Annotated in this window: 48 protein-coding genes (2 of these 48 only partly in view); 5 read left to right on the top strand and 43 right to left on the bottom strand. The window is 43.3% G+C overall.

Annotation, left to right across the window (positions count from 1 at the left end; all coding sequences use genetic code 11):
- The 12 genes from SALPA_RS28140 to SALPA_RS02480 form a co-directional block, all read right to left on the bottom strand.
- On the bottom strand, positions 1 to 131 hold the 5' portion of the coding sequence (locus SALPA_RS28140) for a hypothetical protein (protein WP_186450873.1). 46 nt of this gene lie to the left of the window's left edge; the window shows 131 of its 177 coding nt (coding positions 1-131); its start codon is at positions 129 to 131; the stop codon falls past the left edge of the window.
- Between the two features lie 11 nt (positions 132 to 142).
- Complete coding sequence (locus SALPA_RS02445; RefSeq protein ID WP_145089810.1) at positions 143 to 523, bottom strand: hypothetical protein; 381 nt, start codon at positions 521 to 523, stop codon at positions 143 to 145.
- Between the two features lie 207 nt (positions 524 to 730).
- Positions 731 to 916: a hypothetical protein gene (locus SALPA_RS02450; protein ID WP_145089348.1), complete on the bottom strand. Its 186-nt coding sequence runs from the start codon at positions 914 to 916 to the stop codon at positions 731 to 733.
- A 54-nt stretch (positions 917 to 970) separates the two neighbouring features.
- Positions 971 to 1,822 (bottom strand): HNH endonuclease, encoded by an 852-nt coding sequence (locus SALPA_RS02455; protein ID WP_145089351.1) that lies wholly within the window; start codon positions 1,820 to 1,822, stop codon positions 971 to 973.
- Between the two features lie 40 nt (positions 1,823 to 1,862).
- Complete coding sequence (locus tag SALPA_RS02460) at positions 1,863 to 2,786, bottom strand: HNH endonuclease (RefSeq protein ID WP_222427837.1); 924 nt, start codon at positions 2,784 to 2,786, stop codon at positions 1,863 to 1,865.
- 82 nt (positions 2,787 to 2,868) lie between these two features.
- Complete coding sequence (locus SALPA_RS02465) at positions 2,869 to 8,127, bottom strand: AAA domain-containing protein (RefSeq protein ID WP_186450874.1); 5,259 nt, start codon at positions 8,125 to 8,127, stop codon at positions 2,869 to 2,871.
- Between the two features lie 484 nt (positions 8,128 to 8,611).
- Positions 8,612 to 8,998, bottom strand: coding sequence for a hypothetical protein (locus tag SALPA_RS29480; RefSeq protein WP_222427838.1), 387 nt, complete (start codon positions 8,996 to 8,998; stop codon positions 8,612 to 8,614).
- 277 nt (positions 8,999 to 9,275) lie between these two features.
- The gene (locus SALPA_RS29485; RefSeq protein WP_222427839.1) at positions 9,276 to 9,452 is read right to left on the bottom strand and encodes a hypothetical protein; all 177 of its coding nucleotides are present in this window, start codon (positions 9,450 to 9,452) and stop codon (positions 9,276 to 9,278) included.
- 452 nt (positions 9,453 to 9,904) lie between these two features.
- Positions 9,905 to 10,627, bottom strand: coding sequence for a hypothetical protein (locus SALPA_RS02470; protein WP_145089360.1), 723 nt, complete (start codon positions 10,625 to 10,627; stop codon positions 9,905 to 9,907).
- Between the two features lie 231 nt (positions 10,628 to 10,858).
- On the bottom strand, positions 10,859 to 11,017 hold the full coding sequence (locus SALPA_RS28145) for a hypothetical protein (protein ID WP_186450875.1): 159 nt from the start codon (positions 11,015 to 11,017) through the stop codon (positions 10,859 to 10,861).
- Positions 11,018 to 11,316: 299 nt separating this feature from the next.
- Positions 11,317 to 11,826 (bottom strand): transposase, encoded by a 510-nt coding sequence (locus SALPA_RS02475; protein ID WP_222427840.1) that lies wholly within the window; start codon positions 11,824 to 11,826, stop codon positions 11,317 to 11,319.
- Between the two features lie 553 nt (positions 11,827 to 12,379).
- Positions 12,380 to 12,568, bottom strand: coding sequence for a hypothetical protein (locus tag SALPA_RS02480; RefSeq protein WP_145089363.1), 189 nt, complete (start codon positions 12,566 to 12,568; stop codon positions 12,380 to 12,382).
- A 418-nt stretch (positions 12,569 to 12,986) separates the two neighbouring features.
- Between SALPA_RS02480 and SALPA_RS02485 the strand changes: the two genes are divergently transcribed.
- Positions 12,987 to 13,292, top strand: a complete 306-nt coding sequence (locus SALPA_RS02485) for a helix-turn-helix domain-containing protein (RefSeq protein ID WP_145089365.1) — start codon at positions 12,987 to 12,989, stop codon at positions 13,290 to 13,292.
- Positions 13,293 to 13,694: 402 nt separating this feature from the next.
- Here the strand turns inward: SALPA_RS02485 and rlmD are convergent, their stop codons facing one another.
- The 7 genes from rlmD to SALPA_RS02520 all read right to left on the bottom strand — a co-directional run bounded on the left by rlmD (position 13,695) and on the right by SALPA_RS02520 (position 23,359).
- Positions 13,695 to 15,074, bottom strand: a complete 1,380-nt coding sequence (gene rlmD / locus SALPA_RS02490; RefSeq protein WP_145089368.1) for a 23S rRNA (uracil(1939)-C(5))-methyltransferase RlmD — start codon at positions 15,072 to 15,074, stop codon at positions 13,695 to 13,697.
- Positions 15,075 to 15,175: 101 nt separating this feature from the next.
- Positions 15,176 to 17,587 carry a Lon protease family protein gene (locus SALPA_RS02495; RefSeq protein WP_145089371.1) on the bottom strand — a complete coding sequence of 804 codons (2,412 nt, stop codon included), beginning with the start codon at positions 17,585 to 17,587 and terminating at the stop codon, positions 15,176 to 15,178.
- Between the two features lie 92 nt (positions 17,588 to 17,679).
- Complete coding sequence (locus tag SALPA_RS02500) at positions 17,680 to 18,390, bottom strand: CPBP family intramembrane glutamic endopeptidase (protein WP_255450734.1); 711 nt, start codon at positions 18,388 to 18,390, stop codon at positions 17,680 to 17,682.
- Between the two features lie 143 nt (positions 18,391 to 18,533).
- Positions 18,534 to 19,712 carry an MFS transporter gene (locus SALPA_RS02505; RefSeq protein ID WP_145089374.1) on the bottom strand — a complete coding sequence of 393 codons (1,179 nt, stop codon included), beginning with the start codon at positions 19,710 to 19,712 and terminating at the stop codon, positions 18,534 to 18,536.
- Between the two features lie 129 nt (positions 19,713 to 19,841).
- Positions 19,842 to 21,002, bottom strand: a complete 1,161-nt coding sequence (locus tag SALPA_RS02510; RefSeq protein WP_145089377.1) for an iron-containing alcohol dehydrogenase — start codon at positions 21,000 to 21,002, stop codon at positions 19,842 to 19,844.
- A 75-nt stretch (positions 21,003 to 21,077) separates the two neighbouring features.
- A complete protein-coding gene (locus SALPA_RS02515; protein ID WP_145089380.1) occupies positions 21,078 to 22,352 on the bottom strand; it encodes an OFA family MFS transporter in 1,275 nt (424 codons plus the stop codon).
- Between the two features lie 341 nt (positions 22,353 to 22,693).
- Complete coding sequence (locus SALPA_RS02520) at positions 22,694 to 23,359, bottom strand: GntR family transcriptional regulator (RefSeq protein WP_145089383.1); 666 nt, start codon at positions 23,357 to 23,359, stop codon at positions 22,694 to 22,696.
- A 287-nt stretch (positions 23,360 to 23,646) separates the two neighbouring features.
- Here SALPA_RS02520 and SALPA_RS02525 point away from each other — a divergent pair, with 287 nt between their 5' ends.
- A complete protein-coding gene (locus SALPA_RS02525; RefSeq protein ID WP_145089386.1) occupies positions 23,647 to 24,438 on the top strand; it encodes a 2-keto-4-pentenoate hydratase in 792 nt (263 codons plus the stop codon).
- A 109-nt stretch (positions 24,439 to 24,547) separates the two neighbouring features.
- Here SALPA_RS02525 and SALPA_RS02530 read toward each other — a convergent pair whose 3' ends face one another.
- From SALPA_RS02530 to yedE, 16 genes are all read right to left on the bottom strand, one after another.
- Positions 24,548 to 26,524 (bottom strand): methyl-accepting chemotaxis protein, encoded by a 1,977-nt coding sequence (locus SALPA_RS02530; protein WP_145089389.1) that lies wholly within the window; start codon positions 26,522 to 26,524, stop codon positions 24,548 to 24,550.
- A gap of 328 nt (positions 26,525 to 26,852) precedes the next feature.
- Positions 26,853 to 28,280 carry a sodium:solute symporter gene (locus SALPA_RS02535; protein ID WP_255450735.1) on the bottom strand — a complete coding sequence of 476 codons (1,428 nt, stop codon included), beginning with the start codon at positions 28,278 to 28,280 and terminating at the stop codon, positions 26,853 to 26,855.
- Positions 28,281 to 28,446: 166 nt separating this feature from the next.
- Positions 28,447 to 30,447, bottom strand: coding sequence for an FAD-dependent oxidoreductase (locus tag SALPA_RS02540; RefSeq protein WP_145089392.1), 2,001 nt, complete (start codon positions 30,445 to 30,447; stop codon positions 28,447 to 28,449).
- 233 nt (positions 30,448 to 30,680) lie between these two features.
- Entirely contained in the window at positions 30,681 to 31,982 is a 1,302-nt protein-coding gene (locus SALPA_RS02545; RefSeq protein WP_145089394.1) for an MFS transporter, read from the bottom strand.
- 199 nt (positions 31,983 to 32,181) lie between these two features.
- A complete protein-coding gene (gene dapA / locus SALPA_RS02550; RefSeq protein ID WP_186450877.1) occupies positions 32,182 to 33,087 on the bottom strand; it encodes a 4-hydroxy-tetrahydrodipicolinate synthase in 906 nt (301 codons plus the stop codon).
- Positions 33,088 to 33,123: 36 nt separating this feature from the next.
- Positions 33,124 to 34,308 (bottom strand): amidohydrolase family protein, encoded by a 1,185-nt coding sequence (locus tag SALPA_RS02555; RefSeq protein WP_145089401.1) that lies wholly within the window; start codon positions 34,306 to 34,308, stop codon positions 33,124 to 33,126.
- A 283-nt stretch (positions 34,309 to 34,591) separates the two neighbouring features.
- Complete coding sequence (locus tag SALPA_RS02560) at positions 34,592 to 35,278, bottom strand: GntR family transcriptional regulator (RefSeq protein WP_145089404.1); 687 nt, start codon at positions 35,276 to 35,278, stop codon at positions 34,592 to 34,594.
- Positions 35,279 to 35,600: 322 nt separating this feature from the next.
- Entirely contained in the window at positions 35,601 to 37,043 is a 1,443-nt protein-coding gene (gatB, locus tag SALPA_RS02565; RefSeq protein WP_145089407.1) for an Asp-tRNA(Asn)/Glu-tRNA(Gln) amidotransferase subunit GatB, read from the bottom strand.
- A 3-nt stretch (positions 37,044 to 37,046) separates the two neighbouring features.
- Positions 37,047 to 38,507, bottom strand: a complete 1,461-nt coding sequence (gatA, locus tag SALPA_RS02570) for an Asp-tRNA(Asn)/Glu-tRNA(Gln) amidotransferase subunit GatA (RefSeq protein WP_145089410.1) — start codon at positions 38,505 to 38,507, stop codon at positions 37,047 to 37,049.
- Positions 38,508 to 38,526: 19 nt separating this feature from the next.
- On the bottom strand, positions 38,527 to 38,817 hold the full coding sequence (gene gatC, locus SALPA_RS02575; protein ID WP_145089413.1) for an Asp-tRNA(Asn)/Glu-tRNA(Gln) amidotransferase subunit GatC: 291 nt from the start codon (positions 38,815 to 38,817) through the stop codon (positions 38,527 to 38,529).
- A 182-nt stretch (positions 38,818 to 38,999) separates the two neighbouring features.
- Positions 39,000 to 39,917 carry a DMT family transporter gene (locus SALPA_RS02580; protein WP_145089416.1) on the bottom strand — a complete coding sequence of 306 codons (918 nt, stop codon included), beginning with the start codon at positions 39,915 to 39,917 and terminating at the stop codon, positions 39,000 to 39,002.
- A gap of 124 nt (positions 39,918 to 40,041) precedes the next feature.
- The gene (gene ligA / locus SALPA_RS02585; RefSeq protein ID WP_145089418.1) at positions 40,042 to 42,246 is read right to left on the bottom strand and encodes an NAD-dependent DNA ligase LigA; all 2,205 of its coding nucleotides are present in this window, start codon (positions 42,244 to 42,246) and stop codon (positions 40,042 to 40,044) included.
- A gap of 116 nt (positions 42,247 to 42,362) precedes the next feature.
- Positions 42,363 to 44,585 carry a DNA helicase PcrA gene (pcrA, locus tag SALPA_RS02590; RefSeq protein ID WP_145089421.1) on the bottom strand — a complete coding sequence of 741 codons (2,223 nt, stop codon included), beginning with the start codon at positions 44,583 to 44,585 and terminating at the stop codon, positions 42,363 to 42,365.
- Positions 44,586 to 44,708: 123 nt separating this feature from the next.
- Complete coding sequence (locus SALPA_RS02595; protein ID WP_145089424.1) at positions 44,709 to 44,942, bottom strand: DUF3343 domain-containing protein; 234 nt, start codon at positions 44,940 to 44,942, stop codon at positions 44,709 to 44,711.
- 42 nt (positions 44,943 to 44,984) lie between these two features.
- The gene (locus tag SALPA_RS02600) at positions 44,985 to 45,191 is read right to left on the bottom strand and encodes a sulfurtransferase TusA family protein (protein WP_145089426.1); all 207 of its coding nucleotides are present in this window, start codon (positions 45,189 to 45,191) and stop codon (positions 44,985 to 44,987) included.
- Positions 45,192 to 45,197: 6 nt separating this feature from the next.
- Positions 45,198 to 46,268, bottom strand: a complete 1,071-nt coding sequence (yedE, locus tag SALPA_RS02605; protein WP_145089429.1) for a YedE family putative selenium transporter — start codon at positions 46,266 to 46,268, stop codon at positions 45,198 to 45,200.
- Positions 46,269 to 46,425: 157 nt separating this feature from the next.
- Here yedE and SALPA_RS02610 point away from each other — a divergent pair, with 157 nt between their 5' ends.
- Positions 46,426 to 47,352 (top strand): LysR family transcriptional regulator, encoded by a 927-nt coding sequence (locus tag SALPA_RS02610; protein ID WP_145089432.1) that lies wholly within the window; start codon positions 46,426 to 46,428, stop codon positions 47,350 to 47,352.
- Here the strand turns inward: SALPA_RS02610 and SALPA_RS02615 are convergent.
- Complete coding sequence (locus tag SALPA_RS02615; RefSeq protein ID WP_145089435.1) at positions 47,300 to 48,292, bottom strand: diguanylate cyclase; 993 nt, start codon at positions 48,290 to 48,292, stop codon at positions 47,300 to 47,302. The two genes, SALPA_RS02610 and SALPA_RS02615, sit on opposite strands and share 53 nt — an antisense overlap.
- A 20-nt stretch (positions 48,293 to 48,312) precedes the next feature.
- Complete coding sequence (locus tag SALPA_RS02620) at positions 48,313 to 48,609, bottom strand: Hpt domain-containing protein (protein ID WP_186450878.1); 297 nt, start codon at positions 48,607 to 48,609, stop codon at positions 48,313 to 48,315.
- A 191-nt stretch (positions 48,610 to 48,800) separates the two neighbouring features.
- Here SALPA_RS02620 and SALPA_RS02625 point away from each other — a divergent pair, with 191 nt between their 5' ends.
- Together SALPA_RS02625 and SALPA_RS02630 are read left to right on the top strand one after the other, a co-directional pair.
- Positions 48,801 to 50,126 (top strand): putative DNA modification/repair radical SAM protein, encoded by a 1,326-nt coding sequence (locus tag SALPA_RS02625; protein WP_145089441.1) that lies wholly within the window; start codon positions 48,801 to 48,803, stop codon positions 50,124 to 50,126.
- A complete protein-coding gene (locus SALPA_RS02630; RefSeq protein ID WP_145089444.1) occupies positions 50,105 to 50,947 on the top strand; it encodes a TIGR03915 family putative DNA repair protein in 843 nt (280 codons plus the stop codon). Before SALPA_RS02625 ends, SALPA_RS02630 begins: the two co-directional genes overlap by 22 nt.
- 210 nt (positions 50,948 to 51,157) lie before the next feature.
- Here SALPA_RS02630 and SALPA_RS02635 read toward each other — a convergent pair whose 3' ends face one another.
- The 6 genes in view from SALPA_RS02635 to SALPA_RS02660 are tightly spaced (at most 29 nt apart) and all read right to left on the bottom strand, a layout consistent with a single transcriptional unit that may run on beyond the window.
- Positions 51,158 to 51,718: a UbiX family flavin prenyltransferase gene (locus SALPA_RS02635; protein ID WP_145089447.1), complete on the bottom strand. Its 561-nt coding sequence runs from the start codon at positions 51,716 to 51,718 to the stop codon at positions 51,158 to 51,160.
- Positions 51,719 to 51,747: 29 nt separating this feature from the next.
- Positions 51,748 to 52,980 (bottom strand): diaminopropionate ammonia-lyase, encoded by a 1,233-nt coding sequence (gene dpaL / locus SALPA_RS02640; RefSeq protein WP_145089450.1) that lies wholly within the window; start codon positions 52,978 to 52,980, stop codon positions 51,748 to 51,750.
- A complete protein-coding gene (hydA, locus tag SALPA_RS02645) occupies positions 52,973 to 54,388 on the bottom strand; it encodes a dihydropyrimidinase (RefSeq protein WP_145089454.1) in 1,416 nt (471 codons plus the stop codon). The genes dpaL and hydA overlap by 8 nt, the downstream gene beginning before the upstream one ends.
- Before the next feature lie 13 nt (positions 54,389 to 54,401).
- Positions 54,402 to 55,481 carry a 4Fe-4S dicluster domain-containing protein gene (locus SALPA_RS02650; RefSeq protein WP_145089457.1) on the bottom strand — a complete coding sequence of 360 codons (1,080 nt, stop codon included), beginning with the start codon at positions 55,479 to 55,481 and terminating at the stop codon, positions 54,402 to 54,404.
- Complete coding sequence (locus tag SALPA_RS02655; RefSeq protein ID WP_145089461.1) at positions 55,481 to 56,806, bottom strand: amidohydrolase family protein; 1,326 nt, start codon at positions 56,804 to 56,806, stop codon at positions 55,481 to 55,483. Before SALPA_RS02655 ends, SALPA_RS02650 begins: the two co-directional genes overlap by 1 nt.
- A gap of 26 nt (positions 56,807 to 56,832) precedes the next feature.
- Positions 56,833 to 57,671, bottom strand: partial view of an amidohydrolase family protein gene (locus SALPA_RS02660; protein WP_145089465.1) — the 3' portion only. The gene runs 748 nt beyond the window's last position; 839 of the gene's 1,587 nt are visible here — the last part of the coding sequence; its start codon lies beyond the right edge, outside the window — the gene reads right to left on this strand; its stop codon occupies positions 56,833 to 56,835.

The following is a 57,671-nucleotide window of genomic DNA, read 5'->3' on the forward strand; positions in this document are numbered from 1 at the left end:
GATTCCTCGGCAATTGCCATGTCCTCATTACTAACAGTAAGAATCATCCCTGTTTCTTTGTTCAGATACTGCCTGTATTCGTCCATTTGCATTTTCATTTCAGCAACCAAGTCCTTTATTTTCACAGGCATCGTTATTCTCCTTACTCGTCATCTTCGCCAACAAAGCATTCCGCTTCTTCCCAGGTTATGCCATAAGGTGCACCGCCGGAAGTATATCCAGCAATATAATAAAATGTGTCATCAGAATCAGAAGATATTAGACCCGCTAAATCTTTTTGCTTCTTCTTTTCTAGTCGCTTTATTCGCTCAGCTTCAATTGTTCTTCTTACACTGTTAGTGTATTCGTCAGTAAATTTATATCCAAGCAGTTGAAGTTCTGTAATAGCGCATATTATATCTACGCCAAAATGTTTTCTATAACCTTTAACAATGTTCTTTCCTTCATATTTTAACATCCATAGCTGGGCTGACTGAAGCCGTTGCGCCCTTTTCTTTGTCTTTCGCACTACATTTTCTCCCATACATACGATTTGCTCAGCAACTGGCAACTTTCATCTTTCCCAGCTGCTTGTATATTAAAAAATCTGCCCAACTAAAGTCCGGACGTTACTTTGCGGTGTCTTTATTTTTGTCATATTATTGCTGAGAATACTTTGTTGTCAATAACTCCGTTCTCTACAACCGAAACCGTCACCTGGATTATACTTTTCTTCCTTTGTACCCGTGAGTTACACTCTCGATAATCTGCAACACTGCTCAGCAAGAGTTCCGTTGTCAGTAGGAACCGTCCCGATTGGCATTTCTACTCTTGTGCTATTTAATGTATCCATCAACAATTCTAAAGTTTCTGAAATATAGATTGCCTGGTTGGGTAGTATATTTTTGATGGCTGTGGCAATTTTTTCGACAGTCATATTATCACTTCCTTAACATTGAATAAATATTTCTTTCTATCAATATTTTCAGTATCATCCAAGGTGCAAATTTAGCGCAAATCCTTCCTGCTTACCATTCGGATATAAATAAAGCAGTCGTTTTCGATCAAATACGGGATTTGCATCGTGAATAATGCTGTGATGATTTGGGCAAACAATCAGCTGATTTTGCGAATCGTTGTTCAGGCTTTGCACGAAGTAATCGATATGATGTGCCTCAACAACATGCGATCCATATGCTTCGCCAATTTGTCTGCCGCAGATCTGACAGCGGTATTCATACAACAGTTTCAAGTTATCTCCGATTTTCTTATTCAGCTTACGAAGCTTGGCAATCCGTTCCGATGCAAATATTGTTGCATTTTCATCTGCCACATCATAGTTAAAACTTGCTTCCATAACTCGCTCCGACTGTTTTTCTACAACCTTATGCAAAACGAATATGTCCTCGACTAAAATGGGTTCCAAAACATATGTATCATCGTATTCTGTTGTATAAATAGCCAAATATTCCATAGCATCCTGCGTCAACCTTATTATGCGCCGATCATCCGGTAAGCGAAGTTTTCTCCTCTCAACAAAAAAACGATAGCTATTACTAAAGCAACCTCGCAATGCTTGTGCTAATTCACTATTTCGAGAATATCTTATTTGCAGCGTGTCCTTCACGCGATGAAACCTCTGTGAAAAATTTACATTTGTTATTTTTGCTGCATAACCCTTTCCATTTAAGTACAAGGTTATCTCCTTAGACTCACCTCTGGCTAGAAAACGATTCATAATGCGGCCAAACACCACTTGATTTTCAACAGGCAATGTCAACCCTTCATGCAACAAAGACCAATCTACTTCTTTTTTATAAACATAGCTTTCAGATTCTTCCATCGAAAAACGCCTCTCCTATTGGCTCTATAACTACTTCTATTCACCCCAGATAAACATTTTCATTATGCCATTCCAGATAACGCGAGTCTGGCATCTGCTCTTTCCGTTCAGGCAGAATAATCAGTTTGCTGCCATGGTGAGCATAGTATTCCTTGCCATTGCCAAAATCTTCTTTGATCCGATGGCTCACTTCTACCGTCAGGGATTTATCAACAGTAATATATCCTCGATCAAACAAGGTATGAAAATCCCGCCGGAGAAGCAATCCATTGTTGATTGCATGCGGCCCCTCAAGACTATATGGTTTTATGTGCGCTGCCTCAAGAACAGGCAGTGTTTTTTCGCCGGTAATTGCACATCTTCTTTGGTATGCATCTGTGATCAATACCTTAAAGGCACCTTGGCCGATCCTTGGTTTAATTAGTTGCTCTTTGCCGTAACGATTGTCTGCTGCATCCTCTTTTACAACTGATGGTACGAATTCTCGATTTCTAAGTTTATCTTGAATCTGTTCAAATAGTGCTAATCCATAAGCTTCAGAAGCATCATAGGTTTTCCCTTGCACAATATTGCGATTCCAGTTTTTCGGGGCGGGAATCCAGTCTCTTTCTTCCAAGTAAAAAGGCATGGAGAGGATGATGCAGCCGATTTGTGGGTCGGGATCAGATAAACGGTTTGTCTTTTTGTATTTGTGCACTCGATCCTTAAGTTCTAACAAACTCTTGGCACCGTTGGCAATGCCGAATGCTTCCCAAGCCAATGAAGAGGGCAAAATGGAAAACTTTAAGAAAAAGCCGCCGCCCACAATATAATCTTGCGGGCTGTGCAATTTAAATAAAAATAATTCACCTTCATTTAATGCCTTAAAATTAGTTTTGCCTCCAGGTTTCCAAAAATTAACCTCATCGCAATTTGCTTGCTTCAAAGTCTTAAACCAATCGAAATCTGTAAGCCCAACATACATCCGCATGTGCATCATCACCGCCTTTCATAGCAAATTATTTTTGTGCACCCATTTGCCATATATGGATGTGCTTTAATCGCAATTACCCCATACCCAGTGCCTTTTCTAAAATATCCTTGGCATTTGTTGTCATGCGAACAAGATCATAATTGTCTAAGACAGATCTAAATAGTTTCTCCTTGTCGTTTTTAAGTTCCGACTGACTCTCCGTCAATAGCCGCATTACCTCAGCAATTTCAGCCGGAGGGATTTCTTCTAGAGTTCGGTTCCCCCGATTTCTAACCACAACAGGCGGACTATCGGGTGTGCGCAGGATTTTATGGATTTGATCCTGTAATTTATACTCGTTAGTCTCCAAAATAAGTTTCTCTCTTACGGCTTTAGTAACAATTTTGTTAAATACGAAACGAAGCTGTCTCCCAGTCCGATGTATACCGCACGCATTTAAGTATATTCTATAGACTCGGTGGCCAATAATTGGACCCTCAGCTTTAATAATTTCAATTAGTGCATTCAGTACATTAGCTTCTGGCGCAGTTCTAGGGTCAGGAACAGAATGCGCAGGCCAATTATTATAAGGAGTTTCTAAACCTGTTGTGCTGGAACCATCGATTGGTAGTAACGATTCAGTTGCTTTAGCTTCCCTTATTTGCTCTGTTAGCTCTTCTTGAAACTTTTCTGCGGTCTTACCTAGTACTTGACGCTCCGCTCCTTTAATGCTTGAATGATCCGCGGTCAAATTATTATCGGTATTATTAACATTCGTATCCTGTTCGTTGCTGGTTTTATCTGAGCAACTGCTATCACTTTTTCCCACATTGATAGTGACCTGCTCACCAGGATAGATGCCCATACTTTCTAAAGTAGTCCAGAGTGATTTCATTGCTACTTCAGAGTTACGATAGTAGGTACTTTCTCTAATACGCCAGAAGATATATCCACTTCTTTCAAGCTGGCGCTGCCTCACCATATCACGGTCATATTGCTCGGGACCATGCCAGTAATCCCCGTCACACTCAACTGCCAGTCTTCCACGCATCCCTTCGACTATCAAATCTATACGGTAACCAGCAACCTCATGTTGAGGAATAACGCGATAACCCCTTGATACTATCTCCAAAAAAATATCTAATTCAAACCAACTATCAAATGGATGGGGTGGATTTACTTGACTGCGGTTTGCCGAATCTGCCAGCAGTCTGAGGCTATTTATATTATGTTCTTCAACGCCTACCGGCTCGACTTTTGGATCTAGACAATATTTAAGCAGCTTACTTCTTAAGCATTGTGAACTAAGATCATCAAGTGTCGCTGAATGAAAGAGTATCATCTGCTCTTTGGCCCGACTCGCAGCAACATTAAATCGCTTTTCGTCATCCGCCTTGGCCAAGGTACCAATCCTATGATCCTCACCCGGTGCAGAAACCATGCTCAGCACGATGACATCTCGTTCATCACCTTGAAAAGCATACGCATCACCGCAGATTAGCCCCCTTTGCTCCATCTCCGATGGCCCTATTAATTGGATTAATAAAGAATAAATTATTTTTGCTTGTTCCTCTCCAAGTAAGCTGATTACCCCAAAGGTTTTGCCCTCGTACTCTTTTTTTCGGCAACACTCCGCCAAAAATCCAGCGATTGCCTGCGCCTCAGGTGGATTAGTAATTCTAGGCGAACGTCCCTTCTGATAGCCCTCCGAAATGTAACGCGTACCTACTGTTGGCGAAAGCCTGCTTCCTCCAAACTGCTTTAATGGAATTAGCGGTGTTGAACTATAGCATAAGTTGTTAGAAAACTGAATGATTTCAGGCATACAACGAAAATGCTCCCTGAGGCATATTTGACCTGTATAGCGGATGAAAGCATGGTCAAAAAAGCTGTGTTCTATACCCAGTGCATCGCTAAAGGGTATATCCGAAATAAGACGCTGGCGCAGTAGAGCAACATCATCTTTGTTAAGCCCCACGAATTGCGGACTAATTTGTTTGTTATCGCCAACAACAACAATTTTTTTTGCGATATACTGAAGAAAAAGGGCCTCTGGCCCAGATTGGCTGGCTTCATCGACTATTACAACGTCGAAAATACTAGGTTTCATTTCAATTGTTTCAGCCACACGATAAATCGGCATAATCCAGGCTGGAATGGCTGAACGACACTCCTCCATATGCTTACGGGCCTCGCGACGATATTCGTTCGCCCGTACACTATTGCCTTTGCCGAGTCGCCCCATCGCCATCTGCCACGCTTTTAAGTGACCATTCTCATAATCAGTCAACCGTGACAAGCAACTACGCCACGCCTTAGCGGCCGCAAGCTCGGCAACGATTTGTTGGGATTTTTTCCTCAACTGATCAATTTGAAGCTCAAGCTGCTCGTGCTGAACAGGGTCAGAAACTTGCTTCAACCATCTATCAGCCCTGACCCAGTTCCAGGCTGCCGTAAAATTTTCCAGTCTAATATCCCATTGTTTATTATTCGGATCCTGCTGGATAGCCTCAGCCAAGCTATAAGCTCTTTCCCGTAAGCGTGATATCAACTGACGGCGTCGATTTACACTGTTTTTTAATGCTGATAATTCCTGGAACTGTTGTAACAACAAACAATATGCTTCACTATTCCTTGTTTTCACTGCACCATGTAGCTCGATGACCAGCGGGTGAATGTCTTTATTGTTGTCAATCTGCTGCTGCAAAGTTTGCAGTATTGTTTCTATTTTATTAGTTGTATCCAATAATTCTTGGCAAGCATCAACTGCCGCAACTGCCTCAGTTAACATTTCAACTTGGCTACGGTTATGCCAGATGGGTTGAAACAGTCCCTCAATCCTACACACGGCATCTTTAGCTGCTAATAATTCGTTTTCTAAACTCAAACATCTTTCAAGTGATGCTAGTTTACCGTCAAACTCAGCTTTGCGCACAGTAAAAACCGCACTTCCAATATTCTCGTCTCTGCTGGCCCAGGTATTTTCAAGAGAAACAAAATGTTCGTTCATTATCAGCCAATCAATAAGTTTCCTTAGAACAGTTACTGAAGAACAAGGGTGCCCATCAACACGAATTTCTTCAATAATGTACAAAGCATCTGATACTACTCGCGGGCGTAGCTTCCACCACCCCAAACTACCTCCATTTTCCAAATGATTCAATAACGCCTTCGCATGTATTTTTATAGTACTTTTATCATATCCGTCTATTCCAGTTACATTTAGCGCGCCAACCTCACCGATGCTGGCTTCGATACCCTTCAAATGAAGTGAACTTATGCGCTGTAGCTCTTGTGGTGGAAAAGTGATACCAGCTAAAACCTGCTGGACTACCTCTTTTGCCCATGGATAGATATTTTCAGACAAAGCAATGCTTTTACTGTTCAGGTCAAGCAGTGCTTTTTGAAGCCTAGCCCGTTTATCAACGTCAGATTTAGATATTTGCTCGTACTCAGCCGAATGTTTTACTCTTTGAAAACCTGCGAACCTATCCTTTGCCAACCTTTCATTCTGAAACAGAATACGCATTTCATGTACAGACGGCAGTTTTGATATTTCGGGCACGAAATTATTAGCTTCGGTTTCCTGTTCGGAGGTAATGCTTCTAACGAGTTCGAGGAGTTCGCTCATTTCCGTGTCGCTAAGCGGCGGCTCATTTTCTTCATCTACATTATCCGCCAGCCAAGAATACAAGTCTTCAGTCGCTTTAATCTGCTGTGCTATTGTCTTAAGGCTTCCGTCATAACAACCGAATTTGGATATATGTCGTAGCGTTTCAGACTCCCGTATTATACGGAATTCTGCCGAAGCCTTATTCTCAGCAATACGGCAAACATCAAGTTCCTGGTACAGACGATCAATCTCTTTTTGGTTTAAGGTGGGATTCCAAATATTATATTTTTCGGTTATTCCATTAACCGAAGTCTCTAATGCCTTTAAAGATTTGGCGTCATCACTTAAAGCGACAACACAAAGTGGCGCAATTTCTGCCGGAATTTTATCTCGTAAAACAGTTAAAGCCCGCGACGTATGGCTTGTAACAAGTACCTTCTGCCCACTTGCTAGTAGGTGGCAGATCAAATTTGAAATTGTATGTGACTTACCAGTTCCAGGCGGACCTTGTACCAATACCCCTTGTTGATATTTTATTTGCTTCGCAATTTCGATTTGTTCATCGTTCGCAAGCAAGGGAAAATAGACTAAGTTGTCCCCCTTTTCGCCTAACCCCATATCAAGTTCTATTCTATCATGTTCATCGCTACCGCTTTGCAATTGCTCTCTTTCAGGATCATAGACCAGGCTATGTAGACCTTTTGGAACAACTCCTGTTTCTTTTAGCTGCTCGGTAATTTCCTTAAAAGCGCGCACCAAACTACGTTCCGTTCTGCGGCGCAACACCAGTGCCGGTGCGAAGGTGATCTTAGCAGCATCCTCTATATTTTTACTAAAAGAAATTTCGTCGTTATAACCTAAGCTATTAGGTATGGTGTTAATCCATGACCTTAGTATGTTATCAACTGCCGACTTATTAGTAATGTCATCACCAAGATCATTAACAGACCTTTCAATGACCTGAATTTCGTTGGAGTCAGGCCTTTCCTCTGGTTCGAGCATATCTTGTTCAAGTGCGGTTTTAGCACCTTCGACACTTGCACCAATTGAAATTCGTCCTTTCCCTGGATCGAAGCCAATTAAAGCTTGTGAAGATAAAATATGTCGACGAATAAACTGTCCATGCATAGTTTTCCAGGTTAAATACCCCGTACATAACACAACCTCGTAGCTTTCACCCATACGTTGCTGATACTGATACATAGAATAAAGTTCGCTATAAACCTTCTGGGTTTGTTGTAGGATTCTATCTTCATTTGCCCATGGCATCCATTGATTTTTTAGATATACATCCCATGACTTCTGGATTTCAGGATAATCTTCCAATGATAAAATTACTGATTTCTTTCCTGACTCTTCGCCCTCTGTCTCCGGCTCCTCCACAATCTCAACGACCCTAGTAGTTGCAAGTTTGGGACACTCAATTGAAGAATCCGAAATCTGCCCACTAATAACCCACGGCTGAACTTCAGGAGGAACCAAAGGAGCAGGTATAATATAGGGCTTATCGATTTCAATCCACGAATCTTTATTAGGGTTAGCTTCATTTGTCCAAGCATAAAAAAAGCATCCTTTAGTCTTCGGGATCTCTGAAAGCCATAAAACATTTTCATAGCTTTCTAAAGATCGTACAGTTTTTGTCCGCAATTCAGACAATTGCCTTAAAAAAGTGAATAGCCTTATCGCTCGATCCCGTGCTAATTCTTCCTCCATAAGATCCTCCAAGTAACTATCTTCCATATACATACCTTATTTACCATAAAAAATACAAAATCCTGCAAACTTATATAAATTTGCAGGATCAAATACCCTTCATTTTCATGTTTTACTTTTAGAGTCCATTGCAAACCTATTTTCTCCATTACAAATGCACCAAAGTGGCCATTCATCTTCACGGGGCATTTTTATCAAATATTCCATACTTTTACACAAAATCCTGCAATTATATGTAAAAATCCCCATCCGTATAAAGGATGTCAACTTCCCCTACAAAAATATCACTTAACACGGTAAGGGTTGTCTTTTCTTATCTATATACCTTTACGCAAAATACCCCATAATTTGGTGTATCCGTTTTAATTGTACTAAACTGCTACGCAGTGGCTCTCCAAATTCAAAAAGTGCTTCGACCCATATTCTCACGGGCCGGAGCACTTTTCATATTCTCCCCAGTATTAAACTAGACTCGAGCCTATGCTCAATATTAGCACAAAAGGAAATATAGTTATGGGCCAAATGGTAGTACTGAGGCAGCAATGCTCAGAATTATGTTATTTGTCGGATCGACAGTAAATACTAGTCTCCCATATTTTCCTGATTCTTGGGACAGATATATGTAACGCGAAACTTTCCTATTTACCTCTGGAACTCTTTCGACAAAATACCAACCTTCTTTTTGATCTTTATTAATGCGTGTAGGTTCACCACACGACGCCAATGCCCTTTGGATATTGTCACCAACTTTTATTCCCTTAGTTGTCGAACAAGATGAATCCTTAATCGCAATATATATCAATCTATCTGGTAATGCATCATTACCTGTAATGACTTCTACGCTGGTATTCCTATATAAAATCCCCCAAACATTTCTTTCATTAGGCCCGTTTTGCATTAATTTAAGAACCGTCGGGAACTCGCCTAATGTCTCCTTAGCGTCATTAATACTACTCTGCCCAACCGTAGTCCAACTAGAGCCATATCACTAGCCCTTATACTACTTGTAAAGGTTTTGGACTTAAGAACCGAACTCGTAGAAGTCGTTACTGAAGGCCCTTGGTACCCAACAATTTCAGACATAAGAAAATAGTCCATATCTCCAGTTTTAATGTATCTTTTTACTTCACCTAGATTTGGTGCCCAGTAAGACTTCTCAACAGTTTTTTCTCCTGTTAGCCAAAGGAAATACCATTTCCTAACCGTTCAGATGTAACTTCGATGCAGTCGGTAAGGCTTCCAATCTTGGTTTCTACAGTCTTACCTATTCCAGTTAGCACGTGCTTATACTCTCCGTCTGACCATTCAGGTAAATTCATCGCTACGTTCTTACCAAATGGTCCAAGAGTCATAATTGTATTTTTAGTTATCACCCATCCAAAATCATCTACTATTGGTCATTCGGTCTGGATGGTAACCTGATTATCTGCTTGACATTATAAGTCATACTTTGCTCATTACTACTCAGCAAGCTATATACGATATGTATCATGATACATATCGATTTTGTATCCATTGAAACGAGTTACAATGGATGCGTCATTTTGAGGAACGAATCTTCTTAGGTCAACTTTTTCTATCTGTTCAGCATTGAGTATCGCTATATTTGTGCATCCCGATAAAAAAGAAGCAGATAAGACAGCAATAAAAAAAATTACACCTATTTTAATATTTGATTTACCAACTAACCTAGCTATTATTTGTAAACTCCTACGATAGCTTATCAATGGAATATTCACATCTTAAAAATTCGCATTCCAACGTATAGGCAACACTTTTTCTAAACTACGTGACAAGTAACGACTTATTTATAAAAATCAGCCTTACTGATCACCTTAACTATTTCAGCAATTGCCTTGTTATGTAAAGCTATTTCCGTTCTCCATCGTCTAGGGTGTGATGGCCAACCGCTATTATCTGAACTGATTAATACATTACTACAACTGCTTGACCAGTTTAATAAATCATTAGCTTTATCTGAAAAAATATTTTTTACAAATCCCAATATTACAAACGGTGAGTTGTTGCAAATCTTAATAAACTCTGCGAAATTTTTCGTCGCAAACTCCTCAAGCAAATTATCATCAGCTTTGTTTCTATTAATAATTTGTCTAACATACTGATGATAATCTTCGGCACTTTCCCTGTTAGGGCAAACAACACTTGAAAGATTATGTACTCTTATATATCCAGATGGAACGCACATATTCATAAGCTTGAACGCGTCCTTTATCGCCCATATAATATTTTGCATAGTCTGGTCTGCATAACCAAATCCCTCTATGGCCTCTACTTCACCATAGCCCGACTTAAATCGACTCCACCCTGGTATTTCATCTAAACCGTACGATCCTGGGTTAGTCATAATTACCGTTCCAAGTAATTTTTCTGCTTCCCCGAAATATATCTTGGTGTTATTTCTTACTAAATAACACTGTTTATTGCCATCTCGATAAAACCTTCCGATAGCATCCTTAAATCTCGTCATGCTCGAAAGAATACGTTGTGGATATTTGCGTATCTTCAAAAATATCACTCCTAATTGATCCGCCAAAAGGAAAGCAATTAATAATTAAGCAATATTTAGCGTCTTCTCATTTACCGTATAATTCCTGCACATATAAAGATATTACACTTTTTAATGTGATTACCAATAAAGTGGATTATCATACCCACAAGAAACATCATTGACGCGCAATATTTAGCTACCCATTTTCTTCATTTGCTACCATGCTAATTTCTAGTCCGATAATAGTCATTAGGTAAAAATATATCCTGCTATATTTTTACCTATGATAACAAAAGTTTCGCCGTTAGGTATATTACGGGTGGCATTGATGACTTGAATATTCCGGGGGTAGTTTGAGCCATGCTCACCGAAACTTTGGCTCTGCCGCATCGGTATATGCTGACTCAAACGAACCATCTCCTATCTCTTTATTTGAACATTTATCTACGGATTGCTCCGTTAAACACAATATTTTGTTTTAATACTGTGCTATTGAAAAAATTGACGCAATAAAAAACTATACTTCGCCATTACTATCCAAAAACTCACCCTATCACAACTCGCTGGGTCTATGCCCTTACATTCCTTCGTTCTGTTTTATGGATAAAAGCAGAGATAGTGTTTAAGCTTGAATGCTGCCTCTTTGGGCTAATGGGGACGGACTCCTTATCTCCGCTTTATCGGCGTATATTATGATTTCTTATTTTTTAAGCAGCCTGTTTAATTTGGTTTTGCCTGAATTCACCAAGAACTAATTCAGCCTGGTATCCTACTTTCTTTTTCACTAGGGTATATATCACTGTTATTACCTTCTTTGCGATAACAACAAGGGCTTGTTGTTTCTTGAGAGGATTATTCGGGCGTGTTTTTAAGTATACGTAAAGTTCTTTCATTTCATCATTTACTACAATTATCGTTCGAGCCATCTGATATAAGACACTTCGCAAATTTTTCCTACCGCGTTTTGATATCGTTGTCCCGCTCTGGTTCTTCCCAGAGCTATCCTCAACAAGGTTGTATCCTGCCATTCTGCTTATCTGGCGAGGATAATCAAATCTCATTGGATCACCAATCTCGCCGAAAAAGCTTGCTGCAGTCACTATTCCTATTCCTGGGATACTGAGAACGATCTCGCCAAAGCCGGTATCAACCAATGCCTTCTCCATCGCACTTTCTATCTGGTCAAGTTGTTTGTCCTGTCCATCAAATGGATACAAACAATTTTATTCTGGCAAAAAAAGTTTCTTATATTCTGCAAATGCATAACTATCTGTCATGCCGCCCTATTCACCTAATTTAAATAATCAGGCAAAATAGTATATGGGTATTTTCTCCATTTATAATTAATATCCTGCGATATTTGACAAATTTAATTAGAAATTTCATTCAATTATTTTTATTGTATAAACAGTTTTAAAAGCATAATCCGTTAGAACATTATACTAAGACACTTTTTTCAAATTATCATTCCGTTTAAAAATACAATTATCTGTAAATGTATGCACCCCTTAAACAAATATATCGCCTAAACGTAAGTCTAGGCGAACATAAACACACGTATTAAAATTTCTAAAAACCCAAACCCTTGATAGGAAGCAAAGGAACATTCTTTTTGCTTCCCTTTACTTACACGTTAAAAATAATACTTTAATGAATCTCGATTACTCTAGCAGGATGCGATTTCCTAGGCTGAGAAGTTTAAGCGTCTTTTCGGTGACTTTAAGATTTTTTCCAATTCCCTCGTGATTCCCAAAATTACATTTCCATAATTTATTTATCGTAAAATTCTCGCCGAATAAAATCAAAGCAATTGTTTAAGGCAACTTCTAGCCGCTGATTTATTTCGTTTATATCCTTTTGCTCTTTTTCTAATTGATCAATTTCCCGGCTTAATTTTTGAATTATGTAACAAAGATGCTCATATTCTTGCTTCTTTTCTGTTGATAATCTTTGCCACATATAATCATCCTCAATTCCAATGCCTTCGATATTTCTTGATACTTAACTATTAAATTTAATCTAGCTATTCAGCCATATAGGCCAAGGTGCGATAAGCAGTATTAGTAATAAGAACCATTGGAGTGTAAATAGACTTCCGCCAAAGTTCATATCTAAATTCAGTAAGTTGCCTTTGTTATACTACGCGTTGTGATGATGGCAGTATATTCCTACCCCTTTGATTTTAGTCTCAATTGGACCGATTCGTTTAATGCCTTTCGGTCTTTTTAACTAAAGTCTTTCCTTCGCCTATTTATTTACCTATATTGTACCATAAGTTTCTAATATATCGCAATATATTGCGATATGTCAGAAGTGCATTAACTGCAATATCTTTCCTATAATGTACATAGAATCAAAATTTAGGAGAGTGCAACTTTTGAGGAAAAAAGATAAAGATAAATATTTTCCTATATATAAAGAAATCGGACGACGGATTTCATTTTATCGAAATTTGCGAGGACTTTCACAAGAAGAGTTAGCTGCCAAAGTTGACATTAGTACCAGTCATTTATCAAAAATTGAAGCTCCTAATACAGCTACAAGTTTCTCACTTGACGTTCTTCTAGTGATTGCTGATGGTTTGGATATTCACATCGCTGCACTTTTCAATCCACCTGAATTATTTAATCCTTTAATAAAAAGTGCGGACCATACTGATGGTAAAAATAATTTCGGTATTTAGCCAAAAGCCGACCACGTAACGTAAAGGTCGGTTTTTTAATTTTATAAGTCTATAACAAAAAGGTACACGAACCTATTGGAAAGTGTACCTTTTGTTATTCTTTGAAGTTTTTTGGTAATAACAAATCTAAGATATATTTACCGATCATCACTTCTAGTATCGTTCTAAAAATACTACCACTATTGATTATAACCATATCAACTGTTCTCTTGGCTCGGTAGATGTCAAATTGCACTGGCACGCCTTAGAACCAATCCATTCTCATACCTTTACGCAAAATACCCCATCATTTCGTGTAAGGGGTGCCCCCCTAACAAGTGTTCGCTCCGTTTTGAACGTCTATGAGAACATGAAACACACGTATTTAAATTTTCAAAAACCTTCAAACCCTTTGAAACCAGGCTATTTCGGTTCTATCACCGCAACACACTCCACGTGAAACGTCTGCGCAAACATATCGACAGGCTGAATCTCCTGTGCCTTATAGCCCAAATCATTCAAAACCGCCAAATCCCGCGCCAACGACGCCGGATTACAAGATACATAGACAATCCGCTTGGGTTCCATACTTACAAAGGTCTCCAACACCTTCTGCTCGCAGCCGGCCCGGGGAGGATCTACAACAATGACGTCCGGTCTAATGCCATGCTTAAACATGCGTGGCATAACCTCTATGGCATCACCGACAATAAACTCCACATTTGAGATATGGTTGCTGCTGGCATTTTGCCGGGCATCAAGGATAGCCGGTTCAACGATTTCTATGCCGTATACTTTGGCTGCTTTGCGAGCTAAAAACAATGTGATGGTACCAGTACCGCAGTAGGTATCGATGACGGTTTCCGTGCCGGTTAATCCGGCGTACTTGACGGCTTGGTTATAGAGTACCTCAGCCTGGACCGTGTTGACCTGAAAAAATGAGCGGGCCGATATGGCAAAGGTGAATTCGCCGAGTTTATCGGTTATCGTGTCTTGCCCCCAAAGGGTACGGGTTTTGTGGCCCATAATGATATTAGTGCGCTTGGAATTAATGTTTTGAACAATGCTGACAAGCCCAGCTATCCTGGTTTGAAGACATGCAAGGAGGGCTTGCTGCTGGGGCAGCTGCTCAGTGGCTGTTACCAGTACGATCATGACTTGACCGGTTGCTGTGCCTACCCGCCCCAGGACATGTCGAATAACCCCCTGGCCGGTACGCTCGTCATAAGGTTCAATGCCAAGTTCTTGGATTGCTTTCCTGACTTCCCTGACAATGTCGTTATTGACTTGATGCTGGATAAGGCAGTTTTCGGTATCAACAATATCATGGCTTCCCTGGGAATAGCAGCCTACTACTACTTTGCCATTTTTTATTCCTACAGGAAATTGCATTTTATTGCGGTAATACCAGGGATTGGCCGCGCTCAGAGTAGGATGAACAAGAACCTCCGGCAGCTTGGCAATACGGGTAATAGCGTCAACTACCTGCTGCCGCTTACTATTGAGCTGTTCTTCATAGTTCAAGTGCTGCAGCTGACAGCCACCACATTGGCTGTATATCCCGCATTTGGGGACAATCCGGTGGAGAGACGGGGTTTGAACTGTTGCCAGACGGCCAATGGCATAGGTCTTTTTGACGGTAATAATGACTGCCGTCACTGTTTCACCTGGCAAGGCACCCGGAATAAATACTGTGAAGTCCTGATAACGGCCTACGCCTTCGCCACTATGTCCGAGACCGGTTATAGCAATCGTATAGGTTTGTCCCTTTTCTACGGGAACTGATGGAGCTTTGTTGGCCACGAATGTCACCTTTTCTTTTACAATATCAACCAGCGTGTAAGATTGCCACGCCGCAATGCTGCCGGAACAGTAACAGAGGGCGGAGATGTCCGCCCTCTTACTTACTCTTTCTTATCCTCAGAAGCCTTACCTAACTTAATCAGGGTATCTGTATATTCTTTGAGTTTTTGGCTAACTCGGGCGTTGACCGTATCTGGTGGATAGGTCCCATCAGGATTGGGCTCACCGGCAGGTGTGCCTGTCAGGACTTCAATCCCCTGGTCAATGGTTGCAACCGGGTAGATATGAAATTTACCTTGCCGCACCGCCTCAATGACCTCATCATTTAAGGCCAAATTACTGACGTTTTGATGTGGAATCATTACCCCCTGCTTGCCTGTCAGACCTTTTAGCTTGCACACCGAGAAAAAGCCTTCAATTTTTTCGGTGGCCCCGCCGATAGGCTGAATCTCACCCTTCTGATTGACTGAACCGGTAACAGCTATATCTTGTTTGATCGGCAACCCAGCTAAGCTGGATAATATGGCATATAGTTCCGTACTTGATGCACTATCGCCATCAACTCCATCATATAGTTGCTCAAAGGTCAGGCTGGCGGTCAGGGTCAGCGGATATTTCTGAGCGTATTTCTGCCCAAGGTAACCGCTTAAGATAAGCACGCCCTTGGTATGGCTGGTACCGCTGATCTTAGTTTCACGCTCAATGTTAACAACGCCGCTTTTGCCAAGATAGGTATTGGCGGTTATACGGGAGGGTTTCCCAAACATGTACTCGCCCACAGACAGTACTGCCAAGCCATTGACTTGTCCGATCTTTTCACCCTCGGTGTCAATCAGGAGATGTCCTTCAGCAAACATTTCCTGTATACGGTCTTCATATTTATTAGCGCGATAGCGCTTTTCTTCGATGGTTTTTTTAATATGCGCAGCTGTTACTATCTGGCTGTTATCCATTGTAGCCCAGACATCAGCTTCGCACAGTAATTCAACAACGTCATTAAAGCGGGTAGTCAGCTTGGTTTGTGTGCCAGTCAGGCGTGAACTGTATTCAACAACCCTAGCAACTGCTGCTTTGTCAAAATGCTTGAGTTTTTCCCGGCTGACGGTGGAGCTGATAAAGCCAGCTAATTTTTGAATGTTGCCGGCGTTGTTCTCCATAACTACGTCAAAATCGGCATGGGCTTTGAATAGTTTGCGAAAATCCTCATCATAATTGTATAAAAGCTGATATATATTGGGATTGCCAATTAGGACTACTTTAATATCAATGGGAATGGGCTCTGGTTTTAGTGAGGCCATAGCCAATACACCATATTGTTCGCCCAGATTTTCGATTTGTAGTTTTTTAGTCTTAAGTACCCGTTTCAAGGCTTCCCAGGCGCCGACATTTGTCAGTACATCACGGGCATTTAAGATCAAATAGCCGCCATTAGCCTTGTGCAACGCTCCCGGTTTAATCATGGTGTAGTCGGTACTAACCACTCCCATATGATTTTGATACTCAGCCCGACCCACTAAATTATAATAGGTAGGATTAATTTCCACGATGACAGGAGCCCCCAGGGTCTCACGGTGGTCTACCAGCAGATTGACGTTATATTTGTCTTTAGCATCTGGTGCCGGGCGTTTGAGCAAGGCCAGCGGGTTGTTATCCTCTTCCTGTTGAGGTTTAAACTCGTTAATATTCTTGGATACATCCTGCTTGATGGCCTCCAGATAATCAACAACCGTTTTATGTCCGTCATATTTTTCTTTAAGCGCATCAATTAAGTGTCCGGCAGCAAATAAGCCAATTTTGACATCAAGCTGCTTTAATTCTTCACGCGTCGCCCGTTCCAGCAGTTGAATACGCCGAACAACTTCCATTCCTTTTTCATGAACAGCAAATAAATTTTTCTCAATCGCGTCACGCTGTTCTTTGGCAAGCTGTTGAAAATCCTCAGGGGCTAAGGTCTTGCCATCCAACATGGGCAACCCGACAAAACCGGTAGAACTCCATTGTGGTGAAATCCCCTGAGTTTCGGCATATTGAGTGAATTCTTCCACCATAACCGCTCGCTGTTCCTGGTATTGTTTTACCAGTCCGGCTTTGGCCTGTTCATAGTCTTCACTGCTAAATACTTTGGGAATATCTGTTTTCAGGTCTTCGATAAGTTCTTGCATATCTTGCTTGAAAATATACCCCATACCAGAAGGCAATGCTAAGGCAATAGGCTGTCCGGGACTTTCTAAATTATTTACATAACACCAGTCATAGGGACATTCTTGCGTGCCGGCTACTTTTTTTACCGCTGCTTCCGCGTACGTAATTTTTCCCGTACCGACTAGACCGGACATAAAGATATTATAACCAGGATTTTTGGTAAAAAGGCCAAATTCAACTGCCTTAACGGCCCGCTCCTGACCAATCATGACTTCCAGCGGCGGCACAGTTTCAGTTGTATCAAAGGTAAAAGCAGTTTCATCACAGTTAAAGCGGAGTTTTTCGACTGGCAATTCCTGACTAATGGTCATGAAGAGACGTCCTCCCTTTGTTTTCATCTTCCTACATATTTATGTAGATATTTCCACATAAATACATTCTACTTGCTATTAAAAAAATCCTGCTACACTAAGGGCACTCCCAAAACCATCATTACTATTTTACTGGTATTGATAAAAGAGTGGGCCGTAATTGAAGTTAGTAGTGACCCTGTCCAAAAATAGAGTAAGGCAAAACCAATGCCTACAATAATCATTTCCACCAGCCAATAGGCATTAAAATGAAAAAGAGCAAAAATAGCGGCACTGGCTACTGCCCCACCCCATAATCCCCATTTATCTTTGAGCGGCAAAAAGGTAAACATCCGGTAGAGTATTTCTTCTGTCACCGGTGCAGCAACGCCAGCCAGAAATAACGGCATGATGAGCTGCTGCCAAGACAATGCGGCTTGTACCTGCGCTACTATTGGATGCTGGGTCGGCGACACTAGCAGCGTGGTGGTATATAGCCGTTCACTGTACAAGCTGATAAAGAGTAGTGCTGCCCCGCCTGCCATGCCTTTTAGCACATTTCGCCCCCAGTTATTTAGAGAAAATCCCAGCTGTGTCAGGTCACCCTTAGTATGACGAACTGTCCATAATACCAGCCCTACGACTAGCATGCGGTCAGTCATTTCAATAACAAATGAACTGGCGTCAAAAAATAGTGGATAGACTAGTCGCACAATAAGAATTCCAACTGCCAGGCGCAAAATGTGAACAGATAGTACAGCACGTAAATTCCAGGTGGCTTTTAGCATATTGTCAACCTCTTTTTTTAGGTACATCAATACCATTATGTGCGCTCCTACCAGCTTTCATACCATGCAAAAACAGGGCGCGAAAATCCGCGCCCTGCCTGGAAATATATGCAACTATGGTTTCGTGCTATTGATAGACGGCTCGTTAAAAATACCTTAGGTGAAATTCCATGACTCATTCAGGGATTATCTTTTAATTTGCACCATGAGATAATACTTGTTATTACAAGTACGACACCTGTACATACGAAAATCAATGGGATACTCATCCACGAACTTGCTATACCACCAAGAGCCGGTCCAATCATTTGGCCAATCTGATTGGCCGTCGTTGTTAAGCCAAAAGCACGACCACGAAAATCGCTATCTGTACAAGTTACAACAATAGTGTTAATAGTAGGATAAATTCCTGCCAGAAATAGGCCAAAAATAAATTGCAACAAACCGAATTGCCACAGCTCTTTTATAAACAAGTGAGCTATATTTATTAACCCTGCACCGCTAAAGACAATGATTAATATGTTAATAAAACCTTTCTTTTGCCCAATGTTTCCCCAAAACGGAGCCGCTATTATCCCAGCAACCCCAATTAGTGAAAAAATTATCCCGGAAGAAAGAACAGCACCTTCGAGCCTGCCTTGGAGATTAGTAACATAAAGAGTTATGAACGGTTGACGTATCATTACCGCAACTTGAACAACCAACAATAATCCCAACATCATTAAAAGGACGTGGTTGGTGCTAGCAACTTTAAGATCCGACAATACATTACTTGCTGTCGTTTCCGCCACAGACTTACCTTCTTTTACAAACATCAAAACGGCTATAGTCGCTAAAAATACTCCTAATGCAGCCGCAACAAAAGATAACCGCATACCAAAAAAATGAGACAAAACTCCACCAAAAAGCGGCCCCAATATCCCACCGGTTGAACTAGCTGTCTGCATAATACCAAGGCTCCAACCCATTCTTTCTTTGGGTGCAGATGATGCTACAAGGGCGATAGAGGCCGGAACAAACCCACTGGAAAACCCTTGAAGAATTCTTACTGCTAGCAATTCTAAAGGCGATCTGACAAATGCGCCAAAGAAATATACCACTGCCAAACAAAGTCCCGAGCGAATCACCATTTTACGTTTCCCGTAACGATCCGCGAGTGCTCCCCAATAGGGAGCCATTATAGCACCCACGAAAAATGTAACCGAGAATACCAAACCGGACCACATATTTACCGTGTCCGCACTTCCTCCCAACTCAAACAAATACAGTGGGAGGAAAGGAACTACCATCGTATAGCTCGAAGAAGCCAAGATTACCCCCAGCCATAAGATGACCAGTTCGCGTTTGTACTGCTCCAAAATTTCACCGCTCTCCTGACCCACTTTTACCGGTAAAAAACAACAACGGTTATTACTGCCTTATATATCCGGGTACAACAAATAAAAGTTTCGGCAAGCGTAAAGGTTTAAAGAATTAGTTCGGGATTGTTAACCCATTGCCGTTGTCAATATGTTTTCAACATCTTTTTCAGTGACCGTTCGTGGATTAAATGGCAACCGCCCGTATGTCATTGTATTCTTAATAATACTCGAGAAATCGCTTTCTTTTACACCGACCTCTTTTAAAGTCTGCGGAATACCCAGATCTTCATTCAACAACTTAACGGCAGCCACCGAACGATACGCTGCATCTCTCAGTGATAAGCCCGTTACATTTTCACCGAGGGCTATTGCGATTTCCCTGAATTTTTCCATGCTAGCCATGACATTAAAACTCATAACATATGGAAGCATCAGAGCGTTAGCGACCCCATGCGGTACATGATACATCGCCCCCAAACAATGTGCTATCCCATGAACAGCCCCCAAACCTGCTTGGGCAAAGCCCACGCCGGCCGCCAAACTTGCCAATGCCATTTTACCTCTCGTCTCCACATCACGGCCATCAGCTACCGCCTTTCTGATGTTTTCGCCAATCAGCCGGATCGCGTGTAAACACATTGCATCTGAAAGCAGTTCCGCGTCAGTGGAAACGAAAGCCTCTATAGCATGACATAATGCATCCATTCCCGTCGCAGCCGTCAGTGAAGGCGGCATACTTAGCTGCAATGCAGGGTCAATAATCGCCAGTTTAGGCATCATGGAATCATGGGCTACCCCAATTTTTTCGCCGGCGTCGCTGTCGGTGACAACTCCAAATGAAGTTACCTCGCTGCCTGTACCAGCGGTAGTTGGGATACAAATCACTGGCACTGCAGGGTTATCAATGTTGCGCGTTTTTCGCATGTAATCACAAACCGATCCCGCATTGGATTGAAGCATACAAGCCAATTTAGCAGTATCCATCGGGCTTCCGCCCCCAAAAGCAACTGCAACATCTGCACCAAACTCCTTCATTTTTGCGGCTACTCCGTCGATTGTTACAATACTTGGATCAGGCTCCACCTCCGAAAACACCTTGACCTCTAACCCGGCGTTCTTTATTGAGTCGATCAGCATCGGGAAGGCGGCTGAATGTTCCACCATAAAGGAATCAGTCACAAAAAACACCTTCCTGGCGTTAAGCTGTTTACATTCCGCACCAAGCCTTTTGGCAACCCCTTCGCCATATAGGACCTTAGTATATAATCTAAAAACAAATTCTTTCATAGTAATCTTCTCCTTTTAGATATTTCTAGTCATTTCAAAAGCGTCTAAAATCGCATAGCCTTTCAACTTCATTTCCTACAAATTCATGCCTTTAAGTAAAGAATCTCTTTTCTTTGATTGCCAGAAAACCGCCAAAGCTAAAATTCCACCGCATATTCCAAACAGGGCGGCAATTAAAAACGCTCTAGTGTAGTCGCCTTCGGCTTCTTTGATTGCCGCTGCCAGGCGGGGACCAACAAACCCTGCAATTGAATATCCCGTAATTAAAATTCCGTAATTCAAACCAAGGTTTTTCATACCAAACATATCTGCTGCTATAGAGGGATATATGCCTATTAGACCTCCGTAGCACAGAACAATCACTGAAACCGCCAAAGCAAAAAAACTAAAGCTGTCGACGTTGGTCATAACCAGCATCGTTATAGCCAGAAGACTGAATAAGGCAATCAAAACCGGATATCGACCGAATCGATCAGACATATAGCCCCAAAATATTCGTCCGCAGGTATTAGCTAAAGCCATTATACTGACCAATAAAGCCGCGGTTGCCGCCGACAATTTTAAAATGTCCTGGGCAATTGACGCCACATGTCCGATAATCATCAATCCGCATGATGTCCCTAAGAAATATATCACCCACAAAATATAGAATACCGGGTCGGCAAGCATTTCCCGCCAAGTTTTCTCCCCTTTCCCGCTTTTATTTAATGCCGACGAATTTTGGTCACTCAGTTCCCAACCAACAGGTTTATAACAACTAGGTGGACGGTCTACAAAAATAGCCCCGCAAACGATAATTACCATATAAACAATCCCAAGAATTCGAAACGCTGAAAGAACCCCATAACTTTGGATCAGCGCATTGCCAAACGGTGCCCACACAACAGCACCAAGCCCCATGGAGGCCGCAATCAGTCCGCCAGCTAAACCTTTCTTGTCCGGAAACCATTTCACCGTATTTGCCATGGCACAAGCGTATACAGTCCCATCGCCTAATCCCGCCAGGACGCCATAGGTCAAGTATAGCCACCCTATGGACGTGGTAAAACCGGATGCTATAATACCTGCGCCAAACAAAAGGCCTCCGGTCATTAAAACAAACCTGGGGCCGTATTGATCTTGAATTTTTCCCGCAATGACCATAGCTATCGGCATCATTATAATGTGCAGTGTAAAGGCCAGCGAAGCGTCACTCAGAGACCAACTGAACATACTTATTAATGGCTTCTGGAATACACTCCAGGCATAAGAAGCGCCAATACAAAAATCGCAAAGCGCACTTGCAAACAAAATTCCCCAGCGACTAACCATCTTATGCTTCACTACCAAACTCCCCTTTACAATTTCCATGAATTAGGCAATTCTATTGTTAGGTAACTAAAATCCCTGGCAATACTCATAACTCTTCCCATTTATGATTCTCTTTTTTAGTTAATCCGGTCAAATATCCTACCTCACTTAATCTAAACTTTAATTAGTTCTTTGTTATAATCATATATGATATCATATATGATTATAACGGAATTTATATTAATATTCAATATGTGTTTTTAATATTTACTCACAGGGATTAAGTTTTTACAATTTGACATAAACTTTGCGCAAAAAAAATTACCTGATGCCGTTGAAATCAACCGGCATCAGGTAATTTTTTCAAATACTAAAATATATTCTGCTATGTTAAATTAAAACTAAATAGTCCTTTTTCTCTCTTGAATGGCTTTTATCGTATTCATTCTGTGGTTACGAGCAAAAGCCTCCAATTCTTCCGCCGAAGCTTTATTTTTAAACATCTCAACTAGTTTCTCATGTTCTTCAAGCGATGATTTACTTCTCTTCGGTATAAACATGAAAACGGTTCTCTGTGTCTGTGTTAGGCGCTGCCATGCTTGTTGAATAAGCTCTTGTAAATAAGCATTCCCGCACTGCTCCAAAATAACTGCATGAAATTCGTGATTTAGCCTTCCATATTCCTCAAAATCAAAATCATTAATAGCGATTTTGCTGTCTGCATTAATCTTCTCTAGCTTTTTGATACTACCACGTAATAAGGCCAAACCACCTGTAGCAGTTGCATATGCTTCAAGTATCGCTAACACGACCATTACTTGAGAAAATTCTTTCTCATTGAAACTTTGGACAACAGGACCAATATTTTGTTTATATGAAACCAGTCCATCCGCTTCTAGCTGCCTTAGAGCTTCCCGAACAGGTATATGACTGATTTTTAACTCTTTAGCAATTTGGTCAATAACAATGCGATCCCCTGGTTCGTATACGCCCTGTAAAATTCGCTCATGAATAACCCTAAAGGCATATTCTGTTTTACTAATATTTTTTTTATCATTTATTTTCATATCATATATTATAATAATTAAATCTTACTGAAATGTCAAATGCAACTCGATATAATATAACATTAAGACCCTCCATTCACAGGCAGTTTGACAAGGCGTACCAAATCATATATTATATAATATATGATTTGGTACGCTATTTTTCGTTGTATCGATCTTTTTAAGCTGGATTTTATTTCATAAGCCATTCAGCAAACTGGACTAATCAGGAGGTGATCATTTTATTATAAGTAGCCGTACGGAAAGTTGGCTAGTTCAAAATAGACAAAGCATTAGGAGGTCGAAAAATGTCTGGAATATCAAAACAACAAATGGATGAATGCGCAAAACTTACTATTGCAGCAGAAGACGCCCATCAAGCCATGCCTCAGTTGATTCACACATTCCCTGACTTAACTTTTGAGGAAGCGTATGCAATTCAGGATATCCGTACAAAACTTCGTGTCGAACAAGGATTTAACGCAATTGGCTATAAGATGGGGCTTACCAGCAAAGCTAAGCAACAAATGCTTGGCCGTACTGAGCCCACTTATGGAAGATTATTTAATTACATGCCATTGGATGAAAATGAACCTTTGGAATTTAAAAACCATATCCAGCCCAAAGTCGAAACAGAAATTGCCTTCGTAATGAAAGACTCATTACGCGGCCAGGATATTGACATCGATACAGTCTTGAAGGCAACAGACTATATTGTTGCATCCCTGGAAATTATCGATAGCCGATACATTGATTTTAAATTTTCGTCACAAGACGGTATTGCAGACAATATTTCTGCATCACGCATCAAACTTGGCAATAAAAAAATATCCCCCTATGACACAGATTTGGCGGAACTGGGGATAAAAATCAATATTAATGGCACAGACATTGCCACTGGGAAGGGATCAGCCGTTTTAGATCATCCTGCCAATGCAGTCATCATGTTAGTAAAAATGCTGCATCGAGAAGGAAAGTTTCTAGAAGCAGGCCAGATTGTCATGACCGGAGCAGTTACTGCAGCATATAAGCTGTCAGTCGGCGATAACGTCACCGCAACTTTTGATACTCTAGGAAAGCTGACATTAGCTGTAGTCTAATTAATCCTATATTTTGTTAGAAAGGTACTGGAACCTTCCTTATCAGGATGTCCAGTACCTTTCTTTTGACTTTTTTGAAATGTTCTATCATAAATTCATTCTTTAAGCGTTAGAGTTTAAACGTATTAACAGCGTTTTGCAAATCCTCCGCCAATTTAGCCAAAGCTTGGCTGGAAGATGCAATTTCTTCCATTGAAGCAGATTGTTCTTCGGTGGATGCAGAAATATTCTGGGATTGACTTCCAATCTCCTGACTAGCAGCGTTTACTTCCTGCACAGCATTTAGTACTTGACCGCTAATTGCCGCCAATTGGGATAATTCCTCGGCTGTTCCTTGAGCGATTACCGCAACCTCTTTTACTTGCTCCATAATGTCAGTAAAAGCCCCACCCGCCTGATCAACTACTTCTGTACCTATTTTCACTTCTACAGTTCCTTCTTTCATTGCCAAAACGGCGGTGTCGGTTTTAGCCTGAATGTCTGTGATAAGTGAAGTTATCTGTTTCGCAGCGTTCTGGGAATCCTCTGCAAGTTTCCGTACCTCGTCGGCAACAACGGCAAATCCCCGCCCATGTTCACCTGCCCGAGCGGCTTCTATTGCGGCGTTGAGAGCTAATAGGTTAGTTTGACCTGCAATGCTCCCTATGGTTTCGACGATTCTACCTATTTCTTTGGAATGTTCACCCAGCTCACCTACAATCTTTGCCGAATTTTCTACTGTAAACTGGATCTTATCCATCTGCTTGATTGCGGTATCCACTGCCTCGTTTCCGCCGGTTGCTGCCCCGACTGCCTTTTTGACAATATGAACAGTGTCAGTAGCATTGCTCGCTCCTTGCTGGGCTCTTCCTGTTATTTGTTCGACCAGACTTAATGCCTTAGTGACAGCTATTGATTGTCTTTCTGTTCCTTGGGCAGTTTGAGCAATCGACATCGCCACTTGGTTGGCTGCCTGTGCCGATTGTTCCGCACTGGCAGTGAGTTCTTCCGATGATGCTGCAACCTGTTCCGTAGCGCCAAGAATTCGTTGGACTAATTCGCGTAAATTGTCTGTCATCTGTACGAAACTTTGTCCCAGATTGCCAATCTCATCATTAGACACAATATTGAGCTTTGTCAACCTAATATCCCCTTGCGCCACCTTATTGGCTACTGTTTCTATTTCCCGTATTGGTTTTGCAATGCGTCGCGCATACCATGCAATAAACCCTGCCACGATCACCAAAACAATAACAATCGTAAGTAACGAGATGGTCTTCAATGCTGAAACACTACCGGTAATCTCATTAACAGGCACAGTTATCCCTAACGACCAATTGACACCGGGTACGGACGCAAACGCTGTAAATTGTTCAATGTTTTGGGAGTCATAATAGAGGGTAAAACCTTTTTCTCCGTTTATCATACTTGTTATCATTTCTTTTTGTTTATCATCGGCTTTGCTATCATTCAAGCTGTTCTGTTTGAAAACGACCTCTTTATCTGGATGTATAATGAACAAGCCATCCCCCTGAATCACAAAGGCATATCCTGTTTGGCCGACCTTCAGTTCCAAAATTCGCTTAGCTAAGTCATCCATATTGATCGTCCCGTATAGTACCCCAATGATCTTCCCCTCGACTTTAACAGGTATTTCTACTGCAGTAATCATATGCCCTGTCGACTTGGAAATTATGGGGTTGGTAATTACTGTCTCTCCTTTTACGGCTCTTTGAAAAGCTTCACGGTCTGCTAAACTCCCTGTAGCGCCAGCAGAATTATAGAAAGAGCCTGACGGAACTGCAAAACCAATCGCCTCATAGACCTTATTTCCTTTTACTGCATCTGCCATATATGGCACCATCGCTTCCGGATTTCCACTGCGAACGATGGGAGCATAGGACATCATTGTTAATTCCATCTTCCGCGCTTCGAGCCAGTTACCCACATCTTCACTTGAATTATTCGCCAATACTGAAACATTTTGAGTAATGTTCTCGAACAAAAGCTCTTTAGCCTTCCAATAATTAAGTCCCCCTAAAGTAGTAAGCGCCACTAAAAAAAGAATTAGGAAAGTAGCCGTAAGCTTTACCTGTATGCTGTTCATAAGTTGCCTCCTATCTTTTCGCCTATTATCGCATACATTAATAAGTAAGCACCTCCAAATAAAATTATAAATAGCCGTCAAAAGATATACAATGTATGGCTATATCATATATTGTATTCACCAAAGATGTTAATTCTCCTGCACTATTACCATTTTTATCTATCTTTTATATAATAAGGGCCTCTTTATATCAGTTCGTTAATTGGGCTGCATTAGAAAAAAATCCGTAGACTGCAATGTCTCCGGATCATTAATGCTCAGCCGAGTCGAGAAAGACGTAGATTTTGCACATTATAGAATGGAACACTACAGCACTTTACCGATATGATCAGTTCTGTCTAATTTTTTTATGTCCCAATATCATTCCTATTATTATAATGATAGCGCTTACTCCTAAACCGATAAACAACGGGTCTATTGGTGGATTCAAAATTACCGCACCAAGTATTGCTATTACTGTACTTAAAACCATGGAAGATACTGCCCACCCGGGCGTCAGCCTGCCTGGAAAAAATATAGCTAATGTAAGCGGCAGTAGAATACCTGCCCCCCGCAAAGTCATAGACATATAATTCCAGCCTAATACCTGCGAATCTAGGTTCACTATAGCTATAATAGAAGCGACACATATCACTAGCAGTACAGTCATGCGATTAACCCACAATACGGTTTTGTTAGTTGTAATATGCAGCAAATCATAGCAAAAGTCTTTAGAAACCATTGTACCAATCCCGAGTGCCAGTCCCCCAATTGATCCAATAAGAGACAATAATATTCCCGCAATACCCACCCCGCCCAACCAAGCAGGCTGATATTGGAGCAGGTATGTTGGCAAAACTAAAATTGGTAAAACATCAGGATGCGTAGCATGCATAAACATCGCAATAGCTATAGATGGCAGACCAACAGGAATTACAACCAATGCAGCTGTAAACGCACCTATTGCTGCTGTGCGTGAATCCGAAGCAGAAAAAATGGCTTGAATATAAGTTTGTGTACAAAGAATACCAACAATAAGGGAAAAAAGGTTGCCAAGACCTGCCCAAATGCCTTTACCAAAAAGGCTAAACCATGGCTGAGCAGGAAAAATCACCTCAAAATTTTGTATCCCCTGCAGATCGACAAATGCCACCCCGCCTGCCGCAAACAATGTTATCCAGATAATGATAAGTTTCATCATTCCAGATACTCCAGCGCCTTTCATCCCGCCAAAAAAAACATAAGCAGCGACCAATATCATAAGAATCAATGCGGCTAACCATTCCGTAATCCCAAATAGCGCCGCTATAATCATGATTCCAGGCAAGCAGCTTGCTACAGCACTAAACAAAATACCAATGGATGAAACCGCACTAGCCAGAGGTCCTGCCATTTTTCCGTAATTAAGCACAAGATACTGCGGAATCGTTTCCAGCCCAGTCCTACGCAGTGGACGGGCATAAAACAATCCCATTAAAATAAATGCAATTCCTGACCCTAACGTGAACCACCACGCCGTAAATCCCAGCGTAAATGCCAATTGTGCCGTTCCTATCGTAGCACCGCCGCCAACAACCGTTCCGGCAATGCTTCCCGCAATTAACGTCACTCCTGAGGACCGTCCTGCTAAACTATATCCTTCAGCCGACTTTACTTTGCGTGCTGAATACATACCGCTCCCAATCACAACTACAATCGTAATAACCAAACTGACTAAATGTACATAAGTAAGTTCCACGTAATCACCAGCTTGCCATATTTTTGAAGTAAATTCCATCCAATTTCGTCCACGATCAATACTTCATGATTGGAGATGGTTTTATGGATTCATACTAACAGTATACTAAAATCACTTTTTATACAATCACGAAAACATTTGCTGGAACTTCCACATCCTACCTACGATTTATGCTATAATCTCTAGAACTTTCGCACACCACTTGTTAAATATTTCGCGCCACTTCAAAAGCATCCCAAATTGCATACATAATATTGGACACCTTGCGGGCATCACCCAATAGATATCGTTCCATCACATCGTTTTGAATTTCCTCATATAGGCGATTATTCGCAGTATAGCCTACAGAAAGGATCACAGAATCTGCAATAATCTCCCTCTCTAAACCATCTTTGGCAACAACCAACCCGCATTCTGTTGCTTTAACCGCTTTTGTGCTAGTAAGGATATCGACTTTATGAAACCGGAGTAAATCTTTCAACATTTCAGTATTGGCGTAGCATAACGGTGCGCCGATGCTTAAAATACTATCCATAGCTTCCACAATGGTTACCTTTTTCCCCTGCTTAGTAAGCATTAGTGCCGTCTCACAGCCCACCAGCCCACCGCCGACAATTATTGTTGAGTTTCCGACAGATTTCTTGCCTGTCAACACATCAGCCGCCACATATACCTTCTCGTTTTTTCCAAGATCGAAAACTCTTGGAAGCGAGCCTGTAGCGATAATCACCGCGTCAGCCATTGTGTCATGTACCATCGCAGCTGTGACTTCGGAATTGTAATAGATTTTTATTTTCAGTTCTTCCAGTTCTTGCTTGAACCACGCGACTAAAGCCCCATCGTCTTCCTTAAAATCAGGCGCGCCACCGGGAATCAAATTACCGCCCAATTGACCGTTTTTCTCGTACAGTTCCACTTCATGTCCGCGTTCGGCCAGCACTCGTGCAGCTTCACAGCCTGCTACCCCGCCGCCTACAACCATTACTTTTTTCTTTCTAGGTGCCGGCATTAGTACGTACTCTTTCTCCCTGCCAGCCGCCGGATTGACCGCACACGAAATGGTGAGAAAGGCTTTAAGCCTGCCCATACAAGCCTCCTGGCAGGATAAACAAGGCCGGATCTTCTCAGTTTTGCCAGTGCGAATTTTGTTAACAATATACGGGTCTGCCAAAAGCGGCCTGGCTAATCCAATCATATCAGTTTGCTTCTGCGCAATGGCTTTACTGGCTAAGTCAGGATTATCCATTCGACCGGCTGTAATAACCGGAATATTTACGACTTTCTTGAGTTCTTCATTGAATGGAAGAGCCAAACCCTTTTCCTGATACATTGGGGGATGACTCCAATACCACGCATCGTAACTGCCGACGTCGGAATCCAGCGCGTCATATCCGGCTTTTTCCAACATTCTTGCAATCTCCAGCCCTTCCGGAAGATCGCGTCCTTTTTCTAGAAATTCTTCACCGGGAACAGCGCCATGATTAAGCTCTTTGATGAAGCTTTTGGGACTGTAGCGCATAATAACCGGAAAATCGGTGCCACAAGCTTGTTTAATACCTTCTACAATCTCCACTGCAAACCGTATTCTATTTTCAATACTGCCGCCATATTCGTCGGTACGGTTGTTGAATAAGGCCATAGCAAATTGATCGATAAGGTATCCCTCATGCATTGCGTGAATCTCAACACCGTCAAACCCTGCTCGTTTAGCAATTACAGCGGCATCAATTATTTTCTGAATAATCCTCTTAACTTCTTCAGTACTCAATTCCCGGCACATCATCCCATTGACCCAGCGATGCGGAATAACGGAAGGCCCTACCGGCTCTTCCCCAGGCTTCACCCGATTGGACACCCGGCCAAAACCGCCCGATATTTGCAGGAATATTTTGGAATCATAAGCATGTACCCGTTCCGTCAAAGTTCGCGCCATACGTACAAACATAACCGGATTATCAGTCGGGCATGGCATCGCTCCCTTATTGTGCTTTTCAACTTCATTTTCCACAAAATTCATGCCTGTAATGATTAACCCTACACCACCCCTGGCGCGTTCAACATAATATTCAATACCACGTTCATTAAAAGCACCATCGCTATCGCACAATCCAGCAGGCCCCATCGGCGCCATGGCAAATCTATTCCTAATTAAACATTTGCCGATCATGATCGGCTCAAACAAGTTGCTATATTGATGTTGTTGCAATTAAATCCCTCTCTCTCTTATCTTTTATAATGACTACATCAAATAATAAACCTCCTGTTAGTACAAGGTGTGTAAAATATTAGGAACCATGTTCCAAGTCCACTTGAAGGAAGTCCCAAAATAATATCCTATCAGTAAATTTCTTGAAACATGGTTCACTACTATGTTAATTCTGAATTCAGCCGTATTACATTAATTATTTTTGAGAACAATAGCAGGTAGGAATGCAACCCTTAATATTTCTTCATGGTCATTATCCCAGCACAAACCAAACCGCCTACTGCGAACCCAACCATGCTCATTAACCCTCCAGTATAGCCACCGGTTAGGTTAATAAGAAATCCGATAAGGGTAGGCATTAAAGCTCCTACTCCGACAGATATGCCGTTCAACACTCCTGAACCCGTGCCGATTGCTTCCTGGGGAATAATTTTATTTACCAGAGACCATGTAACCGGCATCCCGCCGGCCCCAAGCATCGTGGCAATGGCGATTGCCCACGCTGCCGCTACGTTATCAGTCAATTGCGAACTTAGAAATATCCCCCCGCCATAACCAAGCATAGCAATAATCTGGAAGGGAGACCGACGACCCAGTTTATCAGATAAAGCACCAACTAGCACAACCATAACTGCTGCCCCTATCCAAGTCAGTGATGTAAAGTTTCCCATTGCCGACCAGGAAAAGCCCCGGGCAACCTTCAGATAAGACGGAAGCCAAGTTAACAACCCCCAAAAAATAGCGCACTGACAACTATAGTATGCTGTCAATATCCAGAATTCCGCATTGCCTGCTACTATTTTTAGACCCTTCTTAAACGTCATTTTTTCAACCGCAGGCCCTTGCTGTATCTGTTTTTGTTCCTGAGTAATGTAATCCAGTTCTGCCTTATTCACCCATCTCGACTGTGACGGACTATCAGGTGCAAAAAACCAAAGAACAAAAAACATGACAAGACTAGCTGCCCCTAAGGCATAAAAAGTCATGTGCCAACCCCAGTGAGTAAGAATAAATGCAAATAACGGTACAGCTATTGCTGGACCAAGTTTGGGTCCCAGCAGCCAAATCCCATTTGCTCGTCCATGCTCAGAAGACGGAAACCAATTGCTTACATATTTGGACTGCATAGGCCAGTGAATCCCTTCTCCTACACCTAGTATGACCCGTGTAAACGCAAGTACCACAAATGAGCCGGCTAACGGCCCAACAAACATAGAAATACTCCACAGAAGAATCGCCAACCCCATTATCTTACGCGGCCCAAAGATGTCTCCTAGCGAGCTAAACAAAAAACTCGACACACCATAACCAATTGTAAATATAGACATCAACAATCCCGCTTTGAGTGAATCACCTTGTATACCCATTTCTTTGAGAAAAGACGGATCAGCAATCAGAACGGCAACATTGAGTCTATCACAGTAAGAAACAGTACCAATTACAAGCAGAAGAAACGGTAATACCCATCGGTAGCGCGTAGGTTTTTCGAGGGTTGCTGTGCTACTAACATTTGCAACGTTATCATTTTCCTGCATCTCTTAATGCCCCCTTAAGTTTATGATTTTCCGAATATCTACTGATATGCTTATGCTGAGACATTTTTTTGTAAAATTCAGTCTTAATAAAACATTTTCCGATCTTATAAAATTCAGTCTTTTAAGGATATACATTATCACAAGGGGTCGTCAAGGTGAGCGAGTCTATCCTCGCTCTACCCTTGACAAATAATATTCATTACGCCTTTAGCAAACCGTACTGAATCAGAGCCTGCTTAATTTTTTCCTTCGACGCTTCAGTCAATGCACTTATCGGCGGCCTAGTACGATCAGAAGGAATTAATCCTAACATCTTCATCGCTGCTTTTACTGGTGCAGGATTTGTTTCCACAAACAATACTTCATTCACCGGCAGCATACTGTAATGTAAGTCCACTAGTTTATCAATCTCTTTGGCCTTCCAATAATCCCAAAGGGCTATTGATTCTTTTGGCAAAATGTTAGCCGTCACATTAATGTGACCCGCTCCACCGATAGCCATGACCGGATAGCACAACAGTTCAATGCCCGAGTAAACCAGAAACTCCCTGCCACAGGTATGGATTACATGGTTAATATGCTCAAAATCTTTATTAGCCTCTTTTACACCGATAATGTTTTTGCAGTCTTTGACCAACCGGGCCATTGTTTTGGGCTCAATATTTACCAATGACCGGGCTGGAATATTGTAAAGAATGACCGGAATATTCACTGAATCAGCCACTGTTTTGTACCAATCATAGATCCCCTGCTGATTTGGCCGACTGTAATAAGGACAAATCACTAATACAGCGTCAGCCCCCAATGTTTGCGCACTTTTAGTCAGATATAGCGTTTCATCAAGATTAGCCGATCCTGTGCCAGGAATAAACGGCACTCTTCCCGCTACCGTTTTAGCCGCGGTTTGCATTATTAACTCGCGCTCAGAAACACTTAATGCGCTGGGTTCGCCGGTAGTACCGGTAACCGAAATTCCATGAGCCCCTTGCTCGATCTGCCAATTTATCAGCTTGGTCAATGTATCATAATCCACCGACAAATTTTCATCAAACGGGGTGATAATTGGCGTAATTGATCCTTTTAAGCGTTCTATATTGTATTTCATCTCTTTTCTCCTCACATATCACAACTCTTATTATATTTATACATCCAAGTTATACGTAGGTTTTAAGCGTTTTCCGTTTTCTACAACCATATGACCCATTGACACTACTTCACGGATATTCAGGCTATCACGTTCTAGAACCAGTACATCAGCATCTTTCCCTACTTGAATACGTCCCTTGATATCAGCAAGCCCTAAAGCATCTGCCACATTGCTGGTAATATAAGACAGTGACTCACTTATATCCATACCCTTGGCAGTCATCTTTTTCAACTCATTGTGCAACAGGTTGAGTGGGAAGCGCTGGATGTTATCCTTTCCAAATAGAGTACTAACACCGTTACCATCAGTGCTGATACACATCAGCTTGGGATTAACCCCTTTATTCTTGAGAATATCGATGGCATCAATTACGGCTGTTGCACGCTTGTAAGCCGGCGGATAAAGAGCTGCAGTCAGTTCGAAATATCCTCCATGCTGCGCCCATTGCGGCGCTTGTTCCATTGTTACTTCATTGCGATTGGCATGCATTGGGAAAATATGTTTTATCAATACATCCGGCAAAATGTCAAAAAGCGGTTGGAATCCACTGGGTTGATCGCCCAAATGAAATTGCACAACTCCCATTTTTCCGCATATCCGACCAGCTACATGCATATCAGCCACCAGTTTGCGCAAATCGTCTGTTGAAGGCTGGGTTGATCGCTTATCAGAAATGGCCGGTTCACTAACACCAATCATTTCCGGAATTAAATACATATCTCTCCGCAGGCTGCCGGTAACCGTATTAGGTGGAAGATCCATACCACCAGCCGTGCAATATGCATTAAGATATCTCTCACGCAAACTCTTAGCCTTGGCAGTTAATCCCATTACATCACGCGTTACCGTATCAATCCCAAGTGCTCCGATAACAGTCGTAGTACCTGCTAAAAAAGCCTCCGTTGCGGTAAGTTCAGGAGCGCGGCTACCATATCCAGCGCCACCGCCACCGCCATACATATGAACATGGGCGTCAATAAAGCCAGGCACTAAAAATGCCCCATCGCAATCAACTACCTTTACCGTCGCATTATCCAATGGAAGATCGGATAACCCCTTACCCATACTGATAATTTTTCCGGCGACAATTAGGACGTCCTGCACTCCCAAAGCTTCGGGCGCAAAAACTTCCGCATTTTTTAACAGGATACTCGGCATTGATTTAATCTGTTGTTCCATATTGATCGATGACCCCCTATGATATATTTTTTCACTGGCAGATTTCTGACTTTACTTTCCCTTCCTTCTAAAATATATTATATAATTTTTTCTTTAATTCTATTTTATTTTATACTAAATCATATATTATTTCAATAGGCTTTTAAAATATTTCCGAATATTTTATTTAGCTCGAATCTTGAAAGTGATTGCCTCAACTATGCCAATGCTGATACTCTCTGCGATTTGTAAGAAAGCCCTGAAATATAATCAGCCACCGCGTTGCACGGTAGCTGATTGTATTTCAGGGCTTGTTTGTTTTTTTTAGCGACATGGCTTTTCTTTCTAGAATCGCCTTCACTGTATTCATCCGGTGTTGCCGCACAAAATACTCAATTTCTTTAGCGGGTGCTTGGTTTATAATCATTTTGAGCAATTGTTTATGCTCCTCGTTAGATGATTTTATTCGCTGAGGAACAAAGGGAAAAACTGTTTTTCTCGCATGTGTCAGTCTATTCCATTCTTCTTTAATTAAGTCCTGGAGATGAGGGTTTTTGCAATATGAAATCATTGTCGCATGAAATTTTCGGTTTAAACTTGCATATCTATCAAAATCGTAATCTTCCAAAGCAAGTCTGCTTTCCGCCAGTATTTCTTCTAGCACCGCAAAGTTTCCCGAATCCATGTATTGGCAAGCCTCTGCTGTTGCATACCCCTCCAAGATCGCCAGCACCGCCATTACATTGAAATATTCTTCTTCTTGATAAACTTGCACTACCGCCCCACAATACGGCTTATAGACAATAAGTCCGTCAGCCTCCAACTGTCGGATCGCTTCGCGTACAGGAATAGGGCTTATGCTTAATTCTGTGGCAAGTTTACTCGCTACAATCCGATACCCCGGACCATATTCCCCATCTAAAATGCGACTACGAATCACACTGAATGCGTATTCTGTTTTGTTTCCATTCTTCTTTTTATATGCGCTCATAATTGATTATTATATATTATTTTGACCAATTTACAACTTATTTTTTATCAACCCCAAACATTCTATACCATATCTTTTGTGAACCTACCGAATATACCATCACCAACCAAAACTGCTAGAGGCGTACCTGCCTTGGAGCCCGAAAGTTTAGAAAAACTGCAGATAAAAATCGCAGCCACTTATGAGTATATCTCAGTGGCTGCAATTTTTATATACACCTGTTTTATTGCGCGCTTACATTATGTGCGCTCCTACCAGCTTTCATACCATGCAAAAACAGGGCGCGAAAATCTGCGCCCTGCCTGGAAATTTATGCAACTATTTAGAGTAAGGCTAACCGCTCTTTTAATAATTTGTTCACAAGTTCCGGGTTGGCCCGGCCTTTGCTTTGCTTCATAACCTGACCAACCAGGAAGCCAATCGCTTTTTCTTTGCCTGCTTTAAAGTCGGCTACCGATTGCGGATTGGCGGCAATGGCACCGTCTACGATGGCAACAATTGCCCCTTCGTCACTAATTTGAACAAGGCCCTGTTCTTTGACAATGGCCTCAGCATCTTTGCCACTGTCCCACATGCCTTCAAATACTGTTTTGGCAATCTTGCCGGAGATGGTTCCTTTGGCAATAAGCCCAACCAGACCGGCTAGCTGCGTTGGGGTAACCGGGCACTCCTCAACTGATTTATTGGCAGCATTCAAATGCTTGGAGACCTCGCCCATTAGCCAGTTGGCAGCCGCTTTGGCATCAGCTCCAGCCTTAACGGTAGCATCATAGTAGTCAGCCATTGCCCGGCTGGCGATGATGGTTTCAGCATCATAAGCCGACAAACCATAGTCCGCCATGAACCTTACCTTACGGGCATCAGGCATTTCGGGTAAGTTAGCCCGGATGCTTTCTACCTTGTCCGGGTCAACCACAATGGGAACAAGTTCTGGCTCAGGGAAATAACGGTAGTCATGCGCTTGTTCTTTGCTACGCATGGATAATGTTACGCCCTTGCCTTCATCCCAGGAACGGGTTTCCTGAATAATATGACCGCCTTCTCCCAACACTTCTGTTTGGCGTTCTACTTCATACTCAAGACCACGCTGCACAGAGCGGAAAGAATTTAGGTTTTTCAGTTCGGCTTTAGTGCCCAAAGTCTCCGTACCCGCCGGGCGAAGGGAGATATTGGCATCGCAGCGCAAGCTGCCTTCCTCCATCTTGCAGTCAGACACATCAATATATTGCAGAATGCTCTTCATTTTTTCCAGATAGGCTTTAGCTTCTTCGGGCGACCGGAGATCAGGCTCAGACACAATTTCGATGAGCGGCACACCGGTGCGGTTGTAATCTACCAAAGCGTACTCACTATTGCTGATAGTGCCTGAATGCACTAGTTTACCGGCATCTTCTTCCATATGAACGCGAGTAATGCCAATGCGTTTGGTCTCGCCATTGACTTCAATATCCAGGTAGCCGTCAACGGCAATAGGCAAATCATATTGCGAGGTTTGGTAGTTCTTCGGCAAGTCAGGGTAATAGTAATTTTTTCGGTCAAATTTACTGAACGGTAAAATTTTGCAGTTGAGGGCGACTCCTGCGCGAATGGCAAACTCTACTACTTTTTCATTAATGACCGGCAGTACCCCGGGAAGTCCCAGACAAACCGGACACACATTGGTGTTTTGGTCTGAACCGAATTTGGTGCTGCAGCCACAGAATATTTTAGATTTAGTTTTCAGTTCTGAATGGACCTCAAGTCCAATGACTGTTTCATAGTTCATAGCTTAAACCTCCCCCAGCGGCGCAAAACGCGTATGATAATCATTAGCCTGTTCGAAGGCATAAGCCGCCTGAATAATAGTGGCTTCGGCCAGCGGTTTACCAATAATCTGCATACCAACAGGCAGTCCCGCTACAAAACCACAAGGGATGGATATCCCAGGCAGTCCAGCCAGGTTAATGGGAATGGTGCAGATATCCTGCAGATACATAGCCAGCGGATCACTAAGTTCGCCGATTTTGAAAGCTGTTGTCGGCGCTGTTGGCGTAATAAGTATATCAACTTCGGCAAAGGCTTTATCAAAGTCCTGCTTGACTAAGGTACGTACTTGCAGCGCTTTGAGATAGTAAGCATCATAATAGCCTGAGCTCAAGGCATAGGTGCCCAGCATGATGCGGCGCTTAACCTCGGGACCAAAGCCCTCGCTGCGGGTCTTTTTATACATCTCAATAATATCATTGCCTGGCGCACGATGGCCAAAGCCTACGCCATCATACCGGGCCAGGTTGGAGCTGGCTTCTGCCGGAGCAATGAGGTAATAGGCCGGCAGGGCATACTCGGTGTGCGGCAGGGAAACTTCCTTAACTTCAGCACCCATAGCGGTTAGCTGGTCAATCGCCTGTTTGATGGCAGCGGCAACTTCCGGCTGAATACCAGCGCCGAAATATTCTTTGGGCAACCCAATTTTTAGCCCCTTAACATCCTGTACCAATGCTTTGGTATAGTCAGGCGTCTCCGCATTAATGGATGTGGAATCTTTGACATCATACCCGGCAATCGCGTTAAGCACAAGGGCACTGTCAGTCACATCCCGGGTAATAGGGCCAAGCTGATCTAGTGATGAAGCGTACGCGACCAGACCATAGCGGGATACGCGGCCATAGGTTGGCTTGAGACCGACATTGCCGCAGTAGGCAGCTGGCTGACGAATAGAACCGCCGGTGTCTGAGCCAAGCGCCCAGATAGCCTGGCCTGCTGCCACTGACGTGGCCGATCCGCCGCTTGAGCCGCCAGGAACCCGCTCGGTGTCCCAAGGGTTGTGAGTAACAAAAAAACCGGAGTTCTCGGTAGAGCCGCCCATAGCAAATTCATCACAATTGGCTTTGCCTGTCAGGACAGCATCCTGAGCCGCCAGCTTGTCTACTACTGTAGCATTATAAGGCGGGACAAAGTTAGCCAATATTTTGGACGCGCAGGTAGTCTTAATGCCTTTGGTACAAATATTATCTTTCAGGGCTCCAGGGATACCAGCCAGCGGTGCAATCGCTTCGCCACGCATGATTTTGGCATCAACAGCGGTTGCCTGAGCCAGTGCGTGCTCCCTGGTCTCTGTTATGTAGGAATGTATCTGGGGTTCGACAGCGTCTGTCCGGGCAAATACGGACTTTGCCAGTTCGACGGCTGATATATCTTTTTTAACAAGCATGCCATGCAGGGCATGCACAGTGTGCTTAAATAATTCCATGGTATCAACCTCCAATCGCTTAGCCTTCCATTACTTTCGGTACCTTGAAATAGCCGTCCTCGGCCTCTGGTGCATTGGACAGGGCTAGTTCCTGCGGCAAAGAGGGTTTAACTTCATCAGGCCGCATTACGTTTTTCAGTTGCAAAACGTGAGCCGTAGGCTCAATGCCTTTTGTATCAAGCTTATTGAGGACATCAACGTATTCTAAGATGGCGTTGAGCTGGCCGGAATAAGCCTCTAATTCCTCGGCAGTCATCTCCAGACGTGACAATAGGGCCACGTTTTCAACATCTTGGCGGTTTATTTTCATAATCTCACCTTCCTAAAAGTAAAATGTGCCAATATTTTCAATAACAGATATTATATCATGCCTCAGGCTTTTGTACCAGCGCCAGAAACTTGTAATATATTATATCACACATTGGACACCACACTCTAAAAATTGGAGTGTCCCCGGATACTGTTGAAACATATACTGCTTGCAATTTCAGACTATGATCTGCTTTTGCTCCAGGATGGCGCTGACATTTTGAAGACGCCAGTCCCTAAGCTAACACCTATCATAACAAGGATAAGCGCATAAAAGTGCTGCCAGTGTAATTCCTCACCAAGAAATAAGGCCGAAGCGAAAATACCAATAAGAGGGGTAGCGTTTTGAAAGAAAGATGCCGTAGAGGCACCTACTTTTTGAATGCTCATATTCCATAATAGTGCACCCACAGCAGTACTCATCAAGCTTGAAAATAGTAATACCGCAATGGGCCAGAATCCAAGATGATCTGGATAAAGCCAAACTGAATTAGTGACTAAGCCGAGAACATCAAGGCCGATTGCCGCCATCACATGGCTGTAGGCAGTAACCACCAATGGAGAAACATAATAGGTAGCCTTTTTTACAAAAAGAGAACCAATTACAAAGGTAATTGTAGCAATACACGTGATTCCATCGCCTACAAGGCTTGCACCGGTTTGGGCTTGACCTGCTACAACGAAAAGTAAGCCACTAAAACCGAGTGCAATACCAAGTCCTTTAGCAAGGGTAAACGATTCATGTAAAAGAAAAACGGAGAAGCTTGTTGTAAACAAAGGACTTAATCCCAGTATCAGAACCGCATGAATACCACTAGTAGCACCGATTCCTATCGTCAGTGCAATTTGGTGAAGGAAGATGCAAAATACTGCAATACCAGTAATAGGTAATAAAGCTCTCTTTGGTATTTTTTGATAACCATATTGATAAAACACAATCGGCAACAATAAAGCACTTGCCAAAGTTAAGCGAATAGGCGCTAGTGCCAGTGGCGGGAAAAAATGGGTAAGATATTTTATTGAGACGGAATTAAGGCCCCAAAGAAATACTACAAGAATTAATAGCAAAAAAGCACTCTGATCGTTTGATGTTTTTTCCATAAAAGTCACTCCAATCCTATTGCACAGTGCATAAGATTAGTATATTCTAGCAAAAAAGAAATTGTTCAGGTGGGGTAGACTCCCCACCTGAACCCGCCGGTGTTTCAGCTATGCTGAAACAAGTTTACTCGATCATAGTTAGAAACTCGGCCTCAGTAATGCTCTTAATACCAAGAGATTGCGCTTTATTCATTTTATCGCCAGCACCTTCGCCAGCTAAAAGATAGGTCGTTTTCTTCGATACACTACCGGCAACGCGCCCACCGTGCTTCTGAATTAGTTGAGCCGCTTCCTCCCGGGCCAATGTTGGCAATGTCCCCGTAAGGACGAATGTTGCTCCCTCAAGGCGATTATCAATCACTTTGCCAGCAGATCTTGATTTCATAGTAACGCCAGCTTCTTCAAGACGTTCAAGAATAACTTTGGTTTGGGGCTCGGCAAAAAAATCAGTAATCGCATTGATACTTACTTCCCCAATACCTTTGATGTCTCCATTTGCCTTCAGTTCTTTCCCGACATCGCTTAGCTTCTTATTCATTTCACTAAGCAGTTCTAAGTCCTCCGGCTTTGTAGCGGTCTTCAGCGTCTTTTCAAGTTTACTGCGTTCTTTTTTTAATTGTTTTTCGCTATCTTTCAATTGTTTATATTTATCATAACTAATCTTAGCAATAGCATGGATGTCAGGAAAGTTTTCCTCTAGGATACTTCCTGTCTGCTTACCTACATTGGGTATTCCAAAACCGTTTATGAGACGCTCAAGACTTTGATCTTTTGAGCGCTCTATGGCAGAAAGCAAATTATCCGTACTGGCTGTGTAATCAGGTTCCTTCTGTTTACGTGATCCCCCATCCTTACGCGGAGCCACTTGCTTACGAGGTCGAGGAGTAATCCCACTGGCAATAAACTCATCCCGATAGTTTTTGAGATAGTATATATCGGCAATGTCCTTTATATAGCCTTTGTCCATAAGGGAATGAACGGCAGCCGGTCCCAGACCTTCTATATCCATTGCTCCTCTAGATGCAAAGTGAACAATACGTCGTGCGAGCTGCGCAGGGCAGTTAATTCCGCTACAACGGATGTCGGCTACATCTTCCCCCCGTAAAGCAGGAGCGCCGCAGACCGGGCATCTAGTGGGAATTTTAAAAGGAGTAGTACCTTCGAGACGCTGCTCCTTTATAACCCTAACAATCTCCGGAATAATTTCAGCCGCTTTACGTACGATTACTGTATCACCAATGCGTATATCCAGCCGGTCAATTTGATCCTGATTATGCAACGATGCACGAGAAACGGTTGTCCCCGCTAACCTAACAGGCTCCAAAACCGCTAAGGGAGTTAGTCTGCCGGTTCTGCCAACATTTACTTCGATAGTTAACACCTTAGTTGCCTTTTCTTCCGGAGGATACTTGTAGGCAATTGCCCATCTCGGCACTTTGGAGCTGGCACCAAGTTTCTCACGATCAGCCAGATTGTCTAATTTTACAACTGCACCGTCTATTCCAAATGGCAGCTCACCCCGGGTTTGATCGATTAAGGTGATAGCATCCCAAACGCCTTCTTCTGTAGTACTTATAAAATATTTTGGTACTGTAAACCCTTGTGTCGACAACCAGTCAAGGGTCTCAGCGTGAGAGGTAAATTCCTTTCCCTGAATTGCCTGGAGATTAAAGACAAAAATAGATAAATCCCTTTCAGCAACTACACCCGGGTCTAGCTGCCGCAGCGTGCCTGCTGCACAGTTTCTGGGATTAGCGAAGATTTTGCCCTCTATTTCTTCCTGCCGCTCGTTGACAGCCTCAAATGCAGCATTATCCATATAAACTTCGCCACGTACTTCAAGATACGGAAGTTTTTCATGAATGCTTAGCGGCACAGTATCGATCATCGTAAGGTTCTCAGTTATATCCTCCCCATAGCTTATACCATCGCCACGGGTCATACCTTCGACAAAATTCCCGTCTCTATAGCGCAGCGCCACAGAGAGACCGTCGATTTTATGTTCTACAATAAATACAGGGTTTTCAACTTCTTTTTGTATCTTTGTAATAAAGTCTGCAACTTCTTCTCTTGAGAACCGGTCATCCAGGGAAAGCATCGGCACATCGTGGGCAATCTGTTTAGCTCCTCTTTTGGCTTTTCCACCCACTCGCTTTGTCGGTGATTCTGGTGTTGCCAGCCCGGGGTATTCAAGTTCAAGGTTCTTCAATTCTCGCAGCATAATATCATACTCAAAATCGGTAATTTCCGGTGCATCTTCTTCGTAGTACTTTTTATTATGGTACTCAATCTTCTCTTTTAGCTCTTTAATACGAGCACCAATATCCATACAATAGTTCCTCCCGCTTCTTTGCTGTCTAAAACATCGGGGCTAAGCTGCAGCAAAAAGGTAGTTTTTATTAAAGAGCCTGTTTCGATATATAACAATGGCCCGGCGCGGACAAATTACACTCTGCTGATCGGTGCCATCTGGGCCACCAGTTTTTTGATACCTTCATTAGGAAAAGCAATGCTTAACTGCATATTGCTGCCGCTGCCGGTAACAGCGACAATAGTGCCTGTACCCCATTTAGCGTGATACACCTTTTCGCCTGCTTTCCAGTTGATGCTTTGCGGTTTAGCCGGATTTTGCACCATATCTTTGAGCAGCGTCAGCTCTGGTTTGTTTATCGCGCCAAGCGGCATGTTGACACTTGCCGGACGGCTGATTGGCACAGACGGTAAGGGATTAGGCCGCTTGGGTGCATACTTCTCGATAAGCTCAGGCGGAATCTCGTCAAGAAAGCGGGAGGGTGAATAGCATACAATATTACCATAAATCATGCGCTGGCGGGCATTGGATATATATAGCTTACGCTTCGCCCTGGTAATACCAACATAGCATAGGCGGCGCTCTTCCTCGACTTCATGCTCATCCATAAGGGTCCGGACATGGGGAAAGATTCCCTCTTCCAGACCAGCCAGGAATACCATGGGAAACTCCAGTCCTTTGGCCGAGTGCAAAGTCATGACCGTAACCTGATCATCCCCCTCTTCTGACTTGTCGCTATCAGTTAGCAGTGATACATGACTCAAGAAGTTTTCCAGCGTGTTATCCTCTTCATTTTCCGCGAACTTCTTGGCATCACTGACAAGCTCTTTCAGATTTTCAATGCGGTTAGGTGCCAAAGGATCGTCATCGCTTTCCAGTTCAGCTAAATATCCGGAATCACGCATTACTTTATCTACCAATTCAGCAACTGGTAACGTATTCTGGCAAGCCATCAGCGTAAAGATGAGTTCAGCCAGCTTTTCCAGCTGATGCTTGGCACGGGCGGTTAAGCCTGGCACCAAATCGGGATTGGATACAGCGTCAAACAACGGCACATTATTTTGGGCAGCATATTCGGCTAAATGTCTGATGGTGGTGTCGCCAATTCCCCGGCGCGGCACATTGATAATCCGCAGCAATCCGATAGCATCTGCCGGATTGAACAGAACCTTAATATAGGCCATAATATCTTTTATCTCTTTACGGTCATAGAACCTAAGTCCACCCACCATGGTGTAGGGAATAGCGGCATTACGCAAGGCTTCTTCCAATACCCGTGACTGAGCATTTGTACGGTACAGGATGGCTATATCTTTGTAGGGTGTACGGTAAACCGTATTGAGCTTAACAATATTATCGGCAATGTAGCGGGCTTCGTCCCGTTCATCAACCGCTAGGTAGTGGGCTATTGACTCCCCTGCCTGGTTATCTGTCCAGAGTGACTTCGGCTTGCGGTTGCTATTATTCTCGATAACCGCATTAGCAGCATCCAAAATTATTTGGGTGGAACGGTAATTTTGTTCAAGTTTAATGACCTTGGCCTCAGGGTAATCGCTTTCAAAATCCATGATATTTTTAATATCCGCCCCTCGCCAGGCATAGATGCTCTGATCAATATCGCCTACAACGCAGATGTTGCGGGACTTGGCCGCCAGTGTCCGCGCAAGCAGATACTGGGCCCGATTGGTATCCTGGTACTCGTCAATCAAAATATAGTGAAACTTATCCTGATATTTTCCCCGGACTGTGGCATTATATTCCAGAAGTTCTACTGCCAGCATCAGGAGATCATCAAAATCAAGGGCATTATTGGCTTTAAGCTTGCTCTGGTACAGTTTGTACACTTCGGCTACCCTCAGGTTATAAAAGTTGTCAGCCTGAGTGGTAAATTCCCGCACATCCTGCAGCGCGTTTTTGGCATTAGAGATAGTAGATTGCACACCATTTGGCGTAAACTGTTTTTCGTCCAGGTTAAGCTCTTTCAAACAGCCTTTAATGACTGACTGGGCATCGCTGGCATCATAGATAACAAAATTTCGGGTATAGCCGCCCAGGCTTTCGATCTCCATCCGCAAAAACTTGGCACAAAATGCGTGAAATGTACTTAGCCAAATGTCTTTGGCGACATGACCTACTATACCGGCTACCCGCTCTTTCATTTCAGCAGCCGCTTTGTTGGTAAATGTAATGGCCAGAATATTATACGGCGCCACTCCCTGGGCCAGCAGATTGGCAATCCGACTGGTTAGTACCTTAGTTTTGCCTGATCCGGCCCCGGCCATAATTAGCAGTGGTCCGTTTATATGGGCGACAGCTTCCTGCTGCGCCGGATTCAGACGCTCAAAAATATTTTGCATAGCTTCCTCCGTATGTTAAGTAGGGTAAACATGACTATTTTCTCCATATATTTGTCTTTTCCTGTTGATTGACCGAAAAAATAAGAGCCTGCACCTACAGACTCTTGAAATTCTTATTTTTGATTAATATGCTTGCACAAGCTTTACACCCTTCTGCAGCATCACTATGCCTTTTGCTCCCAGTACTTCGACAGCCCTGTCAACATCCTGTTCACTGACTTGCGCTGCTAACCCCTCACAGGAAGCGCTTAATTCGCGGGGTACAGGTACAAGCTCAGCAAGGATACTCTGCTCTTTTAAGATTTTTTTGGCCCTGAAAGCATGATAGACTGATGGAAATGTAATTACACAATTCATAAACTGGCCCTTTCATCATTTACAGCTAGTACATAATCTGCTCTATTTGGATATGTTAATAGTATACTCACCATTTGCCTCTGAACATTCTACCCGGAAATTCTGGGACTTGGCAAATTTAATAATATTTTCTTTAGCTGGTGGTTCGTCAACCACAACACTGACTGCTTCAGCCCCGGCTAATGCGTCTTTGGTCCTGATGAGTGGTATCGGGCAACTTAACCCTCTCAAATCAAGAGTATTCGCCATAACTTATCAGACTCCTTTGCTTATCGGCACAAGTTTTTCTCGATATACATAACCTAACGCGGAAATTACAACAATTCCCAGCACTACGGCAATTTGTCCATTGATACCAACACCGGCAGCCGAACCAGCGGCATTAAGATTATGGGCTACACCGGCTCCTGCCAGCATACCCAGTACACAAAACATAGCATCTGTATTGCCTTCGCCGGCCATAATCATTTGCCGCAGCGGACAGCCGCCTGCCAAAGTAGCTGCCAAACCTGTCAGGAATAGTCCAAGGAAATTCCAGACATGCATGGTATGCGCCAGTGGCTGATTTTCAAAACCTAATTTAAAAAAGCCAAAATAAAGATTGCCTGCCAAGGCAGCTAAAAACATAACTCCGTAGATTTTAAGCAACGAGGTATCACGAATAAGCAGATAATCGCGGAAACCACCGCTCAGACACATGCGGGTGCGCCCAGCCAATGCGCCTGCTGCCAAACCGGCTAGTAAACTAATGATAATCGGGGCATGCATAGAACCCGGTCCTTTAGCACTAAAGTTTAAAAAGCCAGCCCCCATACTTACAGCAATAAGCAATACCAGCGCCGCAACTGCGGCCAGATAACCTGTAATCTGCATGCCGCCTGTATAAACATGCGCCCGGCCCAGGTTAAAGCCGCGTTTCAAAAATACAACGCCCACGCCAATACCGGCAATAAAACCTGCCAAGGCCGTAAGGCCATTGAGATCGCCACCTGCTACCCGCAAAATGGCCCGCAGCGGACAGCCCAAAAAGACCAACGCCCCGATCATCATAGCCATCCCCAGCACAAATCGTAGTACAGGATTGGAACCACCACGCGGCCTAAATTCACCGCCAAAACGGGACAGGCCAAACGCCCCCAGGATAAAGCCGATAATTTCCGGGCGAGCATACTGCAGCGTAGCGACACTGTGAATACCTAGCGCGCCAGCAATATCCCGCAATTGACAGGCGGCACAGAAACCATAATTGCCCGGGTTACCAAACTTGACCAGCAGCACTGCTCCTAATCCAAATACCACGCCTGTGACAATAATTAACCAGTTCACCACATCACCTCATAGAAATATTTATTATTACACCAATAAATATTATATATGGGCAATATATATTCCTGCTTGAGGAAGACGTTAACAGGAAATTTTGTCTCCCTTTACGAATTACTACTTATAACTATGTTTTGGTATTAACAAACGAGGTGAGCTCATGTCTTATATTCAATCCTTAACCGTATTTTTATATGTTGCCGAAGAAGGTAGTTTTTCCGCGGCCGCCAAAAAGCTAGAACTTACACAACCAACTGTGTCTTTTCACATTGACAATCTGGAAAAAGATTTTGGATGCCCGCTATTTACCCGGACATCCAAAGGCGTTTCTTTAACAATTTATGGTAAGAAGCTTCATGAGACTACGCGGACAATCAATGGCTTGATTGCCGGCACTCACCAGGAAATTCAAGCCATGGCACAGGGTTCCGCCGGGCGGATACTGCTTGGCGGCAGTACCATCCCCGCCGATTATATTTTACCGCCGTTGATTGCAAAATTTCTTAAAGACCACATGGGACTGACTGTATCCCTGGTAACAGGTGACAGCCAGGCTATCTTAGAAAAGTTTAATGCGGGTGAGATCCCCATCGCAGTAGTTGGCGCTAAACCAGCGGATAATCTCGTCAGCATGCCCCTTTGGCATGACACGCTGGTACTTGCCGCCCATCCCGATTATAAAACATACGCCCAGGCCAGTCCTGTACAAGACTGGCTGCTTTCCTTACCGTTTATTTTGCGCAAAAAATCCTCAGGCACAGCAAGAGCAGCTTTAGACGCACTTGCTGGCTTGAACATTGCACCTGAACAGCTTAGTGTTATTATGGAAGTAGGCAGTAACCAAGCAGTAAAAGCAGCCATTCTTAACAAAATCGGCATCGGTTTTATTTCGGCCTGGGCAGTGGAAACTGAGCTAAAATCCGGTCAACTCATCACCCTGCCGCTGCCTGGTCCGGCAATCAAGCGCCAATTCTACGCTGTGAGCCGTCAACCGCTGTTTCCTTTCTGTCTTGAATCATTCTGGCAATACCTCATTAATCAGAACACCACTCCGCAACTCTTACCTGATTGCGCCCACCACTCTTAGCTTCGTACAGCGCTTTATCTGCCAAAGCAAGCAATTCCTGCGGCTTGTCTGTCAAAGACATTTTCCCACCAACAACCCCAATACTCACTGTTACATGATCAGCGATCCTGGAAGCGCTATGCGGAATAGTACACTTTTCAATGGTGGTGCGAATATCTTGTGCTACTTTATAGGCACCATCCACCCCGGTTTCTGGCAGAATAACAACAAATTCTTCGCCGCCATAACGAGCCAGCAGATCACCGGGACGTTTTAATACACTACCAGCCGCGGCTGCTACCTTTTTAAGACAATCGTCACCTTCCTGATGTCCATACGTATCATTATAATTTTTAAAAAAATCAATATCAAAAAATACAATGGACAGGTCATGACCTGTCCGTATTGCCCGTTGCCGTTCCATCTCATATATCTGATCAAAATGCCGCCTGTTCGCTATACCGGTTAAACCGTCCAGCGAAGACAGGCGGCTTAATTCTCTATTGACACTTTCCAACTCTTCCAAGACTTTGACCAATTCAGCTTCACGGGCTTTGCGTTGATCAATCGCATGCTTCATATTGAGTGCTGAATTAACCCGTGCTTTCAATTCCAGTTGCTTGATTGGTTTTGTGATGAAATCTATCGCGCCGGCGGCAAAGGCTTTGTCCAGAGTTTCCGCGTTATCATTGGCGGTAATTACAATAACAGGTATGTCTTTAAACCAGGTATGCGACTTAATCAGCTCGCAGGCCTTAATACCATCGATGCCTGGCATAACACCATCCATAAGGATAAGATCAATATTCTTAGCCAGACCTTCTGGCTGATCCATTCCTAGCAAAGCAAAGGCATCGGTTGCATTTTCGGCTGTAAGAATATCACCAAATCCATGTTTTTCTAAAAAGCGCTTAATCAGCGCCCTGCTGTCGGCCGAATCATCAACAATTAGTATTGCCATGCACCATAACCTCCCAGCTGCTATTCATAGTGAATTTCAATATTTTCAAAATAGGTTTTCATTACTTGCGCTAATTCACATGCTTTGCCGCCTTCCTGCTGTTTGCCGGCCTGTTCAATGGCAGCCCCCAGTTTTGTTACCCGGTCAAAGCCATAACCGCCACCGATACCCTTTAGATTATGGCCAATATTTCGTATTGTTTCATAATCCCGGGCAGCCGCAGCAGCTAGTATTGCCCGAATATCTTCCTGACGTTTTTCTATAAAACCTGGAATTAAGTCTTCCAAGTCACTGTCAATCACAACACAGTCATTCACACCGGTTTCCTCCCCGCATATTGCAGACTGTATATATTCTCCTAAACCTTCACAGTCCTGGTAGATTTTTCGACACATTGACCCTCTTTTCCTGCTGCGCTGACTATTTTATCTGGCACCGCGCCATAAGAACAAATGTTTGCAAAACATTTGTTCTTATGGTATTCTAGTTACGTAAGGGGCTGAAGTATATGGATGTGTATGATAAGTTAAAAATTCTAACCGATGCTGCAAAATATGATGTAGCATGCACATCAAGCGGTGTGAATAAAAAAGCATCGGCCGGAGGAATTGGTAATGCCTCTGCTTGTGGAATCTGTCACAGTTTTTCAGCAGATGGACGGTGCATTTCCCTGTTAAAAGTACTGATGACCAATGTTTGCGTTTACAATTGCCAATACTGCGTCAATCGCATATCCAATGACACACCGCGGGCCTTTTTTACACCACAGGAACTAGCTGAACTAACCATGAACTTTTATCGTCGCAATTACATTGAAGGCCTTTTTTTAAGTTCCGGCGTACTAAAAAATCCAGACTATACCTGCGAACAAATGATTGAAGCGCTGCGTATCCTGCGCGAAGAATATCGGTTTTCCGGGTATATCCATGCCAAGGCTATCCCTGGCGCCGACCGTCTGCTGCTTGCCCGCCTTGGTATGCTTGCTGACCGGATGAGTGTGAATATTGAACTACCCTCCCAAAACAGTTTGCAGCTCTTAGCACCGGACAAATCCAAGCATTCCATTTTAACTCCCATGGGCTATATTCAAAACCGGATACAGGAAAACTCGCGGGATTTAGTAAAATACCGGCATGCTCCCAAATTTGTTCCTGCAGGGCAAAGCACGCAGATGATAATTGGAGCTACCCCCGAATCGGATTATCAAATATTAAATTTAACCGAAGGTCTTTATCATAAATATAAACTTAAGCGCGTCTTTTTCTCAGCCTATATGCCAGTTGCAGAGAATAGTCTTCTGCCAGCAATAGATACAAAACCACCGCTATGGCGTGAACACCGGCTTTATCAGGCAGACTGGCTGCTCAGATTTTACGGTTTTGCCGCTAATGAACTTCTTGATCAGCAGCATCAAAACTTCAATCCCTATTTAGACCCCAAATGCACCTGGGCACTCAATCATATGGATTTTTTTCCTTTGGATGTAAACCGCGCTTCTTACCGCGACTTACTGCGAGTACCAGGTATTGGCGTAACAAGTGCCAAACGTATTCTTACTGCCCGGCGTACAACAACTCTTTCTTTTAATGGCCTTAAAACCCTGGGAGTTGTCCTCAAGCGAGCGCAATATTTTGTTACTTTCAGTGGAAAAACAGCACCTGATATAAAGCTTACTCCGAACACAATGCTCCGCGCCTTACTGTCTGAAAAAACACGGGAACTACATCATTTGGGTTTTTCATCACCTACAGAACAACTTTCTCTTTTTGACCAGCCGTTACTGCTATCATTGCCACAGGAGGAACTACGAAAATGCCTACCCAATCTGAGCTAATTTATTGCTATGACGGAAGCTTTGATGGCTTATTGTGCTGCGTATTTGAAAGCTACGAAAACAAAGAAATTCCAATAGATATTCTTCTGCCCGAGGCCTCACACGCCATACTCTTTGCCACAAAAAGCATCCCGACTGACACACAAAAAGCAAAGCGGGTGCTGGATTCTATTCCAAAAAAAATGGGAGTATCGGCACTTAACTTTGTCCAACACGCTTTTTTAACTTGTCTTTTGCAAAAAGAGTTACATATCTTGTTATTCCTGCGTCTAGGATTCCGCCATGGCCGGTCCGTAATGAATATGCTGACAGACGACATCGTAAATACCCTGTTTAAAGCAGTTAAGTATTTAGAGCAGGAAAGCCATTTATTCAAAGGCTTTCTGCGATTTTCTATCATCAACAATGTTCTTGTGGGCGAAATAGAGCCAAAAAATTATGTATTGCCACTGCTGGTACAGCATTTTTGTGAGCGTTATCCGGAAGAGCGCTTTTTAATCCATGACAAAACACATGGCATGGGACTGGTTTATCAGCCATACCAGTCTGCAGTCATTCCTATTGGAGCTCTTGAATTGCCTGCAGTAGATGAGGAGGAGCAAACTTTTCGCGAACTGTGGCAGCTGTTTTACGATACCATTGCAATACAAGGACGGCATAACCCAGAGTGCCGCATGAGCCATATGCCAAAGCGTTACTGGAAATATATGACCGAGTTTGACCGCATACAAAAAAATATCACGCCAAAGCTGCCTAGCTCGAGCGTGAAGTTATTGAGCACATCTGCGCATGAAAAATCGAAATCTATCTCCTGCAAATAATAAATTTCATGGCTTCTCTACTGTGTTCTGCGTCCGTTGCAGCACCCAGTAAACGTAGCTATGTCGAGTACGATTACGAAGCCTGTTGATATAGATATTTTTAAAAACCTGCAAATACATTTCTAATCTGGGGCGCGTCGCCTAAGATTGGTTTGCCATCGGCGCTCTAGAAGAAAGTGTCCATCATATGGCCAGCCTATTATATCATGATTATATAAGACTACCCCACTCTTTAACTAACCCGCTTTTTATTTCCATGTGGTCAACCATACGGCCCACGGTATGATTGATAATATCCTCGACCGTCGCTGGCTTATTGTAAAAGGCAGGCATAGGCGGCATAACGGTGGCTCCTGCCTGTGCCACCAGCAACATGTTATTCAGATGAATGACGCTGAGCGGAGTCTCCCGCGGCATGACAATAAGTTTTCTTTTTTCTTTCAGCGTGACATCAGCCGCGCGTACGATTAGGCTGTCGCTATAGCCATGGGCAATAGCCGCCAGCGTTTTCATACTGCATGGCGCAACAATCATACCGCCTGTATGAAACGATCCGCTGGAAATGCATGCGTCCATTTCCTTGTTATCATAGCAGTATGCTGCCAAAGAGTTAAGCTGTTCCAAACTATAATTAGTTTCATACGCCAAATTGCGCGCAGCCCACTCACTGACAACTAAATGCACTTCTGCATTAAGAGTATTTAGAACTTCTAATAGCTTTACGGCATACATAATACCCGAAGCTCCAGATACGCCGAGAATAATTTTCATACTTGCTCCTTACAAATTAATTTATGATATTAGCAGTTTCCCGCTTCATACGGATAGGCGCCATTCCAGACAATGTTCTGATATCCAACCGCATCTGTATCGCCTTCTGTACTAATAATAAGGATTTTAGAATGCTCGTCAAGGCCAATTTTTTCTTTCAATGCGTTAAGCGCCTTATTTTCTGCCAACATGCTAAGAAGTCCCAAGCCTACCGCCCCGGATTCCCCAGAAACAACTTGCGGATCATTGCCTAAAGGATTTGCAAGAATTCTCATGCCGCGTGCAGTAACATAATCCGGGCACGAAACAAACGCCTGGGCATAATATTTTAATATATCCCACGATAATGTGCTTGGCTCTCCGCAAGCTAAGCCAGCCATGATCGTTTCCATCATACCTGTTACAGCATGTGGATTTCCATCTCCGGCCGCAACAGATTTATAAAAACAAGCTGCCTTATCCGGCTCAACCACTACGGCTACTGGCCGATTTTCGCCATACTTTGTTACAAGATAGCCCAACATGCTCGCCGCAAAACAACCAACACCCGCCTGTAAAAATACATGGGTTGGTTTATCTTCGCCTAATTCACTAATCTGCTGGATTGCCTCGCCCATGATAGTGCCATACCCTTGCATAATCCAGGCCGGAATATCTTTATAGCCTTCCCAGGCTGCATCCTGAATTAAAACCCAGCCGTTTTCTTCGGCATGCTTATTTGCCAGCCGCACGGTATCATCATAATTCAGTTCAGTAATAGATACTGCTGCGCCTTCGGCTTTAATATTATCAAACCTGGCAGCCGCTGAGCCCTTGGGCATATAGACAACTGCTTTCTGCCCCAGTTGGCGGGCTGCCCAGGCCACACCGCGCCCATGATTGCCATCTGTTGCCGTAATAAAAGTAATCTCACCAAGTTTGGCTTTCACTTCCGGCGAAGCAAGCAGTTCAAAATTTACATGTTTAATATCCATTCCGAGTTTTTTCGATAAATAATTCGCCACTGCAAAAGACCCGCCAAGTACTTTAAAAGCATTCAGTCCAAAGCGGTAGGACTCGTCTTTAAGCCAGATATTTTTTACTTGAAAGGCTTTTGCCAATTGGTTTAACTCATGTAATGGCGTAATCGCATATTGCGGAAAACTTCTATGAAAGTTAGTAGCCTGTGCAATGGATTTTTCTGAAATATAGTCAAGTTCCTCCATAGTGTCAGGCTGATTTTTTAATCGATCATTACTTACCCATAGCACTTTACTAGTCATATTCAAACTTCCTTTCATTATTATATACAGTATTGGCAAACGGCTTACGCATAAGATACTTGCCGCGCGGTGCCGCCAACGACAATTGTCCGTCAGTGACAACTTGCTCGCCGCGTAAAAAGACCTGCTCTGCCTGCCCTATTTTTCTAAACCCTTCGTATGGATTATAATCCAAGGCATAATGGTGAGTTGCAGCCGATATGGTTCCCTCCTCTGCGGGATTCCATACAACAATATCCGCATCACTGCCGACAGCAACCGTTCCTTTTTGGGGATACAAGCCAAAAATTTCTGCTGGCTTAGTAGCTGTCAGAGAAACCATACGGCAAAGATCTATTTTCTTTTGCATAACTCCATACGTATACAGAAGACTTAATCGGTCTTCCACCCCGGGAATACCGTTAGGAATTTTGCTAAAATCATGAATTCCCTTATCTTTTTGCCCTTTAAACAAAAAAGCACAGTGATCGGTTGACAAGGTATCTATCATCCCCTGACTGACGCCTGCCCACAAAACTGTAAGATGATCTTTTGCTCTTAAGGGCGGTGAAAGCACATACTTTCCTCCAGCAAAATCACTTCCGGCATAATACGTATCATCAAGCAAAAGATATTGCGGACACGTCTCTATATATACGTTGGCACCTCGCAGCCGGGCTTGTTCTACAACCCGGAGCGCTTCACGCGTAGATAAATGAACAATGTAAAGAGGGGCTTTAGCAAGCATGGCAAGACTAACTGCTCTATTCACCGCTTCCTCTTCGACAGCTGGCGGGCGGGTAAGCGCATGATATGCAGCCGATGTATTGCCCGCTTTAAGCGCCTGACGGATCAATACCTCGATAACATCTCCGTTCTCACAATGAACCGCTGCTATGCCCCCCAGCTCCGCTGTTTTTTGGAAAACCTGAAATAGTTCCTCATCACTTACCTGAAGATCATTTTTATACGCCATAAACAGCTTAAATGAAGTAACCCCCAGCTTTACCAGTTTCTCCATCTCTGAGCCTATCGACTGCCCCCAGCCAGTTATTGTCATGTGAAAACCAAAATCGCAAAAACTGCGTCCAAGTGCTTGGCTTCGCCGAGACTCAAACGCATGCTGCAAGGTTTCCCCTGGCAGTGGTGTGGCAAAATCAATAAAGGTTGTTGTCCCGCCAAGTAAACCCGCCCGGCTGCCTGTAAAAAAATCATCAGCAGTTTTCACCGTTCCCGCGATATCTTCAAAATGCGTATGCGCATCCACCGCCCCTGGCAATAGGAACCGCCCCCGAACATCCACCACTTGGTCATTCGGCTCTTGCACCTGAAGTCCGACAGCAGCAATCTTTTCCCCTTCGACACGCACATCGACGGCAAAACACGCCTCACTGGTAACAACAGTTCCGCCTGAAAGCACAATCCCCATGGCTACCTCCTCCTCAGATTCTGCGGTACGTGAGCGCTTTAACCGCACAAACCGATCCACACAGACCGCAGTACCGGCACTTATCTTGATTGAGACGCATCACTTTGTCTTGAGACAACTCGCGAGCTTGATACGGGCATACCACCACACAGCGACGGCAGTTGGTGCAGTTGTGTTCATTATAGGTAAAAGAAAGTTTCCCAACATTTTCCTTTGCATCAAGATACGAAAGACTCAGCCCACACAGCTCTTCCAGCGAAGAATAGTTATACTTTTCCATAAGTTGCGCCATTTGCTTAAGCAGAGGCGAAAGCATTTCCGGTCCTCTTAAAATAACAGCGGAACACATTCCCACTACACTGGCACCAGCCATCAGCATTTCGAGTGCATCTTCAGCGCTTGTTACGCCCCCTAAGCCAATAATCGGGCAAGAATAGGCTTTTCTGAGCTCTGAAATTTTATAAAGAACAAGCGGTTTTATAGCGGCACCTGACAGCCAGCCTGCCCCCTTGACACCACCAAGCAACGGCCGACCTGTTGTCACCTCAATCCTGAGTACCTGACCAAACGAATCAAATCCTGTAATTCCATCGGCACCCGCAGCTAAACAATCACCGGCAAGCTTAACCACATCGCAGGCAAGCGGCGGTAATTTCGCCAGAATAGGCAACTTGGTTTTTGCTCTGGCAGCTCGAACCATATCCGGAATATCGTTGTGATCATAAGAAACCACCTCAATTATATCCGCCCCGGCACTTGCAATGGGCGCACACAGCTCGGATACTTCGCCAGCCGACATGCCAATGCTGGCAATCACTGTCACACCGGCTTTTTTAGCCTGTGGTATTTCACGCTCGATCCATTGCGCAGCAGGAAAATCAGCCCATTTCTCACAATTAATTAAGCTGTCCCTACCGCTTAACAGCATGTGCGGATTGGCATTAACAGCAGCAGCCATGCGAATGGTTTTTGTTACCACAGCGCCGGCCCCAGCATTATGCAGGCGAATCATACCTTCTGCGCCATAAGTTAAAGGACCTGAGCCAATTATAATTGGCGACTTGAGCGTCAAACCAAACAGTTTTGTTTGCATTATTGTTCCTCCCAAAAAACACTAACCTGATTTTTCAGCGCCGCGCCTGCCACTTGTATATCTACCTGTTGCAGTTTATGGTCAAGCATCACCGGATTGCCGGCAACAAATACGCTGCGAACCATTTCCCGCGCACCGTGAACCACTAGTTGGTCAAACACATTTTTCCGGGTTAGCGGCGTGGGAAACAAGTTATCCAGTATGACAAAATCAGCGGCATAGCCGGGCTCCAAACGACCGACATCAGCCCAGCCAAGCACTTTCGCGCCATATTCCGTCGCCATTTTAAACACCTCTTGCGCAGGCATAACTGAGGCGTTTTGTAAATTCCCTTTGTGAATTAAAAAAGCGCCTCGCATCACTGAAAAAAAGTCGGTAATATAACCATCAGAACCCAATCCCACTTGCATACCGGCTGCCAGCATTTCTGGCACCGGAGCAATACCTCCGCCGACTTCGCAGTTGCTAAGCGGCATATGGACAGCACCTGCACCGGATTTTTGCAACATTTGGCGTTCCGCGGCATCGATTTGTACACATTGTGAAGCTAACACCTGCGGCGACAAAAGCCCAGCCTCATGATAAAACTGTACAGCTCGTTTACCATATTGCCTAAGACAATATTCGCTTTCGTAGGTGCTTTCCGATATATGAAAATGCCACTTTACCCCATATTCTTCTGCCAAACTTTGCGCTTTCCGAAGAAATGACGGCGAACAAGTAAAGGACGTATGGGTGCAAATCATGCCTTGAATCAAGCTCTGCCGCTTACGGCACCACTCGATAAACGAACGATTTTCTTCTAAACAAGCTACGCCATTTTCTTCACTAATCCGCTCTGAGCTTTCCAGAGATAAAATGGCTCTCAGCCCAAGTTTTTCTATTTCCCCGGCCTGCTGCACCAACACCTTTGGAAGTGCATAAGGCGCTTCCAAAGTATCACAAAAACCCGTAACTCCCGACCGAATCATTTCTGCACCCGAAAATAGCGCCGATACGGTTACATTCTCAATTTGCAGCCGATTTTCAATCCGTGGCCACCAAAAATCTTCCAAAAACTCTCTAAAGCCTGCTACAGGAACATCCATGGGGATGCCATGCGAAAATAAGCCATACTGATGTGTATGCGCATCAATAAACCCGGGTATTACAACAGCATCAGACGCATCAACCAGCGAACAATCATGGGATAACGCCCACTGTTCCAGATCCTTGTTCACCATGACCGCAGTAACTTTTCCATCTTTGATAACAAACCCAGCCTGACATAATACTTTGTCACCAGAACAAACCAGCATACCTGCTGTAATTGCCAGCATTGTCATCTTTTCCCCCCATAGTAAGTCTTAATCTATTTCCGTAGCACTTTTCCAGCAAGACATGTATGATATACTCCGTGCTGTACCACTTGCCGCCCATTGACAAATACCTGCTCGATACCCACCGGGTAAACTTTCGGCTTAGCAAAAGTCCCTTTGTCAGCAACAGTAGCCGCATCAAAAATTACAATATCCGCAAAATATCCTGCCCTGAGCTTGCCCCGCCGTTCAATGCCAAAGGTTTCCGCTGGCTTACCAGTCATTTTGGCAATTGCCGCTTCCAAGCTAAGCGTTTTTTCTTCCCGAACATATTTCCCCAGTATGCGAGGAAAGGCGCCGAACAGCCGCGGATGCGGGTTTTCGCCGTAAATACCATCTGTACAGACATTTTGCTCCGGTCTCTGCAAAAATTGCTTGATATGATATTCCTCGCCGTAAAAATCCACCATGCCTACAGCATTGTTTTCTTCATACAAAAGGTCAAATACTGCCTCATAAACGTCTTTACCACGCAATTGTCCAATTTCCACTAAATTTTTACCAATTAAATCCTGATTTTGTTCGCTGGCTACACTGGTAATAAAAATTTGCTCAAAGCCGGCAAAATCGATAAAATTATCCCAGCCTGGCAAACCATTTTCGATATCTTGTACTATTTGCCGCCGGAGTTGAGAACTGGTGAGACGCGTCAACAGCTTATCCACGCCTCCTTCATGAACCCAAGGCGGCAATACGGCGCTTAGCATGGTACTGCCAGCAACATACGGGTATTGATCAAACGATACCTGGATACCTTCTGCCCGCGCCTCATCCAACAACTTGAGCATGCCCTCCATGAGATGCCAGTTCTTGCGTCCACATAGCTTAAAGT

Source organism: Sporomusa sp. KB1, assembly GCF_007830295.1.
In the GTDB taxonomy this organism is placed as follows: Bacteria; Bacillota; Negativicutes; order Sporomusales; family Sporomusaceae; genus Sporomusa.

What these genes read in the sequence shown, in the direction of transcription:
- SALPA_RS02520 (WP_145089383.1), bottom strand. Translation starts at nt 23,359, where the DNA reads ATGAAAATAAATGATAAAAAAAATATTAGTAAAACAGAATATGCCTTT.
- SALPA_RS02655 (WP_145089461.1), bottom strand. Translation starts at nt 56,806, where the DNA reads ATGACAATGCTGGCAATTACAGCAGGTATGCTGGTTTGTTCTGGTGAC.
- SALPA_RS02460 (WP_222427837.1), bottom strand. Translation starts at nt 2,786, where the DNA reads ATGTATGTTGGGCTTACAGATTTCGATTGGTTTAAGACTTTGAAGCAA.
- SALPA_RS29485 (WP_222427839.1), bottom strand. Translation starts at nt 9,452, where the DNA reads ATGACTCTTGGACCATTTGGTAAGAACGTAGCGATGAATTTACCTGAA.
- SALPA_RS02580 (WP_145089416.1), bottom strand. Translation starts at nt 39,917, where the DNA reads ATGGAAAAAACATCAAACGATCAGAGTGCTTTTTTGCTATTAATTCTT.
- SALPA_RS02480 (WP_145089363.1), bottom strand. Translation starts at nt 12,568, where the DNA reads ATGTGGCAAAGATTATCAACAGAAAAGAAGCAAGAATATGAGCATCTT.
- SALPA_RS02630 (WP_145089444.1), top strand. Translation starts at nt 50,105, where the DNA reads ATGCCTACCCAATCTGAGCTAATTTATTGCTATGACGGAAGCTTTGAT.
- SALPA_RS02560 (WP_145089404.1), bottom strand. Translation starts at nt 35,278, where the DNA reads ATGAGCGCATATAAAAAGAAGAATGGAAACAAAACAGAATACGCATTC.
- SALPA_RS02555 (WP_145089401.1), bottom strand. Translation starts at nt 34,308, where the DNA reads ATGGAACAACAGATTAAATCAATGCCGAGTATCCTGTTAAAAAATGCG.
- SALPA_RS02455 (WP_145089351.1), bottom strand. Translation starts at nt 1,822, where the DNA reads ATGGAAGAATCTGAAAGCTATGTTTATAAAAAAGAAGTAGATTGGTCT.
- SALPA_RS02625 (WP_145089441.1), top strand. Translation starts at nt 48,801, where the DNA reads ATGGATGTGTATGATAAGTTAAAAATTCTAACCGATGCTGCAAAATAT.
- SALPA_RS02510 (WP_145089377.1), bottom strand. Translation starts at nt 21,002, where the DNA reads ATGAAAGAATTTGTTTTTAGATTATATACTAAGGTCCTATATGGCGAA.
- SALPA_RS02500 (WP_255450734.1), bottom strand. Translation starts at nt 18,390, where the DNA reads ATGGTATTGATGTACCTAAAAAAAGAGGTTGACAATATGCTAAAAGCC.
- SALPA_RS02525 (WP_145089386.1), top strand. Translation starts at nt 23,647, where the DNA reads ATGTCTGGAATATCAAAACAACAAATGGATGAATGCGCAAAACTTACT.
- SALPA_RS02495 (WP_145089371.1), bottom strand. Translation starts at nt 17,587, where the DNA reads ATGACCATTAGTCAGGAATTGCCAGTCGAAAAACTCCGCTTTAACTGT.
- gatC (WP_145089413.1), bottom strand. Translation starts at nt 38,817, where the DNA reads ATGAAAATAAACCGCCAAGATGTTGAAAACGTGGCCCTATTGTCACGT.
- dpaL (WP_145089450.1), bottom strand. Translation starts at nt 52,980, where the DNA reads ATGACTAGTAAAGTGCTATGGGTAAGTAATGATCGATTAAAAAATCAG.
- SALPA_RS02600 (WP_145089426.1), bottom strand. Translation starts at nt 45,191, where the DNA reads ATGGCGAATACTCTTGATTTGAGAGGGTTAAGTTGCCCGATACCACTC.
- SALPA_RS02530 (WP_145089389.1), bottom strand. Translation starts at nt 26,524, where the DNA reads ATGAACAGCATACAGGTAAAGCTTACGGCTACTTTCCTAATTCTTTTT.
- SALPA_RS29480 (WP_222427838.1), bottom strand. Translation starts at nt 8,998, where the DNA reads ATGCAAAACGGGCCTAATGAAAGAAATGTTTGGGGGATTTTATATAGG.
- SALPA_RS02465 (WP_186450874.1), bottom strand. Translation starts at nt 8,127, where the DNA reads ATGGAAGATAGTTACTTGGAGGATCTTATGGAGGAAGAATTAGCACGG.
- SALPA_RS02595 (WP_145089424.1), bottom strand. Translation starts at nt 44,942, where the DNA reads ATGAATTGTGTAATTACATTTCCATCAGTCTATCATGCTTTCAGGGCC.
- pcrA (WP_145089421.1), bottom strand. Translation starts at nt 44,585, where the DNA reads ATGCAAAATATTTTTGAGCGTCTGAATCCGGCGCAGCAGGAAGCTGTC.
- gatA (WP_145089410.1), bottom strand. Translation starts at nt 38,507, where the DNA reads ATGGAATTATTTAAGCACACTGTGCATGCCCTGCATGGCATGCTTGTT.
- SALPA_RS02545 (WP_145089394.1), bottom strand. Translation starts at nt 31,982, where the DNA reads ATGCAGGAAAATGATAACGTTGCAAATGTTAGTAGCACAGCAACCCTC.
- dapA (WP_186450877.1), bottom strand. Translation starts at nt 33,087, where the DNA reads ATGAAATACAATATAGAACGCTTAAAAGGATCAATTACGCCAATTATC.
- SALPA_RS02635 (WP_145089447.1), bottom strand. Translation starts at nt 51,718, where the DNA reads ATGAAAATTATTCTCGGCGTATCTGGAGCTTCGGGTATTATGTATGCC.
- hydA (WP_145089454.1), bottom strand. Translation starts at nt 54,388, where the DNA reads ATGGGGATTGTGCTTTCAGGCGGAACTGTTGTTACCAGTGAGGCGTGT.
- SALPA_RS02535 (WP_255450735.1), bottom strand. Translation starts at nt 28,280, where the DNA reads ATGGAATTTACTTCAAAAATATGGCAAGCTGGTGATTACGTGGAACTT.
- SALPA_RS02445 (WP_145089810.1), bottom strand. Translation starts at nt 523, where the DNA reads ATGGGAGAAAATGTAGTGCGAAAGACAAAGAAAAGGGCGCAACGGCTT.
- SALPA_RS02650 (WP_145089457.1), bottom strand. Translation starts at nt 55,481, where the DNA reads ATGCAAACAAAACTGTTTGGTTTGACGCTCAAGTCGCCAATTATAATT.
- SALPA_RS02515 (WP_145089380.1), bottom strand. Translation starts at nt 22,352, where the DNA reads ATGGAAATTGTAAAGGGGAGTTTGGTAGTGAAGCATAAGATGGTTAGT.
- gatB (WP_145089407.1), bottom strand. Translation starts at nt 37,043, where the DNA reads ATGAACTATGAAACAGTCATTGGACTTGAGGTCCATTCAGAACTGAAA.
- SALPA_RS02610 (WP_145089432.1), top strand. Translation starts at nt 46,426, where the DNA reads ATGTCTTATATTCAATCCTTAACCGTATTTTTATATGTTGCCGAAGAA.
- SALPA_RS02615 (WP_145089435.1), bottom strand. Translation starts at nt 48,292, where the DNA reads ATGGCAATACTAATTGTTGATGATTCGGCCGACAGCAGGGCGCTGATT.
- ligA (WP_145089418.1), bottom strand. Translation starts at nt 42,246, where the DNA reads ATGGATATTGGTGCTCGTATTAAAGAGCTAAAAGAGAAGATTGAGTAC.
- SALPA_RS02450 (WP_145089348.1), bottom strand. Translation starts at nt 916, where the DNA reads ATGACTGTCGAAAAAATTGCCACAGCCATCAAAAATATACTACCCAAC.